The sequence below is a fragment of the Psychrobacter sp. MES7-P7E genome, assembly GCF_002863645.1.
Lineage (GTDB): Bacteria > Pseudomonadota > Gammaproteobacteria > Pseudomonadales > Moraxellaceae > Psychrobacter.
In genome coordinates this window covers 55,762-113,432 of record NZ_PJBU01000112.1, presented here as the reverse complement: position 1 = coordinate 113,432, position 57,671 = coordinate 55,762, and the positions used below count along the sequence as shown (strand labels likewise).

Annotated in this window: 35 protein-coding genes and 1 tRNA gene (2 of these 36 only partly in view); 20 read left to right on the top strand and 16 right to left on the bottom strand. The window is 44.4% G+C overall.

What is annotated here, in order from left to right; translation table 11 throughout:
• Together CXF62_RS11865 and CXF62_RS11860 are read right to left on the bottom strand one after the other, a co-directional pair.
• Nucleotides 1-626 carry the 5' portion of a fatty acid--CoA ligase gene (locus tag CXF62_RS11865; RefSeq protein ID WP_102094515.1) on the bottom strand. Its footprint begins 1,045 nt before the window's first position, so only the first 626 of its 1,671 coding nucleotides appear in the window; it begins with the start codon at nt 624-626; the stop codon falls past the left edge of the window.
• 203 nt (nt 627-829) lie between these two features.
• Entirely contained in the window at nt 830-1,990 is a 1,161-nt protein-coding gene (locus CXF62_RS11860) for an MFS transporter (protein ID WP_265734917.1), read from the bottom strand.
• A gap of 571 nt (nt 1,991-2,561) precedes the next feature.
• Here CXF62_RS11860 and CXF62_RS11855 point away from each other — a divergent pair.
• From CXF62_RS11855 to CXF62_RS11845, 3 genes are all read left to right on the top strand, one after another.
• Nucleotides 2,562-3,494: a dienelactone hydrolase family protein gene (locus tag CXF62_RS11855; protein WP_102078453.1), complete on the top strand. Its 933-nt coding sequence runs from the start codon at nt 2,562-2,564 to the stop codon at nt 3,492-3,494.
• Between the two features lie 314 nt (nt 3,495-3,808).
• The gene (locus CXF62_RS11850) at nt 3,809-4,555 is read left to right on the top strand and encodes a hypothetical protein (RefSeq protein ID WP_102078452.1); all 747 of its coding nucleotides are present in this window, start codon (nt 3,809-3,811) and stop codon (nt 4,553-4,555) included.
• Nucleotides 4,556-4,687: 132 nt separating this feature from the next.
• Complete coding sequence (locus CXF62_RS11845; protein WP_102094513.1) at nt 4,688-5,434, top strand: hypothetical protein; 747 nt, start codon at nt 4,688-4,690, stop codon at nt 5,432-5,434.
• Between the two features lie 125 nt (nt 5,435-5,559).
• Here CXF62_RS11845 and CXF62_RS11840 read toward each other — a convergent pair whose 3' ends face one another.
• The 4 genes from CXF62_RS11840 to CXF62_RS11825 all read right to left on the bottom strand — a co-directional run bounded on the left by CXF62_RS11840 (nt 5,560) and on the right by CXF62_RS11825 (nt 9,812).
• Nucleotides 5,560-6,075, bottom strand: a complete 516-nt coding sequence (locus CXF62_RS11840; RefSeq protein ID WP_102077987.1) for an Rrf2 family transcriptional regulator — start codon at nt 6,073-6,075, stop codon at nt 5,560-5,562.
• A gap of 284 nt (nt 6,076-6,359) precedes the next feature.
• Nucleotides 6,360-7,607: an NnrS family protein gene (locus tag CXF62_RS11835; RefSeq protein WP_102077988.1), complete on the bottom strand. Its 1,248-nt coding sequence runs from the start codon at nt 7,605-7,607 to the stop codon at nt 6,360-6,362.
• Between the two features lie 315 nt (nt 7,608-7,922).
• Nucleotides 7,923-8,360, bottom strand: a complete 438-nt coding sequence (locus tag CXF62_RS11830) for a DUF3429 domain-containing protein (RefSeq protein ID WP_102077989.1) — start codon at nt 8,358-8,360, stop codon at nt 7,923-7,925.
• A 69-nt stretch (nt 8,361-8,429) separates the two neighbouring features.
• Nucleotides 8,430-9,812, bottom strand: a complete 1,383-nt coding sequence (locus tag CXF62_RS11825; RefSeq protein WP_102094512.1) for a DASH family cryptochrome — start codon at nt 9,810-9,812, stop codon at nt 8,430-8,432.
• 199 nt (nt 9,813-10,011) lie between these two features.
• Here CXF62_RS11825 and CXF62_RS11820 point away from each other — a divergent pair, with 199 nt between their 5' ends.
• Nucleotides 10,012-10,260: a hypothetical protein gene (locus CXF62_RS11820; protein WP_057760515.1), complete on the top strand. Its 249-nt coding sequence runs from the start codon at nt 10,012-10,014 to the stop codon at nt 10,258-10,260.
• 114 nt (nt 10,261-10,374) lie between these two features.
• Here CXF62_RS11820 and CXF62_RS11815 read toward each other — a convergent pair whose 3' ends face one another.
• The gene (locus CXF62_RS11815) at nt 10,375-11,853 is read right to left on the bottom strand and encodes an aldehyde dehydrogenase family protein (protein WP_102077991.1); all 1,479 of its coding nucleotides are present in this window, start codon (nt 11,851-11,853) and stop codon (nt 10,375-10,377) included.
• 428 nt (nt 11,854-12,281) lie between these two features.
• Here CXF62_RS11815 and CXF62_RS11810 point away from each other — a divergent pair, with 428 nt between their 5' ends.
• The 7 genes from CXF62_RS11810 (at nt 12,282) to CXF62_RS11780 (ending at nt 20,645) form a co-directional block, all read left to right on the top strand.
• The gene (locus CXF62_RS11810; protein ID WP_057760518.1) at nt 12,282-12,881 is read left to right on the top strand and encodes a TetR/AcrR family transcriptional regulator; all 600 of its coding nucleotides are present in this window, start codon (nt 12,282-12,284) and stop codon (nt 12,879-12,881) included.
• 383 nt (nt 12,882-13,264) lie between these two features.
• On the top strand, nt 13,265-14,476 hold the full coding sequence (locus CXF62_RS11805; RefSeq protein WP_102077992.1) for an iron-containing alcohol dehydrogenase: 1,212 nt from the start codon (nt 13,265-13,267) through the stop codon (nt 14,474-14,476).
• A gap of 167 nt (nt 14,477-14,643) precedes the next feature.
• Nucleotides 14,644-15,693: an NADP-dependent oxidoreductase gene (locus CXF62_RS11800; RefSeq protein ID WP_102077993.1), complete on the top strand. Its 1,050-nt coding sequence runs from the start codon at nt 14,644-14,646 to the stop codon at nt 15,691-15,693.
• Between the two features lie 239 nt (nt 15,694-15,932).
• Nucleotides 15,933-16,610: a type 1 glutamine amidotransferase domain-containing protein gene (locus tag CXF62_RS11795; RefSeq protein WP_102094511.1), complete on the top strand. Its 678-nt coding sequence runs from the start codon at nt 15,933-15,935 to the stop codon at nt 16,608-16,610.
• A gap of 4 nt (nt 16,611-16,614) precedes the next feature.
• Nucleotides 16,615-17,244, top strand: coding sequence for a glutathione S-transferase family protein (locus CXF62_RS11790; protein ID WP_102077995.1), 630 nt, complete (start codon nt 16,615-16,617; stop codon nt 17,242-17,244).
• Between the two features lie 364 nt (nt 17,245-17,608).
• Nucleotides 17,609-19,297, top strand: a complete 1,689-nt coding sequence (locus tag CXF62_RS11785; protein WP_102094510.1) for an efflux MFS transporter permease — start codon at nt 17,609-17,611, stop codon at nt 19,295-19,297.
• An 85-nt stretch (nt 19,298-19,382) separates the two neighbouring features.
• The gene (locus CXF62_RS11780) at nt 19,383-20,645 is read left to right on the top strand and encodes an HlyD family secretion protein (protein WP_102094509.1); all 1,263 of its coding nucleotides are present in this window, start codon (nt 19,383-19,385) and stop codon (nt 20,643-20,645) included.
• 130 nt (nt 20,646-20,775) lie between these two features.
• Here CXF62_RS11780 and pdxH read toward each other — a convergent pair whose 3' ends face one another.
• The 5 genes from pdxH to cysS all read right to left on the bottom strand — a co-directional run bounded on the left by pdxH (nt 20,776) and on the right by cysS (nt 28,474).
• Nucleotides 20,776-21,438 (bottom strand): pyridoxamine 5'-phosphate oxidase, encoded by a 663-nt coding sequence (gene pdxH, locus CXF62_RS11775; protein WP_185156654.1) that lies wholly within the window; start codon nt 21,436-21,438, stop codon nt 20,776-20,778.
• 105 nt (nt 21,439-21,543) lie between these two features.
• Entirely contained in the window at nt 21,544-22,911 is a 1,368-nt protein-coding gene (gene glmM, locus CXF62_RS11770) for a phosphoglucosamine mutase (RefSeq protein ID WP_102094507.1), read from the bottom strand.
• 212 nt (nt 22,912-23,123) lie between these two features.
• The gene (gene guaB / locus CXF62_RS11765) at nt 23,124-24,596 is read right to left on the bottom strand and encodes an IMP dehydrogenase (RefSeq protein WP_102094506.1); all 1,473 of its coding nucleotides are present in this window, start codon (nt 24,594-24,596) and stop codon (nt 23,124-23,126) included.
• Nucleotides 24,597-24,873: 277 nt separating this feature from the next.
• Nucleotides 24,874-26,859 carry a mechanosensitive ion channel family protein gene (locus tag CXF62_RS11760; protein WP_228153230.1) on the bottom strand — a complete coding sequence of 662 codons (1,986 nt, stop codon included), beginning with the start codon at nt 26,857-26,859 and terminating at the stop codon, nt 24,874-24,876.
• Between the two features lie 154 nt (nt 26,860-27,013).
• A complete protein-coding gene (cysS, locus tag CXF62_RS11755; protein ID WP_102094504.1) occupies nt 27,014-28,474 on the bottom strand; it encodes a cysteine--tRNA ligase in 1,461 nt (486 codons plus the stop codon).
• Nucleotides 28,475-28,705: 231 nt separating this feature from the next.
• Here cysS and CXF62_RS11750 point away from each other — a divergent pair, with 231 nt between their 5' ends.
• Nucleotides 28,706-29,302, top strand: a complete 597-nt coding sequence (locus tag CXF62_RS11750) for a cob(I)yrinic acid a,c-diamide adenosyltransferase (RefSeq protein ID WP_057760540.1) — start codon at nt 28,706-28,708, stop codon at nt 29,300-29,302.
• Nucleotides 29,303-29,435: 133 nt separating this feature from the next.
• Here the strand turns inward: CXF62_RS11750 and CXF62_RS11745 are convergent, their stop codons facing one another.
• Complete coding sequence (locus CXF62_RS11745) at nt 29,436-30,374, bottom strand: hypothetical protein (protein ID WP_102078002.1); 939 nt, start codon at nt 30,372-30,374, stop codon at nt 29,436-29,438.
• A 330-nt stretch (nt 30,375-30,704) separates the two neighbouring features.
• On the opposite strand from CXF62_RS11745, the gene CXF62_RS11740 reads away from it, so the two are divergent.
• The 8 genes from CXF62_RS11740 (at nt 30,705) to CXF62_RS11705 (ending at nt 41,472) form a co-directional block, all read left to right on the top strand.
• Nucleotides 30,705-31,433: a glycerophosphodiester phosphodiesterase gene (locus tag CXF62_RS11740; RefSeq protein WP_102078003.1), complete on the top strand. Its 729-nt coding sequence runs from the start codon at nt 30,705-30,707 to the stop codon at nt 31,431-31,433.
• Nucleotides 31,434-31,904: 471 nt separating this feature from the next.
• A complete protein-coding gene (locus CXF62_RS11735; RefSeq protein ID WP_180952617.1) occupies nt 31,905-33,083 on the top strand; it encodes an acyl-CoA desaturase in 1,179 nt (392 codons plus the stop codon).
• Nucleotides 33,084-33,409: 326 nt separating this feature from the next.
• A complete protein-coding gene (locus tag CXF62_RS11730) occupies nt 33,410-34,876 on the top strand; it encodes a protein adenylyltransferase SelO (RefSeq protein ID WP_102078005.1) in 1,467 nt (488 codons plus the stop codon).
• A 366-nt stretch (nt 34,877-35,242) separates the two neighbouring features.
• Nucleotides 35,243-37,561: an NADP-dependent malic enzyme gene (locus CXF62_RS11725; RefSeq protein WP_102094503.1), complete on the top strand. Its 2,319-nt coding sequence runs from the start codon at nt 35,243-35,245 to the stop codon at nt 37,559-37,561.
• A gap of 277 nt (nt 37,562-37,838) precedes the next feature.
• On the top strand, nt 37,839-39,020 hold the full coding sequence (locus tag CXF62_RS11720) for a tRNA nucleotidyltransferase/poly(A) polymerase-related protein (RefSeq protein WP_102078007.1): 1,182 nt from the start codon (nt 37,839-37,841) through the stop codon (nt 39,018-39,020).
• 37 nt (nt 39,021-39,057) lie between these two features.
• A complete protein-coding gene (locus CXF62_RS11715) occupies nt 39,058-39,870 on the top strand; it encodes a pteridine reductase (protein WP_102094502.1) in 813 nt (270 codons plus the stop codon).
• A 95-nt stretch (nt 39,871-39,965) separates the two neighbouring features.
• A tRNA-Ile gene (locus tag CXF62_RS11710) sits at nt 39,966-40,042 on the top strand.
• Nucleotides 40,043-40,215: 173 nt separating this feature from the next.
• Nucleotides 40,216-41,472 carry a site-specific integrase gene (locus CXF62_RS11705; RefSeq protein WP_102094501.1) on the top strand — a complete coding sequence of 419 codons (1,257 nt, stop codon included), beginning with the start codon at nt 40,216-40,218 and terminating at the stop codon, nt 41,470-41,472.
• A 536-nt stretch (nt 41,473-42,008) separates the two neighbouring features.
• Here CXF62_RS11705 and CXF62_RS11700 read toward each other — a convergent pair.
• The 3 genes in view from CXF62_RS11700 to CXF62_RS11690 are tightly spaced (at most 7 nt apart) and all read right to left on the bottom strand, a layout consistent with a single transcriptional unit that may run on beyond the window.
• Entirely contained in the window at nt 42,009-42,218 is a 210-nt protein-coding gene (locus tag CXF62_RS11700) for a hypothetical protein (RefSeq protein ID WP_102094500.1), read from the bottom strand.
• Complete coding sequence (locus CXF62_RS11695; protein ID WP_102094499.1) at nt 42,193-56,859, bottom strand: PLxRFG domain-containing protein; 14,667 nt, start codon at nt 56,857-56,859, stop codon at nt 42,193-42,195. Before CXF62_RS11695 ends, CXF62_RS11700 begins: the two co-directional genes overlap by 26 nt.
• A 7-nt stretch (nt 56,860-56,866) precedes the next feature.
• Nucleotides 56,867-57,671, bottom strand: partial view of a hypothetical protein gene (locus CXF62_RS11690; RefSeq protein ID WP_102094498.1) — the end only. Its footprint extends 1,085 nt past the window's final position; the window shows 805 of its 1,890 coding nt (coding positions 1,086-1,890); the start codon falls outside the window, past its right edge — the gene reads right to left on this strand; it ends in the stop codon at nt 56,867-56,869.

Genomic DNA, 57,671 nt, shown 5'->3' with positions numbered 1-57,671 from the left:
AGCTGACGATGGCTAAAGAAAACCCCTTTTGGATCACCTGTCGTGCCAGATGTATAAAAAGTCGTTGCGATGGTATTTTCATCAAAATCTGGGAAATCAAAATCGCTATTGGCAGCTTCTAATAGCGCTTCATATTCGCCTGTGACACGGCTTTGATTGCTACCAAAGATACCTTCAGCAGTGACACCATTGTCATCAAGCCAGATAATATGCTCAATGCTTGAGTTCTCAAACTGATAGTCTTTAACCAATGGCGCAAACTCAGAATTGAGCATGAGCACTTTAGGCTTGGCATGGTTGATGGTATAGAGGATTTTTTCAGGCGATAGACGGATATTGACGGTCTGTAAAACGTACTCTGACATTGGCACGGCAAAATAAGATTCAAGATAGCGATGACTGTCCCAATCCATCACGGCAACCACATCACCTGCATCAAGCTTTAGGTCTGCCAATACATTGGCCAGGCGATTGATACGCTCAAACAACTCTTTATAAGTCAGGCGCTTTTTGTCCGCATACACGATCTCTTGATCTTGGGATACCGTTTTTGCACGGCTTAATAACTGCTTGACCAGTAATGGATAATCGTAGGCAGATGGTGCACTGTGGTAAATGTTTGACATAGATTTGACTTCCTTGTTTGTTGTACTTATAAGGGATAAATAACAATCAAGTTAATAGCAGCATAAAATCTACTGCGCTAACCATTTTAATTTTTATAATAACATCGTTATTGATAGTAAGAAAAAAGCGGCGCCGTGTAAAGCGGTCTTACATTAAGTATCATAAGATGACTGACCGAGCCTACATTAAATCAGACAGCCAATCACTTTGCCCGTACTGTAGTTTTAATCATCCCAAAACTGGCTATTAATAACGCCAATACCTGCACAAACAGTAATAACCATACGGTAAGAGACCACTGCCCTCGCGCATAAGCTATGCCACCCAGCCATGCCCCTAGCGTACCGCCTGTATAGTAGCCCATATAATATAGACCCGAAGCTAATGAACGACCCTTTTTTACGTTGACCGCGATATAACTGATGGTTGCTGATTGGGTAACAAACACACCCGAGGACATAATTGCTAGTCCTATGATCACTCCCCACAAAGGCGTAACCAAGGTCAATAACAAACCCACCATCGATACAACAATAGCGACACGGACCGTACGCGCCGAGCCAAACCGACGTAGCAATTTACTAGACAATGGCGTGATAACAACGCCCAATAGATATACTGCAAAAATATTAGCAAGTGCCCCTGTCGTCAACTGATACGGTTCATCTGCCAGATGTAAATTAATAAAAGTGAAGCAGCCTACAAGGGAGAACAGCACGCAAGCGCCAAGCAGACATGCTGTTACCACATAGCGATTGGTGACGTGCTCACCCAGCGTCTGTATCGCTGAGCGAAAATTAGGGTTGGCCACAAAGTGACGAGACGATGGTAGCATCTTGCCGACCCATATCGCGCCTAGCAAGGTCATTGCGGTCATGACGTAGTAACCATGCCGCCAGCCAATCAACTCATGCAAATGCCCCAGCAAGAACCGACCCATAAAGCCGCCAAGCACGCATCCTGACACATAAAAGGACATCAACTCAGTCATTGCCCGGCCCTCAAACTCCTCACCGATATAGGCAATTGTCACCACCGTAATACCCGGTACGGACAATCCTTGCATGAAGCGCCAAATGCCGACCCATTCAATGCTCGAGCTCTGGGCAATAAGCGCTGTTGGTATCGCTAAAAACAATAAAGCGCCAACGATAAACGACTTGCGCCCGACTGCATCTGAGAGCATACCCAAAAATGGTGACATAATCGCAATAGCCAATACAGTGGCACCAACGATCATGCCAGCCTGTACTTCGGTCGCAGCAAAGTCCACCATCATGACTGGTAGCACCGCTTGGATAGAGTACACTTGCAAAAAAGCAAACATACCTATTAGACCAATTGTAAGCTTCAATATCCACAACGTTGAATGATTGGAGGGAGCTGGTGGCACAGCTGTTATATCTTGGATCTGATCTTTAGAATTATTCACAGGGGATCTGACTATATTGGTTATACCATGACTGCAAATAATAACCGTCACTGGCGTGGATGATAGAGAGGAATAACGGTGATTTTGCTTATGCTAAATGTATAAGCAAAATCACCGTTATTAAACGATAAATGCTCATCATAATGACAAGCCAATTATGGTAGCACATTCATCAATATACTCAGGTTTAAAAGTGTTATTGCCACTTGATAGATTCTTTATTCGGGTACGAGATTATCGTAGAAAAACTTGACTAGGAATCACATTTCGACTTGAGACGGTGAAGACAGCTTTCGACTCACAAGTTCATGATCAAAGTTACGTTTACTGCATATACAGGATAGTATGGTTAGATGCTCTTGACGCACTTGTTGAGTACTTAACTGCTTTAACGATTGATGACGTTGACAATTAACAATCACTACCTACGTCTATCTTTTCTAACCCATAGACATGCACGACCACACAACCTTTTAGAATACAATTTACTATGATGAAAAATATGATGCTTTCACAACTTATGATCGCGATGAGCACATTGGTTTTCTCTACAATGGCTATAGCAGAAGTAACTGTATCCGAGACTAGCGTTAAAAGCCTCAACCCAGTTAGATCAACACTCGACGCTACAAACTCACTAGCGGCAGTAGACTGTATAAAGGATGACGCTATCACTGCTACTGAGCTCACAAAAACACGTGATAACGGTCCGTTTTCTATAAAGTCCAAGCATGTGAGTCGCCAATCAGCCAATGGCTTTGGTGGCGGTACCATACATTATCCAACGGATGCTGCTAACTGTGGTCTGCTAGGTGGTATCGCGGTAGTGCCAGGTTATGTGTCTTATGAGTCTTCTATCAAATGGTGGGGACCGCGTCTAGCCTCTTGGGGATTTGTCGTTATTACTATTAATACTAGCTCCATTTATGATAATCCGGATAGCCGTGCTGAGCAATTGAGCGCGGCTCTCGATCATCTCATCGCTGATAAAACAGTGGGGCATATGATCGATCCAAATCGTTTGGGCGCGATTGGTTGGTCAATGGGCGGCGGCGGTGCGCTACGATTGGCAACTGAGCGCAGTACGGTGCAAGCCATCATTGCACAAACGCCCTATCATGATACGAGCTATGGTGCGATGGATACGCCTGCTCTATTCATCGCTTGTGAAAATGACCGTATCGCCCCGAATAAAAAATATACCAATACCTTTTATCAAAAAGCTGACGGTCCAAAAATGAAGGTCGAGATTAACAACGGCAGTCATTTCTGTGCCAGTCATCGTTTTAACGAGAAACTATTAAGTAAGCCTGCTATCGCATGGATGCAACGTTATATTAATGGTGATACCCGTTTCGATAAATTCTTATGTGGCAATGAAAGCTACAAAGATGATCCTCGTATCTCAGCCTATGATTACGAAGACTGTTTATAAGCTATTTTTTAATCTACTTATAAAAGGAAGGACAGACAGCTTTCACTGTTAATAATGACATTTGAATAACAACTCTTTTTTATTTTTACACATTTACATTGCTTCTATCTTTTTTCTTACAGACTTTACTGCCATAAAAATTAATAATCATATAGTCAATCTTCTATAAATTGGATACGGTATCAGGCTCGTTTAGTCTACAACTTGTAGTGCTTTCACTCGCCTTCCTTGTATCCAAATTATATTGAACCGACTATAGGGTGCTACAAAAAAGTAAAACGATTGAATAAATGAACTATCAAGGAGTAATGTCGATGACTGATGAAATGTATGATTTAGGTGCAGGGTTTTGGAGTATTCGAGGCTCATTTATAAAGAACGGCATACTTGATATCGGTGTTCAATGTGCCCTCATAAAACTACCATCAGGACGATTTATATTCTTAGATAGCTACACATTAAAAGATAATGTTCGTCAGCAAGTAATGGCACTAACCAATGATGGTCGAGATGTTGAAGCCGTTCTCAATGTTCATCCGTTCCATACGGTACACTGTGCTCAAATGGCCAAAGACTTTCCGCAAGCGACGTTTTATGGCAGTAGCCGACATCCAGAACAAGTGCCTGAAGTCAATTGGGCAGATGACTTAGTCGAAAGCGATTCCGTTGCTGCGCGCTACCCTGAACTTAAATTCTCTATTCCTCAAGGCATCCATTACATCTCACCGGATGAAGCGGTTCATGCCAGCTCGCTTTTGGCCTACCACCCTGCCAGCCAGAGCATTTATGTCGATGATACCTTTGAGATACCCCCTTCCAAGTTAATAAGTGCCGTGCAGCCTAACCTAGGCTTACACCCTACTACCAAAAAAGCGCTCAAAGATGAGCCAGATGCAGCTAAGCACTATTGTGATTGGGCCGTAGAGCTGGCAAGCGAGTGGCGTGATGGTCGAAATTTTTGCAGTGCGCATTCGGGATTGGTTATATTTGATAAAGGTCAATTTGAGACAGCACTTATTTCAGCGATTGATCTGGCTCGCCCTGAGCTTGAGAAGGCATAAAAACAAACATAAAGGCGTAAAGAGTTAGAACACATACCATTAAAACAGCTCGAAAAACAAAGTTTACAGTGAAAAAGTAGCTTTGTTTTATTTACATATTTTATTTAATTAACTAGACGAGGAAAATTATAAATGACTGATCACATTCATGATTTAGGCGCAGGATTTCGGAACATACGCGGAACATTCCGTCTCGGTGGCGTGCTAAATATCGGCACTCAATGCTCGCTAGTCAAGCTATCATCAGGAAAATTTATCTTTTTGGACAGTTACTCCCTCACGGGTGATGTTCGAGATGAGATTATGGCACTTACCAATAATGGTCAAGATGTCGAAGCCGTGCTGAACGTACATCCGTTTCATACAGTCAGCTGTGCTCAAATGGCCAAAGACTTCCCGCAAGCCACCTTTTATGGCAGTAGTCGTCACCATAAAAAAGTACCAGAAATCGATTGGGCAGATGACTTGGTAGAAAGTGACGCAGTCGCTGCACGCTATCCTGAGCTTAAGTTTTCAATGTCAGAGGGCATTTATTATATCTCGCCCAATGAGATGATCCATGCAGGTTCTTTATTGGCTTATCATCCTGCTAGTCAAAGCTTGCATGTAGATGATACTTTTATGAGTCCACCAATTAAGTTATTAGAAGCTGTATTGCCTGAGCTGATATTACACCCCACGACCAAAAAAGCACTGAAAAACGAACCAAACGCTGGCGCGCAATACTGCGACTGGGCGACCAATTTGGCTCATGAATGGCGTGACGTACGCAATTTCTGCGCTGCGCATTCTTATCTTGTTCAGTTCAAAAAAGGTGGGTTTGAGAAAGCTCTGGTGAAAGCCGTTGAGAAAGCACGTCCAAAACTAGAAAACGCCTAATTTCTCACACCTTAGACATATATTTTTTATAGATATAAAAATGGGTCGCTATTACTGTATTTACTAGTGTAGCGACCCATTTTTGTGAGCTGATCATAATCATATCAACACTATTATCGAAGCTGTTACCGAAACAGCAATGTCGCAAGCTCATCTTCGTTGTTCAGAATATCTGCTAATGTATAACGCTCAAGCACATTGATAAATGCGGTGAGTGCTTCAAAAAACACGCTTTTTAGCTGGCAGGCTGGACTAATCACACAGCCTAGTGATTTATTCTTTTCTTCCTCAATGAATGTCACTGGTAAATCCGTCTGATGATCGCCCTGCTCACTATCATTATGAGACACTGGTACGGCAAAGCACTCAACCAAATTAAAATCAGGCTCTATCTGTTTGATCAATACGCCCAAATTTATATCTCTAGATGCACGTGCCAATCGTATGCCACCGTTTTTGCCGCGCACACTTTCTATATAACCCAGCTGACCCAGCTGATGAATAATCTTGGTCAAATGACTTTTAGAAATGCCATAGCTGTCAGCAATATCGCTAATATTAGCCAATAGTGATGGATCTGGTCTCACAGCCAAATAAATCAATGAGCGTAGCGCGTAGTCACTATAATTGGTCAGTCGCATTCATTTGCGCTCCTATTTTTATAAATTTTATATATTAAGCTAGGGCGTGTCCTCATTTTAAAAATGGTGATAAAAATGAGATAAATTGCCGTCAAACGAGAAAAATAGTGCAGATAATATCAAGATATTGACCAACTATTTGACGATGTTTGGCAAAATTTAGCTATTTTTAGCCCATTTAAAGGACACTCGTTCGAATTGAGGACACGCCCTAGACAAAGTAAGTCGCATTTTTGGTAATAACGTTTAGACATAGCATTTGTAAACAGTATCGTTAGCCCGCTTCAACCAAATAAACCATCAGGCCGAGGACGTGCCAGCATGGGCAGATAACTGATGCAAAATAGCACAAAACAAGCAATCCAAGCACCCTGTGCAATCATAATCCAAACTAGGTAATGACTCATATCTACTAATGGTAGCAGTACGCGGCTAACAAATACCAATACCATCAAACCGTACATAAGATTTACCGTTTTGGGCGGTTGGTGAATGCTGCGACCCGTATGACCCAAAGATACTCGCGTCATCATTGCCACCGTCATCATACCGATACCTGCAATCGCCAATCCATGCATGGCGAGGCTGTGCGGATAACCCAACCAAGGCTGTAGTGCGTATAATAAGAAACTTAAACACATGCCCAAAAACGCAATATACAATGACCAAAGTAATGGTTTTTGCCAAATACCGTGATGATACCACCCTATCAGGCGAACGATATTAATGACTGCCACACCGAGCGCCGTAACCGTCAGCAAATACTGGTTTGGATAAAACACATCACTGATAAAAAAGGCGAAGAAAAACACTAAGCTTGCGATATCTTGTCCTTTACTATTACGTAGCTTAACGGGTTCTGACGTTTCCATATCTATACTGAGACCACGTTCGATAAAAAATGGCACTACGCGGCGGCCAATAGTCAGCACCAAACCGATGATCAAGTAGAACCCAAGATAAATACCTATCTTAGTTGTATTCATATCAGCATTAATAATGCCCCAATAGCAGAGTCCGTTGCCAAAGGTCAGCAGTGCCAGTTTTGCCAAGATACCCATTTGCTTGTACTGCTTAACTTGCCATACTGCTCGACATATCACATATGCCATCGAGGCGACAAATACTACATCAAAAATGGCTGCTATATATAGCCACGATATACTATCACCTATGAGCGTTATGCCAAGCCCAAAACCCAACCAGCTCAGACGAGCCAGCAACCAACAGACAAAGATACCTAGCAGTTTATAACCATGCGGCATCATCACCCCTGTCCATGTCTTGACCGCGGTTAGCAAAAACCCGGCTACCACTGCTAGGGCATAACCATACACCATTTCATGGCCGTGCCAGTATAACGGGTTCAAAACCTGTGCATCGATATCCGTGTGACCAGTGAACACAAACGCCCATAGCAGCATCGTTACTACGGCAAATAGCGCAGCAGCACTAAAAAATATGCGAAAGCTTAAATTAAGGATAGGATTCGGAGAGCTTGGTGGTTTGCTAGGTAACTTGATAGATTGCATAGCCATCTTCTTAAAGAATATAGATGGCTTTAATTATAACATTCATTTTAAATGAACTTTATAAATCTTTAGTCTGATTATTGAAATATTCTATCCATTAAAGTGCAGCGCCTACGGAAATCTCTAGAAGCAAAATCTCAAGTATAGTTGAATTCAAATAATTTCGATACAAGGAAACCGAGCGCAAGTTATACATTAGTATGCTTAGCGAGGATGACGATGTAGCGGATTTATATGGATTTGACTATATAAAAATAGAGAAATCAGGCTGGCTGTTCTTTAGCTATTATTTAGACATGACTTAGTCAACACCACTTACAACTGTAATGCCGCGATGACTAACGATACGACCACTATCGCCGTGACATACTGCCTAACTTTAAAATATATGTAACTGATAATCTGCGCTCGATGCAGACTATAATCGATAACCAACAGACTTATAAACCCAATCACTAATAGCCAAATAAAGCTACTGGCTGACAAGGTCAAAAAACCAAGCCAAAGGCCAAGCGCAATGACATTGCTATATATAGGCAGCTTAACCCTCCACTCATTGTCCTCTGTCAAGCTCAGATGATTGCCCCAATGTGCGCCTGCCATAAACGAGCCAATCATTAGGCCATAAGCACTTAATACATCGACTACCGAGCCAAGCATAGGCACGGTAACAACGTCTATCATCAGCAAAAATGCACAGGCGACAAACGGAATAGCACCTGCAAAAGTGAGATAAGGACTGGGCTTTTTCATTGTTTAAACCTATCTTATAATTAGTCTAATAATGGCTATCATCTGTTGAGTGGGAGTTTTCAACATACATTAATCGCTCTTTTGAGTGTTGCCTTGCCACTCACGGATAAACTCACCGTTTGGATCGTATTGCTGAGTTTGCTTGTCTAGATTAAACTGTCTACACCCTCTTGGATCAGCACCCACGCCTGCCAGATATTGCCAATTGCCCCAATTACTGCCGACATCATAATCAACAAGATGTTGCTCAAAGTAAGCTGCCCCATAACGCCAATCAAGGCCTAGCTCATGGATAAAGCAACTGGCAACCAATTGTCGTCCGCGATTCGACATATAACCTGTCGCGTTCAATTGGTTCATGCAAGCATTGACGATAGGATATTGTGTTGTACCATTCTTCCATTGCGCTAACAGACTCTCAATCAATTGAGTTGAAGGCGCGTGCTGAGCGATGCCTTTAAACCAAAACAACTTTTGCTGATGGGTGACAGCATACCAATAGAAATACTCACGCCACAGCAGCTCGAACCATATCCAATAGGTAGAGTCATTTCCGATAATATCGCGCTCATAACGGCGCAAACGATTTAATATTGTGTTTACAGATAGCGAACCGTTTGCAAGCCAAGCGGAGAACTTTGTGGAGTGCGCCCACTCATCAAGCGCGTTTCGTGTGGTTTTATAAGTGCTGGGCGCATCGGAACAGAAATAAGCATCTAAGTGCTTCAAACCGTTTGACTCACCACCTGTAAAGTTAGATGTTTGCTTTAATGTCTTATTGACCTCTGTCTCACTAGACAACTGCGATTCAAAAAAGTACTCGTCCCTACTCTGCATATTGTCAGGCAATGGAGCAAGCGTTTCTGGCGTTGGATAAATCGCTATATCTTTTTCTGCATGCAGCAAATCATAGTCACTTTCGATTTTTTTACGAAATTGCGTAAAACTTTTGGGTAAGCTCTCTAGCGGTAACTTATCAAACAAAGTCGCTGTTGTATGTATATGCCACTGTATCTCTGGATATTTCGCCTGCATAAGGTCATATACTTTGTTTTTATTATAATCTGCCGTTTGACTGATGCAGATATCTGTCACTCGTTGCTGCGCTATTAGATCACTCAACTGAGTAAAGACGTCCAATGCTTCATCGCCTTTCTGTAAATACAGCAACCTATTACCGCGCTGCATCAGTGAAGTATTTAAATCAGCCAAGCTCTCATGCAAAAACTGCTGACGAGCTTGCCCCATAGCCTCATAACGATAGGCATCGTAATAGTCTTTATCGTCTAATATGTCTGTCAACGATGACGCATAAACCAGTAGCAGTTTGCCATCAATGGAGATTTCAGATGCTTTTAGCAAAGTTGCGTTGTCCGCTACCCGCAAGTCATTGTGAAATAGCACCAATGTGACATTCTCGTTCGCTAAGTTGTTCGCTGCTTGATTTGACATACTCTATCCTTCTAGCTATTTAGCGCTAATTTATTATTTTTAATCTTGAAATATCATATACAGTGTAAAACATACTTAGCATTCAACTATGATGCGAGCCTAATACTTGTAAGGCAATGCGCTCAGCCCCAGAAACTACTTATAAGCACTGACTCTCATGTGTCTGACTGCTTAAATGGCTTACCTCTAGGAGAACACCATGACTCAAAATAATACTACGACTGAAGAAAATAAATCAGATGAAAAGCGTAAACTTATCAATCGATTTTTGATGAGATTGACAAAAGAACAGCCTCAAATGTATTACGCGACTACCTCTGAGATATCGCGGAGTATTCATACGATGATAAAAGAGCACACCAATCGCTTGTCGGTAGAAGAACAAGCACTGGTAAGACGGATGACGATGGAAGAGATTGAAGGGCTACTTGGCTTTCATGCCAGATAAGAAATTGACCAACTTCAAATACGTCATTCTCAGTAAGTTGCCAAATATCACACAAAAAAGACCGCTATCAAAGCGGTCTTTTTTATTAGCTATCAGCATTCTATTTTAGGACAATTAGAATGGATATTCACGTGGTTCATTTTGCATTGAGATCCAATGCGTTCTAGTGAACTCTTCTAGTACCCACTCACCGTTAAAACGACCGATGCCTGAGTTTTTCTCACCACCAAAAGCCACGTTACTTTCATCGTTTACTGGAATATCATTTATATGGGTCATACCTGCTCGGATACCACGAGCGAAACGTAAACCTTTTTGCATGTCTGCGGTAAACACCGCACTAGATAAGCCATACATAGAATCATTAGCTATCGACAAAGCATCCTCTTCATTTTTGGCTCGAATAATGCCTATCAATGGTCCAAATATTTCATTATAGGCAATATCCATCTCTCTAGTAACTTCGGTAAAGACATGGGGCGGGACTAATTGACCATTGATTTCACCGCTCAAGAGCATTTTTGCGCCCTCTTTCTGTGCCTCATCAATCTTATCTCTAAGTGACTGAACTTGTTTCTCATTGATGATTGGGCCAATAGCAGTACCTTGATCGTTAGGATCACCTACCTGTAACGTTTTAACATGAGACAAGAAACGCTCTACAAACTCATCGTACACTTCATTTTCAACAATAATTCGGTTAATAGCCATACAAATCTGGCCTTGATGCAAGAACTTACCGAACACGGCTGCTTTTACTGCCTGATCAATATCTGCATCCTTGAGTACAACAAATGGACTGTTTCCACCTAACTCAAGTGCCACTTGTTTGATATGCTCACCACCATTAGCTAGCTCACCGATGTGTTTACCCACTGAAGTTGATCCTGTGAATGACACAAAACTTGACGCTTTGTGTTCAACGATTGCATCGCCTATCTCGCTACCTGAACCCACAACCACGTTTAACAGACCTTTTGGTAGACCCGCTTCTTCAAATACTTTGGCCAATAGTAAACCACCAGTCACTGGCGTATCGCTAGCAGGCTTGAGTACCACGGCGTTACCAAGCGCTAGGGCTGGTGCGATAGAGCGCTGAGTCAAATGTAGCGGAAAGTTCCATGGGCTAATGACTGCTACCACACCGATAGGCTCACGGTAGATGAAGTTTTCTTTGCCAGGAGTATTTGATGGGCGAATCTCACCATGGACACGATTAGGGAATGTCGCTGCTTCAAGGGTAATCGCGCGCGTCGCACCGAACTCGACCATGGCTTTGATACGCGTACTGCCCGACTCTTTGATTAGCCAATCAACGATTTCTTCTTGGCGCTGATCCAGTATGTTGACCACTTTATATAATACTGCAGAACGCTCTGCTGGTGTCTGCTTAGCCCACGTTTCTTGAGCTTGGGTTGCAGCATCATAGGCTTCGTTCAACTGATCTTTGGTCGCTTGCTGGATCTCTACAAGCGTATCACCGTTATATGGGTTGGTATTATTGTTGGTGCTATCGTCTTTACCGGTTTGCCATTCACCAGCGATGAACTGCAAATGGAAGTCACTGTATGCACTCGTAGTATTGGTTGACATAATCATCCTTATTTTTAATTTATTATGTTAAGTATTGGTTTTCGATTATTAGAATAAAATTATTAAGTCGGCGATATCTTAATGAGAAAATATCTGGCAAGAAGTAAGTCTGAAATCGTTACTGAGCTATCAATCAATAGTCATCAATTAAAAAAAGCTCTAATGAGAAATGATCTTTAGTAATAAATACTAACGGTAACGGATAACAACAAAACCCACCTTGCTAGACGACTGGTCTAATGCTACCATAGCTATTAATAAAACAAGACTACTTTGTCAGTGAATATTGTTGATAAAACGTAACATATATAACTATATCCTATTACAATACGCCATCAACGTGACGTTCAAATGAACGTTAACTGTTTTAACTGACTATCTAATGCATACGCTAATATAAGCAACTACTAAGGGAGACAATCCTGTTTATGTCTAATACAGACGCAACTACCCCAGATACCAAAGCTCATTTACTTGCTACTGGCTACCAATTAATTGCTAAGAAAGGTTTTACCGCTGTTGGTCTAAAGCAAATTTTAGATACAGCAGGTGTGCCAAAGGGTTCTTTTTACCACTACTTTGCTTCTAAAGAAGCCTTTGGTGAAGCAATTATTAATCATTATTTTAGTTTATATAAGACTCGGTTGGATGTCATCGATGCACAAGATGTCAGTGCACAGCAAAAACTATATGATTATTTTCAAAACTGGTATGACACCCAGCAGAACGGCTGTGACCATGAAAAATGCTTGGTAGTGAAGCTCAGCGCAGAGGTAGCCGATATGTCAGAAACCATGCGTAAGGCACTCGATACTGGCTATCAGCAAACGACTATGTGGCTCGCCAAGCAGATCAAAGCTGGCTGGCTCGATGAGTCTGTCCCTCGTCACGATAACATCTCGGCTGAGAGTATGGCCAAGCGTTGGTATTTTGCATGGCTTGGTGCAAGCTTAATTGCAAAGATTAGCCAAACCAATACGCCTTTAGCAGAAATTTGGCAGATGACAACGACCCAAATGGGACGCTAATCGTTAACCGTTAACCGTTAACCGTTTGAATTTCTATCGACTGTACTTCTAACGTAACCATTAAGGCACATTGAATATTCATAACGTTCATAGATAATAGCTATCAATATTATGCTTGAGTATTCAGTGTGCTTTATGACCTTCTCTTTTTTAAACGAATTTCTTGAAGACATTTGCATATGACTTAAACAGTTATACGAGAGTTTTGTAAACATCGCTAGACGACTGGTCTAATTGGTGTACAATGCGCACAAATATTAAGAATGAATGTCTATACGAGCATTGCTTATCATTCATTGATTAATATCAGACAATATCTCATGTCAAAACAATTTAATTGAACCGTTTTTATTAAAAACTTTTTATTACTAATTAGGAATTTTATGAATAATTTCCAATATTACAACCCAGTCCGTATCGTTTTTGGTGAAGGTCAAATCGAACAATTATCAGACCTAGTCCCTACTGATGCACGCGTTCTTATTACTTACGGTGGTGGTTCAGCACAGCGTACCGGTACTTTGGATGAAGTAAAAACTGCATTAGCGGCTAGCGGTAACCGTACTGTTTTTGAATTTGGTGGTATCGAGGCTAACCCAGAATTCACTACGTTATTAAAAGCCGCTGATATGGTGAATGAGCACAACATCGACTTCTTGTTAGCAGTTGGCGGTGGTTCTGTGATTGACGGCAGTAAATTTGTTGCACTCGTTTCTTCATTAACTGAAGAAGACGGTACTGTCTCACGTGACCAAGCTTGGGACGCGCTAACGGGTTATTGCAAGAACATCGATTCTGCTGTTGACCTAGGTGCGGTATTGACCATCCCAGCAACGGGTTCTGAGATGAACTCAGGCGGCGTGATTAACTATAGCGAACGTCAAGCAAAACTACCATTTGGTAACCCACTGGCCTTCCCTAAATTCTCAATCCTAGATCCAATCAAAACACTTACCTTGCCTGAGCGTCAGGTTATGAATGGTGTGGCTGATGCATTTGTTCACGTAATGGAACAGTACCTAACTTACCCAGTAAACGCTAAAGTCCAAGATGCCTTCGCTGAAAGCCTGCTTAAAATCCTTATTGATGAAGGTCTAGTTGTTAAGCAAGATCCAGAAAACCTAGAAACACGTAAGAACATTATGTGGACAGCGACCATGGCATTGAACGGTCTGATCGGTACTGGTGTGCCACAAGACTGGACAACTCATATGGTTGGTCATGAGCTGACGTCACTACACGCTATCGATCATGCACGTACGCTAACCATCGTATTGCCATCAGTGATGCGTGAGCTAAAAGAAAGCAAAAAAGAAAAATTGCTTCAGTATGCGCGTAACGTATGGAACATTACCGATACTAACCTAGACGACGATGCCATTATCGAAACGGCTATTGTCTACACTGAAAACTTCTTCCGCGAGCTTGGCTTGCCAGTTAGCCTAGAAGATGTTGACTTGACGGAATCAGCGATTGTTCCAATCATCAAGCAGCTTGAAGTGCATAACATGGTCAAGCTTGGTGAACATGGTACCAACGACCTAGAAGTATCACGTCGTATCTTGCAGCGCGCTGTAACTAGCAAAGCGTCTTAATAAGCGCTATAGCAAGAACTGTCAGAAGAATTATAAGAAAAATCGCAGCAGTAACAATAAGTACATATCGTTATGCTATTTATAGTAGTAGCTATTCCATGTTGGGTAGCTACTACATTTAACACCACTATAATAATGACAATTAATAAATATAAAGGAGTCCTACAATGAGCTTCGACAAACAACAGAATCAACAAACAAATCGTCAAATCAAATTAGCGAGCCGTCCTAATGGCGTACCTACTGCTGACAATTTTGACATGGCAACTAGCGACATTCCTACGCCAAAAGATAACGAGATGCTACTACGCACGGTATATCTGTCACTAGATCCATATATGCGTGGGCGTATGAGCGATGCAAAAAGCTATGCAGACCCATTAGAAGTCGGTGACGTCATCATGGGTGGTACCGTAGCGCAAGTGGTCGAGTCGAATATCGACAACTTCGCGGTAGGCGACTTAGTCGTATCAAACTCAGGCTGGCAGGACTACAGTGTCAGTGATGGCGAAGGCGTCCTGAAACTAGACAAAAACATGTCTAACCCTTCTTATGGTTTAGGCGTGTTAGGTATGCCAGGGTTTACGGGTTATATGGGTCTGACTGATATCGGTAAACCACAAAAAGGCGAAACTTTAGTCGTGGCAGCAGCCACTGGACCGGTCGGGGCCACTGTCGGTCAAGTGGGTAATCAATATGGTCTGCGCACTGTCGGTGTGGCAGGCGGCAAAGAGAAATGCGACTTTGCGGTCAATGAGCTTGGCTTTGATGTCTGTATCGATCACAAAGCTGACGACTTCGCTGAGCAATTAAAAGCAGCATGTCCAGATGGTATCGATATCTACTATGAAAACGTTGGCGGTAAAGTATTTGATGCGGTAATGCCATTACTTAACGACCACGCACGTATTCCAGTATGTGGTCTGGTATCGCAGTACAACGCAACTGATTTACCGGATGGCAAAGATCGCCTAGGTATGTTGATGGGTCTTATCTTAAGCCAACGCCTAACTGTCAGAGGCTTCATTATCTTTGAAGAGTATGGCGACCACTTCCCAGAGTTCTTAGAAACCATGAGCAAATGGGTGGAGTCAGGCGAAGTAAAAACCAAAGAGCACATTACTGACGGTCTAGATAATGCCCCAGATGCATTTGTCAGTATGTTAAACGGTGATAACTTTGGTAAGACTGTAATCAAAGTATCTGACGTTAACTAGTTATTGGTTAAACATTGACTAGTTAAGCAGCTACTGACAGTTAGCAATCGTTGTGAATAACTACTTAACAACATAAATTGTTAATATCACTACTGAAAGTTGCTTACAAAGCAGGAATAATGCTAACAGTCATTATTTGCATCTAGGCTAATTAAGTAAAAACAGCTAATAATGCAACGGAAAACTTATGACTGTTGGCTACATAGTTACTAACACATAAATAATAAACAAGGATAATTATGAACATTTTAATGGTACTAACGTCTCATGACCGTTTAGGCGATACTGGTAAAAAGACAGGATTTTGGCTAGAAGAATTTGCTGCTCCTTACTACGCATTTCTTGACGCTGGCGTAAATGTAACTCTAGCTTCTCCAGCTGGCGGTCAACCACCACTAGATCCTAGTAGTGACACAGAAGACACGCAAACCAAAGATACCACTCGTTTTAAAGAAGACAAAGACGCTCAAGAACATTTGGCTAACACCAAAAAACTTGCTGATATGAACGCTGAAGATTTCGATTCAGTATTTTATCCTGGTGGTCATGGCCCATTGTGGGATTTGGCAGTAGATAAAAACTCTATCAATCTGATCGAGACTTTTGTCAAGCAAGACAAGCCTGTTGCCTTTGTTTGTCATGCACCTGGCGCGCTTAAAAGCGTCAAAGTTGATGGCGAATACTTAGTAAAAGGTAAAACCGTTACTGGCTTTACCAACTCAGAAGAAGAAGCGGCTGGCCTAACAGACGTGGTGCCTTTCTTAGTAGAAGATGTCTTGAAAGCCAACGGTGGTAACTATAAAAAAGCCGCTGATTGGGAAGAGTTTGTGGTCGAAGATGGTTTATTGATCACAGGTCAAAACCCAGCCTCATCAGAAGAAGCGGCTAAGCGTTTGATCAACAAGCTCAAAGGTTAATATCATGATTCGCTTACATCACCTTAATCAGTCACGTTCGTTGCGTACGCTTTGGCTCTTAGAAGAGCTAGGCGTGCCTTATGAAGTGGTCAGTCATCAGCGCGATGCCAAAACTCATTTGGCACCAGATTCCCTGAAGGCAGTTCACCCACTCGGTAAATCTCCGGTTATCGAGATGGATGGACAGACTTACGCTGAGTCCGGTGCGATTACAGAGTTATTGATTGAACGATTTGCGCCAGAGCGTCTGCGCCCTGCTACAGACAGCTCGGACTATGGATATTATCTGCAGTGGATTGACTTTGCAGAAAGCTCGCTGATGCTGCCATTAATGCTTGAGCTATTTACCAAAAAAGCAGGCATTGATGACAATGAGTTTTTGAGTGGCTATATCGATACAGAAAAAACCAGATTGTTTGAATATCTGGATGCTTCGGTTAAAGGTAAGTCGTTCATTGTGGGTGATAAGCTAAGTGGTGCTGACTTTATGTTGTCATTTGACTTAATCATTCTCGCTAAGCGTCAAAAACTCGACGCTTACTCGAATATCAGGCAGTATGCTGAAGCGCTTGCCAGTCTCGATAGCTATCAGCGCGCTATGCAGCTAGAGGCTAAGTACGACCAATCCGTTTAGCATTGCATCATAACTGACAGACCAATTTTCCGATACACACAAACAGCTCTGTATAGAGCTGTTTTTTATGCGTATAGCATTTTTTACTTGTTGCATCGCTTGTTTTAATGTTCGTCATATTGCACGAAATACTGCTATATCTTTATTCAATAGCGCCAATGAGTTACGCTCTAATGACAAAAGCGCTATAAAGATTATGATAAAATATGCCCTGCATTTCTTGGGTTATCTTTCCAGTTTGACCAGCATTTATATCAGTAACTCCGCTGTTTTTAAGCTATGAACATTCATCGTACTGACCTGATTTTGCGTCTGGAATCTGTTCTATGCCATTCTATTTCCTTATACAGATTATGGTACGTCCATGAGTAATGAATATCAGTTTAAGCCCCACGAACAACCGATAATGGTGGGCTCTCCTGCCAATCCTGATCATCCTGCACGCCGCAAATTATTTTACTTACTGATCGGAATTTTCGTTGGTCTCACTGCCAGTTTCCAAAACGGTCTGCTCGTCGCAAATCTTACTCAAATTCAGGGTCAACTGGGCTTAACGCCAGCTGAAGGTGGCTGGATATCTGTTAGCTATAATATGACCAATGCCTGTATCACCGTTCTGCTGTACAAAATTCGCCAACAATTTGGTATGTCACTGTTTAGCAAAATCACCCTGTCATTTTTGTTAGCCGCCACCAGTCTACAGTGGCTGATCAGCAGTCACTTGTTAGACACACCTAATATTAGCATTGAGCCCTATTATTTAGAGATTGTCGCTAGGGGACTTAGTGGTATGGTGGCAAGTGGTATGACCGTATTGGGCTTGTTTTATTGTCTTCAGGGAATGCCAACCGTCAAACGTACTAGTGGTCTCATATTGGGTTTTGGTTTGGTACAGTTTGGTATTCCATTATCACGTGTCATCTCGCCCTACCTCGCCATCGACGGTCAGCTTGAAAACTTATTTTTATTTCAATTTGGTCTGGCGCTGATTTGTTTTGGGCTGATTAATATATTAGAGCTACCACCAGGGAATACAGAAAAAGTATTTGAGAAATTGGATTTTGTAAGCTTTGGTTTTTTCGCAAGTGGTCTGGCTGCATTGGCTGTCGTTTTGGTACAAGGTCGAATTTTATGGTGGACGACACCTTGGCTCGTCTATCCACTGATGATTGCTATCGTCGGGATTGGCATCGCGTTATGGATTGAGACGCATCGCAAAAATCCAATGCTCCAAGTGCGCTGGATGCGTAGTCGCAATATTATTGCATTCATGGTGACGGGCGCTGTCATGCGGATTTTGCTATCTGAGCAAAACGTCGGAGCGGCAGGATTGCTCGCTAACCTCGGCTACGGTAACGATCAGCTGGTTACTTTTTATGCTGTTATTATAGCCGCCAGTGCACTGGCTTTGATTATTAGTATTTTTAGTACCAATGCGATGGATTTGCGCCGACCTGTTATTTTTGCCGTGGCATTGATTGCCTTAGGTTCTTGGATGGATGTTGGTGTGTCTATTAATTCAGCGCCCTATATGTTTTATCTTAGCCAGTTTTTGATTGCCTTTGCTGCAGTCTATTTCATGGGGCCTTTGGTTTTTGAAGGGTTTTTGCGGGCTATTGGCAGTGGCCCTGCGTATATTATTAGTTTTTCAGTGATTTTTGGCATCTCCCAAACAGTTGGCGGACTGGCAGGTGCGGCAGCCATTCAGGCATTTACGACCATTCGTACACAAATGCATTATGCAGATATGGTCAGCTCATTGAATTTGGGCGATCCTACGTTCAGCGCTCAAATTGCCAGTACTCGTAGTGTATTGTCAAACCAAACGACGGACGCAGCGCAAGCGAATGTGGCCGCGATGAGCCAAGTGTTGCAAGGGATTCAACGCCAAGCAACTGTCTCCGCTTATAGCGATTTGTTCTTTTTGATGGCCAGTTTTGCTACTTTCGTTACAGCCATTTTATTGATCAACTATTTTTATAATCGTTACCACAAGCGCAATCCACTTGCTAAAGAGCTTGCCGTTATTGCAAAAATGCGTGAGTCAAAATAACTCAGCTTATTCTATTAATCATGTCTCACCCCATTCATTTATAGCCAGTCCATTTTAATATTTATTAAAAATTTAGGAGCATGTCATGAGCCAAGAAAAACCAAATGAGCTTAATAAAATACCTCAGACGTCAACTGATGCTCCAGCAACAGACACACCTCTAGCGTCCGATATAAGCAAAGAAGAGTCTGCTGCAACTTCTTCGCCATCAGCAACTAAGACAGCAGAAGGTGATATAGAAAGCAGTTCAGACAGCAATGAACCACCGATGCCACCAAAAGAGCCAATACCCGATACTACTGGTTGGTCGCCTAAGAAAAAATCCTATCTAAACTTAGGCTTATTAATTTTATTGATTGTCATTGGCGTGACATTGATTTTGTATGCGTGGAAGCTCCCACCATTTACCCCAACGGTACAGCAAACCAATAATGCTTTTGTCAAAGGTCAGACGACTATTATTAGCCCGCAAGTTTCTGGCTATGTCACCAAGGTAGCCGTGCAAGACTTCGCCAACGTAAAAGCTGGCGACTTACTCATAAAGATAGATGATCGAACCTTTCAGCAGCAGCTCGACCAAGCCCAAGCAAATACCGAGGTAGCCCTTACTAACCGTTCTACCAATGACCAGGATACACAAACCAGCCAAGCGCAAATTGAAGCACGTAGAGCTGATTTGTATAGTGCCAAAATCAATGTCGAGAGCGCGCGTGAAGATGTAAACCGTTATCAAGGTTTAGATGCTATTGGTGCGGTATCAAAAGCAGAAGTTGCTCATATCAAGGCGCAGTTGGCTCAAGCACAGGCAAGTGTGCAACAGGCTGAAGCCAATTTACAAGCCGCTCAACAAAACCGCGCCAAAACCAGTGGCACCCAACCCTCGCTGGACGCAAATATCAAAAGTGCTGAGGCAGGTGTGAAGCAAGCACAAATTAATCTCGATAATACGATCATCACAGCACCTGAGTCCGGTCAGCTGAGCCAAGTCAGTGTCAAAGAAGGCCAGTACGTTAGCGCGGGCACCCAGCTCATGTATATCGTGCCAAAAGGCATTTGGATTATTGCAAACTTTAAGGAAACCCAAATAGCTAGTATGGCGATCGGCGAACCAGCTACTATTCATGTGGATGCGCTTGGCGGTGCCAAATTTACGGGTCACGTGAGTAATATCTCGCCAGCGACTGGTAGCGAGTTTAGTGCTGCTGCTGCCAACCCTGCGACAGGTAACTACATAAAAATTGCTCAACGTATTCCTGTACGCATAGACCTAGACCAAAACCAGCCTGAACTTGCACGCTTACGTCCTGGCATGTCAGTCTCAGTGGATGTCGATACCAATATTAAATGAAAGGTTGAATAAAAAATAATGCCAAACAAGGTAAATAGTCAACGTAAAAAAGCCACTCTAGACACCAAAGAACTTGGATTTAGAGTGGCTTTTTTAGTTTTGTATAATCTATAGCTTGAGGCTATAACAACTATGGTAATAAACGTTTGGTCGTCCAGCTTGTATTGCCTTCACTGTCATCGCCGCTACTCTGCGTATACACAATTCGGTCATGCATCCGATTGGCGCGACCTTGCCAAAACTCAATACTTTCAACCGTAATCTCATACCCACCCCAAAACTCTGGCGTTGGTACAGTAGTATTGTCAGGGTGCTCTGCTTGAAGCTGTTCAAACGTTTGCTCCATGACTTCACGATTGGCCACTTCACCACTTTGCGGTTGACTGACCCAAGCTCCTACTTGGCTATCGTGCGGACGCTTTTGGAAGTAGGCAGCCGATTTATCAGCAGCAATTTTAGCGATACTACCGCTAATACGGACTTGACGCTCCAGCTCATGCCAAAAAAACAGTACCTCAGCATTAGGATTTTCTACAACATCCTGTCCTTTTGCGCTGTCATAATTGGTATAGAAAACGATACCTGTCTCAGTAATCTCGCGTAGTAACACAATACGGACGCTAGGCTTATTGTCTGCGCCACATGTCGCCAAACTCATTGCATAAGGCTCTTGCACCTTTTGCGCTAACGCCTCGTTCATCCAAGCTTTAAAGAGCTGGAATGGTGACGTTGGTACTGACTGTTGGTCAAGCTCACCTTTCTCGTATGAGAGGCGTTGGTCGGTAAAGTCCATGCTCATGGCAGTTCCTTATTTGAAAACTATAATGTTGTTGTCTCGAATACCAGTCGTTTAGATATCAGTCATTATCTTAAATACGAGTTATTGCACTAAATACTATTAGCCTAGTACCGACTTTATAAGATCAGCTAAGTCATTAGCCATTACATCGCATTCTATTTCATCATCTGACTCAACCATCACACGAATCATAGGCTCTGTGCCTGACTGACGTATCAACAGACGACCACGACCCTCTAGCGTTGCCTGTGCTTTATCAAAAGCAGCAACCAACTCCTCATGTTTGAATGGGTCTTGCATTTGAGATAAGCGTACATTGACTAACTTTTGCGGCAACACTTCAAAACCTTCAACAAGCTCACTTAGCGCACGCTCTCTGGCTTGCATCACTGCCAGTACTTGCAAACCAGCAATGATAGCGTCCCCTGTGCGACTTTTGTCTAAGCAGAGAATATGACCAGATGGCTCACCGCCCAATATCCAGCCATTAGCTTCTAAGTCCTGCATCACGTAACGGTCACCCACCTTTGCGCGAGTAAATTTAATGTCTGCATCTTTTAGCGCCAGCTCTAGCCCCATGTTGCTCATGAGCGTGCCGACAACACCTTCAGCTTTGGTTTTACCTTGGGTAGCAAGTACGTATAAGATACCATCGCCGTCGACTAGCTTACCCGTCTCATCAACCATTACGATACGATCGCCATCACCATCAAGCGCAATACCGACATCTGCGTCATGCTCAAGCACAGCTTTTTGTAAGCTTTCAGGATGGGTAGAACCACACTCAGCATTGATATTGATGCCGTCTGGCGTATTATTGATGGCAATCACGTTGGCCCCCAACTCGCGCATTACTCTAGGTGCTACGCTATAGCCTGCACCATTGGCACAATCCACTACTACCGTCAGATGACTGAGGTCATATTGATAAGGAAAACTGCCTTTGCAAAATTCAATATAGCGACCTTTAGCATCATCAATTCGGTTGTTCTTACCTAAATTTGCAGGATCAAGAATAGGCATCATAGCAACATCACTACCAACGTCGTTCATAATTGCTGTCAATTTATCATTAATTGCAGTCTGCATCTCATCACTTATCTTTTTGCCGTCACCTGAGAAAAACTTGATTCCATTATCATAATAGGGGTTGTGCGAGGCTGAGATAACCACGCCAGCATCTGCATTGAAACTACGGGTCAAATGCGCAATCGCTGGGGTTGGCAATGGACCAAGCATATAAACATCAACACCAGCCGCATTAAAACCTGCTTGTAATGCTCCCTCTATCACATAGCCTGACAGACGCGTATCTTTACCAATCACCACACTTGGCTTACGCGTAGGATTTTCATTTTTTTCTATGAGGACAAGCCCAGTGACGTAGCCTAGTTTTAAAATAAAGTCTGGTGTAATTGGTAATTCACCAAATTTTCCGCGAATTCCATCAGTGCCAAAATAGCTCATTATGTGTTCCTCAAGTCAAAAAAATAAAAGGCCAAACGTATACGCAGGCAATGCTATTGTTGTAATAATCTGTTTCTGTATTTTACAAAAAAAACAGCCAACAATAACAGAGCATTGTTGGCTGTTTGTATCTTAAGCTCGCTGCAGCCTTACGTCTCAGCTAACATCAATACATTTTAAATCTACAAAAGAGAAGTATTTCACGGAACGATCTAGTTTACTCGATAGTTCGGTGCTTCTTTAGTGATTTGCACATCATGCACATGCGACTCTTTCATACCCGCTGAGGTTACTTTGATAAACTGCGGATTGGTACGCATATCTTCAATCGTGGCAGAACCCGTATAACCCATTGATGAACGTAAGCCACCAACCAACTGATTAACAATACCCGCAACTGGTCCTTTATAAGGAACACGGCCTTCGATACCTTCTGGTACTAGCTTCTCTACGCCATCTTTTGCATCTTGGAAGTAGCGGTCTGAAGAACCGTTTGATCCTGACATTGCACCTAAACTACCCATACCGCGATACGCTTTATAATAGCGACCTTGGAACAGCTCAACTTCACCTGGTGCTTCTTCGGTACCAGCCATGAGTGAACCAACCATGATGCATGATGCACCAGCAGCGATTGCTTTTGCCATGTCACCTGAGTAGCGGATACCACCGTCAGCAATCAATGGAATGCTGTCTTTTAAAGCACTAGCAACGTTATCAATCGCTGAGATTTGCGGTACACCGATACCTGCGATGATACGCGTGGTACAGATAGAACCAGGGCCGATACCTACTTTTACTGCATCAGCACCTGCGTCACGTAAAGCGATTGCAGCTTCACCTGTTGCGATGTTGCCACCGATTACTTGCACATGCGGGTAGTTTTTCTTGATCCAAGACACTTTATCGATCACGCCTTTTGAGTGACCGTGCGCCGTATCAACAACGATAACGTCGACATCAGCAGCGATTAATGCTTCAACGCGTGCTTGCGTGTCGGCACCAGTACCAACAGCTGCGCCAACACGTAGGCGACCTTGTTCGTCTTTACACGCATTTGGATTGTTTTCAGCTTTGGCAAAGTCATTAACAGTAATCAAACCACGCAGGCGGAAATTATCATCAATGACGATGACTTTTTCGATGCGGTGCTCATGTAGCAATCTTTTGATATTCTCGTTGCTTTCACCTTCATGCACAGTTACTAGCTGCTCTTTAGGTGTCATAATCTGACTAACTGGCAATGACAAATTGGTCTCAAAACGCCAATCTCTATGAGTAACAATACCCACAACGTTATCTGTGCCTCTTTCGACTACTGGCACACCTGAGATATTATTATCTTGAGTCAAACGCAGCAATTCACCGATTGTCATCTCTGGATGGACAGTGATAGGATCAACAACGGTACCCGCTTCAAATTTTTTGACACGGCGTACTTGTGTAGCCTGCTTCTCGATGTCCATGCTCTTATGCAAAATACCCATGCCACCAAGCTGTGCCATAGTGATAGCCATTTCAGACTCAGTCACAGTATCCATCGCCGCAGAGATTAGCGGAAGATTAAGTGTGATGTTTTTGGTCAAACGAGTAGACAGATCAGCAGTTTTTGGCAGAACTTCAGAATAGGCTGGTAATAATAAAACGTCATCAAAGGTTAAGGCTTCATCGACAATTCGCAACATACAGACCCCTAGTGGTGGTTATTTTGATGGGTAGGAGCTCAGGGTTAAGCGTATCAATCATTACAGCTGCATATACAGTGCTGACTCATGGCTAACCACTCAGTTATCCTATAAAAATAACGCCACATTATAACAAATAAGCGCCTCACTGACACACTATATTTGTCAGATTATTTTACACAAGTAAGTCTTTATCGATAGCAGCCATGTCTTAAACCATTAATAGCTCGCTTTCAAAGCTAATTGAACTCACAAAGCCCATTATTACTCCTGAATCCTATTCGCCCTTTGTTAACGTAAAACGCTCTGTAGGTAGATACTTGTTCTGCTGCGCATGCAAATAACCAAGCATTTGCTCTCGTATTTCACAGGCTAGCGTCCATGCCTCTATAGGTCCTACTGATGAAACAGCGCCGCGCAGTTGAATGGTATTTTCGGTCACATCAACCACATACATTTCAGGTTCTGTTTTATTATCCCAAAGTTTATTGTCCTTGACCATCGATATAAATGCCTCTCGGATAGCGTCGATATCTGCGCCATAATCGATATACAAAAACACAGGACAGGTCTGATGAACTTCTGTATGCGACCAGTTTTCCACTCGTTCAGTGATTAGCTCACGCATTGGCACGATCAAGCGACGCTCATCCCATGTTTTTAACACGGCATACGTGTAACGCAGGTCTTCGACCGTACTAAAATTACCATCCATTATCACACTATCGCCGATTCGCACTGGCTGCGTCACTGCTACCTGTACACCAGCGATGATATTCCCCAATATCGGCTGTGCCGCAATACCGATAACCACACCTGCAATACCCGCTGAAGTCAGTAACGTCTTGCCAAAGCCTTCCATATTGGCAAATTCACTAAGACCTATCCAGAAACTTCCCAAAATCATAACGAAAATAAAGACACGACGAAATATCGATACATAAGTACGGCGGCGACGTTCTTTATCAAAATGCTCTGCAGCCAGATTCTCAATCTGCATGTCTTGATAGCGATTGGCAAAAAAGTTAATGATACGAATACCTAACCACATAGTACTAAATACCAGTCCAATCCAAATCAATGGACGAGTAGATGAGGCGACTGCATCTAAATAAGGAAAACCACCAGAAACCAAGGTAAAAACCAGTGAAAAACTGATGGCAAAGGTTAATGGTACTGTCAGCTTGCTAACCAAATCTGCGACGCCGTTGGTACTGCCAACATACACGCTGTATTTTTCTTCATCGATATAATGATTGATGATTTTTGCAGTACCTTTACTCAGTAGCCAACCCATCCCCATGGTTAATAAAAAGAACAATATCAGCGCTGAAAACTCCCATAGCGCAATTCCAAAAAACTTTAGCTTTAACCAAGTGGGCAAATAACGCTCAAACTCGGCTGGATGATACTGCTCATAGAGATTATCAATATTACCTACTGTCTGCGCCGAAAACACCCAGACAGGGGCTTCATCTCCTACCCGCACTCGCTGCAAATAGATAGGAACACGGCGCTCGCGATAATCAACATAGCCAAGCTGAATAGAACGTCTGGCAATACCCATGACACTGCTATTATTACCAAGCGGTGGTTCAATTAAGCCATCGGGACGATCTGGCATATCGTCGAATACATAGAGCTCTTTTTCGGACAATAAGAAATCCAATCGCTTTGTGAGATCAAGCGCACGGCTCCGTTGGTTTTTTTCATCAATCAAATTCATGTTTAGCGCGTAAGCGGCCAAATCATACTGCTGCTTCATTAACGCTGATTGAAAAAACTCTAAGGCTGCAAGCGGTGTTTCTAAATTAGGTGGCTCAGATAACGGCGGCAACCCTGCATTTAGTTTATCGAGAATATAGTAGCTCTCACTATATTCTCCGGTCAGTGCCGTATCGCCTTGTAGCCTGCCTGCCTGCTCCACTGCGTTACGCTCAGTAGGATCAAAGATCTCTTCAGTAATACCAGAAATACTGACACTTTCATCTTTAAGCGCATTGACTTGCTGAGCGGCATATTCAGTAAAACTATCAGGCTTACTAGGCGTTTGTTTTTCCGGCTCGCTCGCACTCTGTTCATTTTCACTATTTGCTGCGTAAACAGGTGTATAGATGACACTTATAGCAATGATAAAAAAGCCCAACAATACTTGCAGCACATGGCTTTTAAAACGATGTTTCTCTACATCTGCTTGATGATTATCATCTGAGCTCAAAACGGCACAATGATGGTCCATAGGATTGTCTTTAAGAGTATTCATGTTTTCAAAGCCATCAGTCTACAAAAGGAAAGTATAAAAAAATATATCGGTGCTGCTTTAACCTAATTCAGTAAGCAAAAAAAAGCCAGCCTAAAGCTGACTTAATTTATTACGAGATTTGTAGCTATTTATCCTATAAACGGCAAAAATTATTTTAAGCGCGGCGCCATGTGGTGCCAGCACGGCTATCTTCGAGCTCAATGCCCGCCTCTTTTAGTTGCTCACGTATCTCATCAGCACGGGCAAAGTTTTTGTTGGCTTTAGACTCTGCACGTTCGATAATTAAATTATCAATAACCGCATCCGTTAGACCATCTTCTGCCTGATCACCAATCACTGCTTGCAAAAACTGCTGCACTGGCTGCTGTAAAATATTTAATACTTGTGCCAATGCTTTTAGTTGCTGGGCTAATTGCCATGCGGTATCGACGTCTTCCGTTTTAATGGTTTTATTGATATCGCGAGCCAATCCAAATAAGACACTGATAGCCGTCGAGCTATTGAAGTCATCATTCATCGCCTTGATGAAGTCTTGTCCAACCGCGCTATTATAAGCTTCAGCCACTAAGTCTTCATTGATTACGATTGATTGTCCTTTTTGCTGCTCAGCCAATTTTAGTGCATTGTATAATCTGCTTAGGCTATTATGTGCTTCATCCAATGCGCTATCAGAGAAGTTAACTTGGCTGCGATAATGGCTCGATAATAAGAAAAAACGCACCGTCTCAGGTAAGTACTTTGCCATTACATCGCGAATGGTAAAAAAGTTACCCAATGATTTAGACATTTTTTCGCCATCGACATTGATAAAACCAACATGCATCCAGTTGCGTGCATACTCACAACCAGTCGCTGCCTCAGACTGCGCGATTTCGTTTTCATGATGCGGGAACTGTAAGTCATGACCACCGCCATGAATATCAAAGGTGCTACCCAAGCACTTAGTCGACATCGCTGAACATTCAATATGCCAGCCTGGACGCCCTTGACCCCATGGTGATGCCCACTGCGGCTCGTCAGGTTTTGCCGCTTTCCATAGTACAAAGTCAAATGGATTGCGTTTATCATTTTCAACTTCGACTCGCGAACCTGCCTGCATATCGTCCAGATTACGCTTAGATAATTTACCATAACCATCAAAGCTATCAACAGCATAGTAGACGTCACCGTTGTCGCCTGCATACGCATAGTTGCCAGTGACTAGCGTCTCAATCATATCCTGCATATCATCGATATGATCAGTCGCACGTGGCTCAGCATTTGGCATCTCACAACCAAGCGCTGTCGCGTCTTCATGCATCGCTTCAATAAAACGCTGCGTCAATGTACCAATCTCTTCACCGTTTTCAGCAGCACGGGCAATGATTTTATCATCGATATCAGTGATATTACGTACGTAATTCACGTCATAACCCAAGCGCACCAACCAACGAACGGCCATATCAAAACCGACCATCACTCGCGCATGACCAATGTGACAATAGTCATAAACGGTCATGCCGCACACATACATACCAACCTGCCCTGCTTTGAGTGGTACAAACTGACGCTTGCTGCCAGTCAATGAATCGTAAATGGCAAGTTGGGACATCGCATCTGCAAGTGGTGTGGTCATAGTAAAAAAGCCTTGTAACGTAAATAAAATAAAGAAATGTGAAATCTCAGCCGCCGTGTATGAATAAGCCATACCAACGACTGTGACTATAAATCAGGAAAATAAAAATTCAGACCAAAAAACGTCGTGATATAAAACGTAACCCATTATCTTAGCGAAAACAGGCGTAAAATACTACAATGAGCGTGCAACTAACGCTATTCAATCATAAAAACCGTTAAGGATGTAAAGATGGGCAATCGCTTAAGCAAAATATACACACGTACTGGAGATGACGGCAGCACTGGTATGGCTGATGGCAGCCGCCTTAGTAAAGCGGACGATCTATTTAGCGTCATGGGTGACATCGACGAGCTCAACTCGCATATTGGCTTGGTACGTGCGCAACTAAAACACAATAAAGGGCAATCTATAGAGAAAGAGTTCTCTGAGGCCTTGGTCATCATTCAGCACTTGTTGTTCAATATAGGCGGCGAGCTTGCCATGCCAGAGTATGAAGGGGTTAATGCCACTCATATTGAATGGTTAGAGCAGCAAATAGATATGATGAATGCCACATTGCCACCGCTGAAAGACTTTATTCTGCCGACAGGTTCTATATTGGTGAGTCAATTACACGTGGCGCGTAGTGTGTGTCGCCGTGCTGAACGTCAAGCCGTGATCTTGCAGCAGCAGCGTCCACAAGCGATTCGCAGTACTGCCGTCAGCTTTATTAATCGCTTATCTGATTGGTTATTTGTCGCTGCACGCTTTTGTACAGACCCAGAAAAAGTCTCTGAGGTGTTGTGGGACAGTCAAGCATTGAAAACGTTCACTGACAGTCAATAATACAAACTAAGTATTTAACAATAAAGAGCTTAAACCCAAAAAAACCCCGCGACATAATTGTTGCGGGGTTTTTATTATTCAGCGATAGCAATTCGCTCTACTGGATATCGCTATCTCTTATTACAATGACCAATTAATAAGTCGCGCTGTTGTCTTCAATGATGACCATATCAATGGTTTCATCTTTAGGTACGGCTTTTGGTGTTGCGGGCTTGCTAGGCTCGGCAGCAGCTGCTTGGGTGTTTGCAGTCGAACTGTTCTGACTTTCAGCAGGTTTGTTGATGGTTGGCGGCGGCGTAGGTTCAGTTGGACGAATTGGCTCAACTGGCGTTACGGTTCTTGGCTGACGGATTGGCGCTGTTTGAGTCGTATCGTTGTTCTGCGTTGCGCGGCGCTCAGCAGCACGTTGGGCGCGTTGCTCATCCATTGCAGTTTTAAATACAGAACCTGCCATTACATCTGCAACAACAGTAATCAAAGCAGGCTGACCCGCAATACGCGTACGCACTTGACCGCCTTGAGTACCGACGATGTAAGTGAAAGCGTCATCAACGAGCATATTGTTATTGATACGGATATTGTCTTGCGCTAAACGCGATTGTAGACTTGGCTGATTATTGGCCGCTTGTACCTGACTGGCTTGATACAAGTCTTCACTTGGTAGCGTCATGCTGACACTTGCTTGACAAGTGGTCATGCCGTTCTCATTGGCTTGTTGCAAGATGGCAGCGTTTTGAACGTCAATGACAACGCCATTGGTTTTTTCGCTAACCACACCGTTTGCTAAACTGATTTCAGCATCATTTGCATAATTGGCAGCCAATGACTGTGCTTGTTGATTGAGCGTATTTTTCAGAGCTGACTTAAGGCGATCTTGCACCATAGGATCATCACAACTGATCGCAGGCGCAACGCTATTTTCAGCATCGACCGTCTCTTGTTCTGTTAGCTCTGCCTGCTCAGTAGTGTCTTCTTTATCTGAGCGATCACAGCCTGCAAGCGCCAAACCACATACCAATCCAATCCCAGCAACTTTATGCCACTTGCTCAAACTTATATTTGCTACGCTCATACTAACTCTACTCCCAATTTACAGGTTCGTACCGCCACTGACTGACAGTGTTCAACATTCAAATCGCAACGCTAGCTGCTACAGATATGAAAACCACATTATTATACGGTGTTTAAATCAAATGGTCATTAGTGTAGCCCATGGATATACAAATAGTGCCCCTTATTATGGGAAAAACCTGCGTTTGGTTGCAAAAACATAACAAACATTGTCAAGTTTAGTCCCTAAGAAGTCATATTTATAAAACTACGGATTGCATCACAGTTTTTGTTAGACGTCATTGATATGACGCTATATGATTGGGCATAAAATCATCGATAATTGGTGCATATGATAAATTTTAGAGATACATTATTACTAGGTCATCGAGGCGCACGCGGTGAGGCGTTAGAAAATACCTTTTCAGGCTTTCAATACTCTCAAAATCTTAAGTCAAAAGGCTTAGCAGGCGTAGAATTTGATATACAACTAAACGCTGACGGTCACTTAATCGTATTCCATGACGATGATTTAGAGCGTATGTGCGGTCGGCAATCACGTATTGATCAGTTAAAACTGACTGAGATTCAGTGCCAATTGCAGTTTGGCCAACCTATTATGACATTGGCGAGCATGGCACCTGCGCTTAGCGGGTTTAACGTTATTGAGCTTGAAATTAAGACGCATAGCCGTACCAACTACGCGGTGTTGATTGCAGCGCTTCGGCAGGCATTTATTGATACACCCCTTGCCAGCTTACCAGTTGTATTGACGAGCTTCGATGTCGAGTTACACAACCGTTTGCAACGTCACAAACTATTATCTCATATGCCTCGCGGCTTGCTTATTCGTACGCCAGAAGCGTTGGCAAGCGCGACCAACACCGCATTGCAACTCGGCTGTATTCAACTGGGCATTCATTATCCGCTTTTGACCCAAGCCGTCATCAAGCATAGCCACCGTTATGGATTGCCCGTAAGTGCTTGGACGGTTAATGATATTCCCACCATTGAGCAGCTCATCAAATGGCAGACCGATGTCATCATTACGGATTTTCCAAGTCATTTGCTGTTGCCTTAACCGAGTTATCCGTACTTTTTTGATATTTAATCATTTTTTCGATAAACGCATTCTTTTCTACATATCTACCCTTCTTGTTACATTTCTCCTTCATGTCTGATAAGTCACTCGTATTTTTGATCAATACATTCTATAATCCATACAAGTTATTGTTATTTAGCAATATTTTTATAGTGTATAAGTGTTCACTTTACACGCTTTTTAAGGTACTATGGTGGCTTAAATTAATACCGTTAGGGATATTATATGATTGCAAAAAAAGCACTTGGCTTACCGCTTAAAGGCTTACGTTTCGCTATCAAATCTGGTGATACGCTTGTAAAGACCGCCAGCACTCAAGTAACGCGTTTTAAAACTCGTTTCGATGAGAAAAAAGCGCAAATGGCGCTTGATGAGCAGCCTGTTGCAAAACGCAATTATGCGAAAGCTTCTGAGCAAGCGGATCTTTCTGCGCAAGAGCAAAGCATTGATATGCGTGAGTTTGAATTTACCAAAGCACCAATTAACTGGATTCCAGCGGCTATTTTAGTAGCGACGCCAATTGCTGCTGCTGTGATTACGCCATGGTATCTATGGACTCATGAAGTTAGCGCTCCTGTTTGGGGTGTGTTTGGTGCCTTTATGGTATGGACAGGTATCAGTATCACGGCGGGTTACCATCGTCTGCTATCGCACCGTGCTTACAAAGCGCACCCTATTGTCAAAAACTTTTTATTGTTAGGTTCAACCTTAGCCGTACAAGGCTCAGCGTTTGATTGGGTTTCTGGACATCGTACTCACCATCGTCATGTAGATGATCGTTTGGACGATCCGTATTCAGCACAGCGTGGTTTTTGGTTCAGCCATATTGGTTGGATGCTACGCAACTACCCTAGCGGCAAGTTCGACTACAAAAACATTCCTGATTTGACTAAAGATAGAGTCTTACAAATTCAGCATAAATACTACGGTCTATGGGTAGTTGCCATGAACGTTGGTATGGTTGCCGCTATCGGTTGGTTGCTTGGTGATGTTTGGGGTACGTTGGTTATCGCAGGCCTACTACGTTTGGTATTGACGCATCACTTTACGTTCTTCATCAATTCGCTATGTCATATGTTTGGTACACGTCCTTATACGGATACTAATAGTGCTCGTGATAACTTTTTCTTAGCTATCTTTACGTGGGGCGAGGGTTATCATAACTATCATCATTTCTTCCAGTATGATTATCGTAATGGCGTGAAATGGTGGCAATATGATCCAACAAAATGGTTGATTGCTGGTTTATCAAAAATCGGTTTAACGACGGATTTGCGTACTGTTGATGATACGACTATTAAGCATGCCGAAGTGCAAATGCAGTTTAAGAAAGCTCAGCAGCAAATCGATACAGCAGCAGTAAGCGGCATCGATCTTCCTCATGCGATGAAGAGCTTCCAAGACCGCATTAAGTTTGAATACGATGCATTTAAACAAACTGTCGAAGAATGGCAATCACTGAAAGCTCAAACTATTGAAATGAAAAAAATAGAATGTGCTGATCGCTTACGTGAAGTTGATGATAAGCTAAAGCATGATTATGCGAAAATTGAACAGAAAATCCTTGAGCATAACAGCAATCTAAAAACTGCCTTCCGCTCTATTGGCGCGAATGAAAAAGCTGCTTAATTAACCTCTGATTTGTTTTATAATTTTGAAGCTTCTCCATCCCCCTATCCGTACTAGATAGGGGGATTTTTTTGCTTATAATTTGTCGCTTATGTCACTACAGCTACTTCTAATGACCTTATTATCATAATAGATGGTCAAGTACATTGGCTGAACCATTGCCAGCTCCAACCTAAAAGCAATAACAATCACATTCAATTACTTAAAGACAGATAATTTTATTTTTTGGTCAGATATTACAAGAGACGGACAGAGTGCAACGATGCCATATGAGAGCTATGCTATAGTGACATTCTCACTTTTATAATTTAATGGAAACGGCCTGTATGCGTTATCAAAACACTTACGTCAACCTAGACACGCGCCTTTATCATGAGCAGCCACCGACACCACTAGACAATCCTCGTGCCGGTCACTTCAATAGTCAAGTTGCACAGCAGTTGGGCTGGGCCGACGATGAGGATCTGATGACCAATTGGGTTGAGATATTGGGCGGTCAATACGTGCCAGCTGATTTCAAACCATTATCGATGGCCTATGCTGGTCACCAGTTTGGACAGTGGGCTGGGCAATTGGGCGACGGACGCGGTTTGCTCATGGCACAGGTACTCGATAATGATGGACAGCCACAAGACTTGCACCTCAAAGGCGCTGGCTTGACGCCCTACTCACGCATGGGTGATGGACGAGCAGTCTTACGTAGTACTATTCGCGAATACCTGTGCGGTCATGCATTGACCCAGCTTGGCATCCCCTCATCTAACGCATTGGGGTTTGTGGTATCTGATACGAGAGTGCGCCGTGAGCGTATCGAAGCAGGTGCAGCGTTGATGCGTGTGGCTGATAGTCATATTCGTCTCGGTCATGTCGAGTGGATTGCCAGCTTCGCCCCTGATGTACTGGGTGAGTTCACCGACTATATGATTGACACTTATTATCCAGAGTGCCGTGATAGCGAAGCGCCTGTCTTAGCTTTTTTGACCGCAGTGGTCGAGCGTACGGCCCGTATGATTGCTGATTGGCAATTGATTGGCTTTGCTCATGGTGTGATGAATACAGATAACTTATCTATCACGGGCAGTACTTTGGACTTCGGGCCGTTTGGCTTTATGGAGCGCTTCAATCCTGCATGGATTAATAATCATTCTGACCATACGGGTCGTTACGCTTATCAGAATCAGCCTGCTATTGGGCATTGGAATCTAAACGTTTGGCTGCCACACTTTATGCGCCTAGAAGGCGTTACTCGTGAGACTCTTGCTGACTGCCTAGCGCCTTACGAAGCAACCTTTATGCAGCATTATCAGCAAGGTCTGTGCCGCAAGCTTGGCTTACCGCATCAAAGAGAAAGTCTCAGCTTAGCCTTTGAATGGTTGACACTATTAGAAGACAACTTGCTCGACTATACCAATAGCTTCCGCGCCCTACTCGGTTTGGTCGCACCAGCAGATTATCCTTATGAGCAAAAGCTACTGACTACCATGACCACTGAATTAAGCGATGATGCGCAGCAAGTATGGCAAGACTGGTCAGCACGTTATCTGGCGCAGATCGAGCAGCTGCCACTTGAACAGGTAGTTAACGACATGACAACCACCAATCCTGTCTATGTCCTTCGTAATAGCATGGCGCAGCGTGCAATTACTGCCGCAGAGCAAGGCCAGTTTGAAGAAGTTGATCGAGTTTTTCGTTTATTAGCCAATCCTTACAGCGTGCAAGATATCGCTAATGATTTAGATAGCAGTGCGCCTGCGCCTGATACACCGCAGATGCCTATTAGTTGCTCATCTTAGTAGTTGCCCGTCTTAACACCTTTCAATTCTGTAATATTTTGAAATATTATGAAATTAAGGTTGATATCCAACTGCATTTTTTGGCATTATCAACGAGATAAATAACGAATATCATTTTATTATATTATTCGCACAATTCACCGTTGTTGACTAGGCAGTGAATTGGCAATAATGCTAGAATGAATATTTTAGCTGGTTTGCTTTTTTGACCTGATCTTTGATCGTCGACCATGATTCTGATGGTCGTGAGTCGTTTAACGTCTTTATCCCTTTCAATTATTATCATTCAATGATCTTTGGAGGGTTAGACGTTGTTTTTTATCACCATTTAATTTATTCCAATTTATTCCAACCATGGCAATTATTATGAATGACGATACCACTTCGAATACGGATAACCTCAGTACAGAAAAAGAGCAGTTTGAACAAGCTGCCTTACATTACCATGAGTTTCCACGCCCAGGTAAAATTTCGGTAACCCCTACTAAGCAGCTAGCCAACCAACGTGATTTAGCACTCGCCTACTCTCCAGGTGTTGCTGTACCTTGTCTTGAGATCCAAAGAGATCCAAAACTTGCGTCTAAATACACGGCACGTAATAACCTCGTTGGTGTTATCACTAACGGTACTGCTGTATTGGGTCTGGGTAATATCGGTCCATTGGCATCGAAGCCAGTCATGGAAGGTAAAGGCGTTCTATTTAAGAAGTTCGCAGGTATCGACGTTTTTGATATTGAAATTGCTCAAAATGATCCAGACAAATTCATCGAAGCGGTTGCCTCCCTTGAGCCTACTTTTGGTGGTATCAACCTAGAAGACATCAAAGCACCAGAATGTTTCAAAATTGAGCGCGTACTACGTGAGCGTATGAACATTCCTGTGTTCCATGATGATCAACATGGTACGTCAATCATTGTTGCCGCAGCCATGCTAAATGCTTTGTTGATCACTGGCAAAAAAATCGAAGAGATTAAAATTGTTTGTTCAGGCGCAGGCGCAGCAGCCATTTCTTGCCTAGATATTATTTGCGCGCTTGGCGTTAATAAGAACAACATTATTGTTTCAGACTCACGCGGTATCATCAGTACTAGCCGTGAAAACCTTGATGAAACCAAACAACGCTATGCTCGTGATGTTACGGCTACTTCTATCGAAGAAGTCATGGACGATGTCGATATGTTCCTAGGCCTATCAATGCCAGGTACACTATCAGAAGATATGGTTCGCCGTATGGCAAAAGACCCTATCGTCTTTGCACTTGCCAATCCAACACCTGAAATCATGCCAGAATTGGCCCATGCGGTACGTCCAGACGTCATCATGGCAACGGGTCGTTCAGACTATCCAAACCAAGTAAACAACGCGCTATGCTTCCCGTATATCTTCCGCGGTGCATTAGATGTTGGTGCAACCACTGTTAACGAAGAGATGAAAGTCGCCTGCGTAAAAGCAATCGCTGCGATGGCACACGTCGAAGCCACTCCAACTACCAGCGCTAGAAACATCGAAAAGATGCAGAGCTTTGGTCGTGACTACTTAATCCCAGGCCCTCTAGAACCAAATCTAATCATTGAGATCGCATCTGCTGTGGCCAAAGCAGCGATGGATTCGGGCGTTGCCACGCTACCGATCGATGACATGCAAGCCTATCGTCAGCGTCTATCTGAGTTTGTTTATAACTCAGCGTTTGTGATGAAGCCAATCTTTGCTCGTGCTAAAGCCGATCCAAAACGTATTGTGTACTGTGAAGGTGAAGACAACAACGTCTTGCTTGCTGTACAAGTGGTCGTTGATGAGAAGCTAGCACAACCTATTTTGGTTGGTCGCCCTTCAGTTATCGAAGCCAATATCAAAAAACTGGGCCTACGTCTAAAAGCTGGCGAGAATATTACCATCGTCAACGTTGATGACGATCCTCGCTACAAAGACTACTGGCAGGGCTACTACGAGAAGAACAAACGCCGCGGTGTAAGCATTGAGCTTGCGCGTCGTGATGTTCGCCGTAAGACGACTTTGATTGGTTCTTTGCTGGTCGAAAACGGTGCGGCAGATGGCATGGTATGTGGTACCTTTGGCCATTACCAATTGCATCTAAAATACGTTGAAAGCGTCATTGGCAAAAAACAAGGTATGAATGATTTCTATGCGATGAATGCGGTACTCATGCAAGATCGTAATATCTTTATTGCTGATACCTATGTCCATGAAGACCCAACGGCTGAACAATTGGCTGAAATGACTGTCTTGGCAACAGATCAATTACGTCGCTTTGGTATCACGCCACGCGTTGCGCTAGTGTCTCATTCTAACTTTGGTGCTTCAGATCGTGCCAGCGCTGTCAAAATGCGTAAGGTTCATGAGCTACTAACCAATATGAATGTCGACTTTGAATTTGAAGGCGAAATGCAAGGTGATGCCGCGCTTAACGAAAATATTCGTCTAAACGATATGCCATCAAGCCCGTTAAAAGGTGCAGCGAACCTGCTTATCTTGCCAACCCTTGATGCCTCAAATATTGCTTTTAACCTGCTCAAAACAGCAACTGGCAGTGCTTCTGTTGGCCCTATCCTATTAGGAACTAATAAGCCGGTACACATTTTGACGCCATCAGCGACAGCACGTGGTATTGTCAATATGACTGCACTGACCGTTACTGAAGCTCAAGACCTAGAAAACGAAAAATAGTCATATACCATACCCAGTATGAATGCACTGTATCGGTTCAATATAATTTGGATACAAGGAAGCCGAGTGAAAGTACTACAAATAGTAGACTGAGCGAGGCTGACACCCTACCAAATTTGTAGAGGATTGATTATATTAAGAAGGGCTCTGTCATCCATTGACAGAGCCCTTCTGCTATACTAAAACCAGTCAATGCAACTTATAGAGCATTGGCTGGTTTTTTGATTCATAAAAATTGAGCTAGTGATATAAAGCTCGATAATAACAAGAGGCTTCTATGCAAATTTATCTCGTAGGCGGTGCTGTACGCGATCGACTGCTTAAACGTCCTATCAAGGACAAGGACTTCGTCGTCGTTGGCGCTACTGTGGCAGAGATGATTGATGCAGGGTTTCAACAAGTGGGCGCTGACTTTCCTGTGTTTTTGCATCCGACCAGTCATGAAGAGTATGCATTGGCACGCACAGAGCGCAAGCAAGGCTCAGGCTACAAAGGTTTTAGCGTACATGCCAGTCCCGATGTCAGTCTAGAGGATGATTTGCGCCGTCGTGATTTAACCATCAACGCGATGGCAATCGAAGTTACCAGCTTAACCGATGATACCCCGATTAATGGACAAGTCATCGACTACTATGGCGGACTACAAGACTTAAAAAGTAAGACATTGCGTCATGTGTCCAGTGCTTTTAATGAAGACCCATTACGTGTACTTCGAACAGTACGCTTCTATAGCCGTTACTACGATTTGGGCTTTACCATCGCGGATGACACTTTAACGCTGATGCGTCAATTGGTCGATACAGGAGAGCTGACTCATTTAAGCGCCGAGCGTATCTGGCAAGAGTCAAGCCGTGCAACTATGCAACTATCACCGCAAGTCTACTGGCAAAAACTGTTTGAAATTGGTGCACTCGCAGAGTATTTCGCGCCTTTGCATCACGCTTGGGACAATATTCAAATAAGAGAAACAGTGCAGACAGCGTTATACTTTGCAGGACAGATGCATTTAAATTTATCGCAGCGTTGGGCACTACTAATGACTAGCCTGTCTTCATCACTATTTACTAGCGAAAACTCTGATTCTACGTCTAACGTATCAACCGCTATAAAAAATATTAACGCTATCGGTAATAAAGCCAAAGTCCCAAAAGCACATACTCAGTTCGCAATTTTATTCGCTCAGCAAGCTGAAAAACTAAGCACAATAAACAGTCTAAATGCGGCTGAAAAAATCGATCTAATCCAAGCCTGCGGTGCGCATAAGGAGCCTGACAAGCTCTCTCAACTGCTAGTGTGCAGTCATGTGTTACAGCTAGCAACACAGCATCGCCAAATGATGTTAGCACTAAACAGCTTTCACGCCATCGGTATGACTGACATTGCGCCAGACCTTAAAGGCCCGGCTATTGGTGCAGCCTTACGCCAAAGCAGGATTGAACACTTGCAAGCGCAACAATGATATAGACAAGCACCTTAGAGAAAAAAGTAATATTGCTATGAACCAAGAACTTAATGCCTACCAAGCAGAAAATATAAATAACCAAACGCCAGTGATGCTTGTCACAGGTAGTGCTAGGCGCATTGGGGCAGCTATTATTAAAGCGGCTCATAGGCAAGGTTACCGCGTTATCATTCATTGTCACCGTAGTGAACAAGACGCTAATGACTTAGCTGATGATCTGAACGACATCCGTGCTAATAGTGCAAAAGTTATCGTTGCTGATTTAACGATAGTCAACGATGGAGCGGCTTTAGACAGCTTTGTTGGAAGTATTATAGAGGCGTTTGGACAGCTTGATGTACTGGTGCATAATGCCTCACGGTTTTATCCTAGCCCGCTCGGTAGTATCAATGATGCACAGTGGGATGAGTTGCTTTTGACCAATGCGAAAGCCCCTTTACTATTAAGCCAAGCCCTATTACCTTATCTAAAGCAACAACAAGGCTGTATTATCAGTTTATTGGACATACACGCACATGATAGACCGTTTAACCACTATACTGTCTATAACATGGCAAAGGCTGCGCATCGAATGATGGTACAGTCGCTAGCGCTAGAGATGGCGCCAGAAGTACGGGTCAACGGGGTTGCTCCTGGGGTCAACATTTTACCTGACCCTACTAGCGACCAAGCTATTGATAACGAGCAACAACAAAGTATCATCGACGCTATCCCTATGAGGCGCATAGGCCAACCTGATGAGATTGCTCATAGCGTACTGTATCTTGTGCAGGCAAATTATGTCACAGGAGAGATCATCACCGTGGATGGAGGCCGTAGTCTAACCATAGCTGGTGGTTACCTGTAATACAAAAATATGGTTCAATAAAAAATATCTTGATTACTGCCTATCTTTTACTTGAAAAATTAAAAAAATCAGGTATCATTGTGCGTCTAACGTTAGGGCCCATAGCTCAGTTGGTTAGAGCAGAGGACTCATAATCCTTTGGTCGTAGGTTCAAGTCCTACTGGGCCCACCAAATTCAAACCCTTATAAGCCACGGTTTATAAGGGTTTTTTATTGTCTGTAGGTTTTAGGCTGGCTTGCCTGCTAGTATCAAACCGCCCGAAAATATACTTTTGGTATACTTCTCATTTTGTCCGTTATCCTCTACTATACCTAGACAGATTCACTCTACGGACAGCGACTATCATGGCAAAAACTAAATTTACCAAACGGTTTATTGACGGCTTAGAGTACACAGATAAGGCGGTCATTCATCAGGACGAAGTGGTCAACGGCTTTGCTGTCTGTACCAAGAGCGCCAGTAAAAACTATTTAATCAATAAGCGTATCAACGGCAAGTTGCATCGTCGCGTTATCGGTGATTGCTCAATCATCACCTTGCAAGACGCACGCGAACAAGCCATGTCGTTAATATCAGATTTGATGCAAGGTAAGGACCCATTCAATGATGACATGAAGGACGTGGTTGTGCCGACGCTTGGCGAAGCTTATAAATATTACATCTCTCATAAGCCTGGACTAAAACAATCGACCATCGATACCTACAATCGGCAGATACCAGGCAAGCTTGCGGAGTGGTTAGATAGGTCTATGAACGAAATCATGCAAAGCAATGTCACCGAAAAACACTTAGAGCTTACTAAGTTAAGCCCATCACAAGCCAATGCTACTTTTAGGGCGCTTAATGCAGTATGGAATTTTTCGCGCCTGAGTTTTTTAGACAAGTCCGAATCCCCTATCATCAAGCCAAGCCCTATCGAGATACTGACAGCCAAGAAACTTTGGAATACGGTGAAACCTCGTACTAGATATCTTAGTGAAGACACGATGGGTAACTATGTGCGCGTACTCACTGATTTTAAGAGTGAGGACTTCCACACCATGCAACCGCATAGTAATAATGCACGCGATATCATGCTGCTATTTTTGTGCACCGGCATACGTGCCAGCGAAGGCTACACATTAAGATGGGATTTTATTGATTTAAAACACGGCACTATGACTATTCATGAGACTAAGAATGGTGACACCTTGCATGTGCCATTGGGTAAAGTAATGTGCGCCATGCTTGCCCATCGACATCATTACCGACAAGATGAGCCGTGGCTTTTCCCTTCTCGCTTAAAAGAGTGCGACGGTAACCTGACGGACATATCAAAACAGTATAAAAATATTGGTGACGCTGCAGGTATTCATATCACACCGCATGATCTGCGTCGGACCTTCTCAACCATTGGTGATATTTTGAATTTGAATATTTCTGTTATCAAGCGATTGATGAATCATAGAAACTCGAAAGCATCCGATGACGTAACGCTGCAATACATTCAGGTAAGTCAAAAAAGACTACGCGCTGCTATGAATGAGATCGAGAAGTTTGTTTTTAATGAAGCTGGTTTTACGCAAGATGAGGTTATCGAAAAACTGTATAAAATATATTAGAACTCAAGCGATTCTTATGGCTCCCGGCTGATATATAAGGGCTGTGGCTGTTTTGCGTTCATTTAAGGACGCCTCTACACCTTATGCTACCCTCATCAATGAGGGAACCAAAACCTAGACACAAAAAAGCCCACTCAACTGATTGAGTGGGCTTTTGGATATTGGGGTAGACGCACGGAGTTTAACCGTATTCCTAGAGTTGTATGCCAATCGATTGACACCTCTACTGCTTCAACGCTAAAGCTTCATCTACAATTCGCTAATGGCTAGATGGCTCCTGCATCTATTTCGCTTTGTGCCTGCTTATTTTACCATCTGCTATAACTTACGGTATTAATCGGACGCTTTGTCAGTCAATTAGGCTTTCTCTTTTTACGTTAGAGTCTGCACTGAATAAGTTTGCAAGGCAACCGGGTAACCCCAATCCGACCTCACCGCAGCTTTTCTCGTTCCTGCGACTTAACAGCTTAACCTTGCGTGATAATTATAGCAGTATAAATATTCGCATAACAACTCATATAAAGAGGTTTATCCTGCTAAAAAAGAACACCAGCGACCACATCATACAGCCATGCCAGCGGCAGATAGATCACCGTATAGAGTATCGACAAGGCGATACCAATAACCACAGCAATCATAGCAAGTCGTACATAGATATCCACTGCGCCTACAATGAAGCGCACTGGATATTCTATAAACTTACTCTGACTGGCTGGCAAGTTATTCTCTTTCGGTGAAATAGTCATCTAACTGCTCCGGTAGTTTCTGACGATCCTCGCTGGTAAAGTCCTTCTTATCCAAACGACGCTCTGCCGAATCTTCAATCTTATCAATATCTACATTAAAGTGTTCGGGATTGCGTTCGTTCCAGGCGTCCATGTCATTATAAAGCTCGTCAACTCTATCGTAGTCCTCTTGATATAGCGCCTCTGTCAACTGTAGAGCAAACTGATTTTGCTTGTCAAGCACCATGTTTTTCATGTGGTACTTCTCGCTACGTTCACGGCCTTGTTTAGCATTGGACGCCGGGTTGAACTGTAACGCACCTTTGATGACAGCATCAGTGCGGTCCATATCCATCACCTTATCGCCTTTTTGGTTGCGGTAGGCGCCATTGTTCCAAATCTCAATACCTGCTGCCGCATCTCGAACATAACGCGGTGCTGCTATCACTGCCGCATCTTTATACTGGCCTTTCGTGATCATATCGCCAGCGGTAAAGAAGTTTTCAAAGAACCCACTTGATGCACCGATAACTTCTGCCCAATCGCCCTCTTTCGGTCTAGCAAAGTCAGTACCAGGTATAAAGTTACCCATATTTGAACGACCATACATATCAAAGCGTGTTTTCTCACTAAGCAATCCGTACATAAGGGCATCGGCATTATCTTTGCCAAGCTCATCCTGCAAGAAGGCTGTTAGATTGGTTGCACGACCAAACAATCGATACAGCAAGCCTTCTACAATATCACGCAAATCATCGGTAAACGGCAGACCTAACATACCTGCAAGCATAAACTGCCATGCCATAGCGACAGCCAGTGATTTAACTTCTTTATCGCGTCCGTGTCTGATCATCTGCTCAGCATAGTTGATACTGAACTGCTTAAACACCATAACCAACGGCCCAAACTGTCCAAGCTTACCAGTACCGCGTGCCAGTCCTGAACGATTGCCTTTATTATAGACGCCCTGTGTCTGCTGAATCATCGATACCGCAAAATCATAGCGGCTGTTAAAGCCTTTTGCTTTTAGCTTAGCATCGCCCATCGTCTGCGCAACTTTAAAGGCAGCGATCATGGTGCCACGACGGTTGACGGTTTCTGATACTTCAGCGGCCCAGCCAGCGGCACGCGATAAATTGCCCCATAGACCGCTAATCACGCCAGCCTTACCACGCTCAAGCCCTCGAATCATCCAGATATTTTGTGGATCAAGATGACCTTCACGAGTCATGCGCAGGTAGTCCTCTTTTTTAACCCATGCTGGCAAGTGGTCCTCAAAACCTTTCCAGCTAGGTGTAGCATTACCTGTGACCTTTTTGCCGAACTCAAATGTCGCTTTGCCTGTGTACTTGGTGATAATGCCTAGCGCCTGTGTCATGTCTCTATGCGCACGCGCTGCACCGACATAAGCGGTCAGCTTAGGTATGGTCTGAGTAAATGGCTGTGTGAAGTTAAGCACCATAAATGCGGTAGAAAATCCCATATAGTAATGGAAGAGTAAGCCGCGCACGCCAGCAAACTCCTCTTGTGGGTTTTCCATATTAGCAAAGACGTTTTGTGCTTCGCCTTGCAAGTTACCGTCCTCAATCTTTTGTATGGCGTTCTCGATCTCGCCATTATATAGAGCACGACCACTGTAGCGTGCGTTACTCATGACGAATGACGATAAGACTCGCGGCAAGTCCTCGCTATACCCTGGCACCTTCTTACGATGGATCAGGCGTTTTAGGGCGCTTTGATTGCTAATCGCTACCTTTAAGTAAGCTTGATGGGCACCATCTGTATCAAGCCCAAGCTCAGCGGCAAACAACTGTACCGTCTCAGGGGATAATCCTTTACCTGTGAACTGCTTAAACGCATCAGGATTGAGCGTACCAGTGCCAACTTCAAAATCATTCTCATCATACTTTTCTTTAAGCTCTTTGATAGCCTTGCGCTGCTGCCCTTTGGTTTCGTAAAGCTCGAATAAGTCCAGCTCATTGTTAGATTTGTCGCGAACCTCAACCGCATAGTGTCCAAAACGCATCAATGGTGCATAGCCTTTTTTCACCAGGTCATCATACTTGACCGCGACACTATCCATCACATCAAACACCCCGTCTAATTGATTTTGTAAGCGCTTCTCTGCGGCTGGCGTGATACTGCCAGACTGAGCCAGTTTCTTGAGCTCGTCCGTCATGTGCTGCTGTATCATTAGGTTGTGACCGATAGGCGTCAATCCTGCCAGCTTTAACCTATTAATAGTATGAATATTAACCAGCTTAGTGCCCTTAGCTAAGGATGATAGTGTATCGACTGTCATGTTAAGTACAGAAGAATCAATAGCAGCACGCGCGCGGCGGTACATATCCTTTTGCTTGTCATCAAGATTGAATTTTGTCTCAAGCTCGCTATCCGTCCATACCTGATCTGCCATTGTGCCATCAAACAAGGCGCGACTGACTTTATCGATTGCTTTTTTGCGCTTGCCTACCATTAACTTGGTATCCCAAATCTCAGGTAGATACTCTTGTATGCGCCCGGCTTCGTTGTTCTCATAAGCAATACGCGCCTGCACGTTTTCAAAGAAGGTTTTGAAACTTGGATTTAACATGCCGACGTGTAGCGGTGTGGCTAGATGACGACGCAGCAACAAACTCAAGTTAAACTTAGATGACAGTGCGGTGGCTGCTGATTGCTTAGCGGCATCAATCGCTTTTTCTTTGGCGGTGGTTGGGCTTGTGTCTGTACCTAAGTTTGAATAGCGACGGCTAAAACGAATATCAGGATCAGATGAGTCAAACGTACCAATATTGTTGGTAGCTGACTTAATCTGCGTTGGCTTATGAGCGACTGCCCACTTTACGCTACCATCCGTATCTCTATAGATAACCCCATCATGACCATCTTTTAGCATCTGCTGACGACTTGGAACCGACGCCAAGCCTGAATCTACATAGTAAGGGTTTTCTATTGATAGATAAGCTGGCACGACACGAGTACCACCACCTGAATAACTGCTCGCTTCTGACTCATTCGAGGTGAAGTAACTTCCTCTACCTAACAGTGCACCAAAATCAGTCGTATTAAACTCGTTAAATGATTTGATTGTACCGTGATAAACAACAAGCGGCTTGCCATTACTGTCCACCACCTTGCTATCACCAAACCATTTTTTAAACGCTGCCGTGGCTGTTTGGTTGGTGGATTCCTGACTGTACTGCGGCACTGCTGCGGTATTATCCATGCCAGCAATAGTCACGCTATCCATACTCTGCTCTGCCAGACGCTTAACCATACGCTCAGCTAACTGTGTTATATCATTAGGTGTCAGTTTTAATTGTACGCCTGTATTAGCGCGCACCCATGCACGCACGCCAGCCATGACACGATTAACAAAGCGTTTAATCACAGCAAGTGGACCGCCACGCTCGGTGGCTTGCGCGTGCTCAGTGATAAGGTAGGGTATATATTCATCACGTGCTTCTGACTCTGTTGCGGTACTCGCTTCTGCGCGCGCTTTAGCTCTGACTGCATACTTATTGCCAGACCTAACTAAGTCATAAAAGTTTTCCATAAGGGTCATGTAAGTTTGCGGTGATAGCATACCCTGAATACCAGCATGACCGCCCAACTCATGAAGCAGTGTTGCAACTGCGGTATCAGTGGTTAGATTGTCAGCGATCAGTACGACCTTACCTTGATGATAAAAACCTTCTGCATCACTTGGGATAAGCAAGCGACCACTACTATCGACAAAATCATTAAGCGTGCGCACTCGTAGCTTGCCTGATTTAATGAGACTAGCAACCACTTCTTTGCCGAATCGGTTTTGTAAAACACTAATGACCTGCTGGCTCGTGGTGCCAGTCAATCCTTTGGCTGGATTGGTTTTAGAAAACTTAGGTTCCTCAGTGCCAGGTACACGATCTTCTTCGGTTAATCCGTTTGACTCACTAGCAGCCTTTAATGCTTCCGCTTCATTTGCCAGCGCTTCTTCAAGCTCTTTTAAGTCGCGTGATTTCTCATCAAGCTCGGTCTGCGCATCAAACGACTTGCCAGCACGACGCTCAAAATTTTCAGCATCAGTCTGCGCCTGCTCGATAACCGCTTCGATCTTGGTTTTGTAGTCAGCCAGCTTATTGACACGATTAATGATACGAGTGGTCAGACCATCAGGCCGTGTGTCTTTCACATTGTCAGTATCAAATAAGGCGGCATCATCTGCTTTTGGTATATTGACATTGGCATCTGCGTAAAAGTTGCCACCGTCCATCATGACGCCATTATAAACCACGTCATATCCAGCAACGGTTCCTAGTACCTGCTCACCAACATGATAGTCTTTAGCATACTTATTGTATGCAGCAATAATCGCTTGCCCAAACTCTGTACGGTTATCAAAAGACTTGCTGCCAACCCTACCTATCACATCGCCTGTCTCTACTGTTTTATGAGTAGGTAGCAGCTTATTAATGGCGTCTAACTCTCGCTCGGCTCTGGCCAGTGTTTGACGCGCTTGCTTGGCTTGACCTTGGTTTTTAAACTTCTCGTTCTGAAAACCTGATAACTGACGGTTTAATCTCTCAACATCTTGTCTGAGTCCAGCTAGCTGTAATGAACGTGGATCACCAGACGACAATGCAGATGCTTGCTCAAACGCACTCGCTTCACTCACGTCATCCATATTACGAACTGTCATATCACCGCGCATGGCTTGCTCAATGAATCGTGCTTTACGAGCGACCATTGACCACATGGTACTGTCGTAACTGCCTTTGGTAGCATAAGCTCTGATAACCACTTCTTTATTTTGGTTGCCCTGGCGAATGATGCGGCCTTCACGCTGTTCAACCGACGCTGGGAACCAAGGCGCATCAAGATGGAATAAATGTGTCAAACGCTTCTGCGCATTGACGCCCGTTTCCATGTCTTTACCACCGATCATGATGCGCTTACGGCCTTGACGCATATCATCAAACAGCTTGCCTTTTTTGGCATGAGTCTTATTGTCACGCATAAAGGCGATGTGCTCAGGATCAACACCCTGACGTATCAGCTCGTCAGTAATCCACTGTTTCATATCAAAGCCGCGACTAGCGGCTGACTGCTCACCAAGTCCAATGTCGGTAAACATCATCAGCGCACCACCGTTTAGCTCATCGATACTGCCGTCTGTGGCGTACTCATTGTCAGCGGTGGCATGATAAGCTTCAACCATGTCAGTGATAACGCGGTTTAGCTTACTATTAGGATCGCTTGGCAGTGTTGGGTCCACAAAGCGCATGTCGATAGCACTAAAACGACCATCACCGATAACGCTTAGGATAATATCTTGGCCCTTCTCAGGCTTACCACTGCGCTTGCGTATGGCGTCGATACGTGCCGCAAGGCTGGCTTGATATTCCTTGAACCCATCAGGCGTTGGTATGGCCACAATCTCTCGACCACCTGTTTTTACTTCAGGACGTACCACGTAATCAGCCAAGTCGTTACTGGTCAACACGTCCATGAATGAGCGAACACGGCTCATCAGCTCCGGCACGTTGACGAATCTTGCAAAGCGCGGCACCACTTCATAGTTACCTGCTGCGTTCTGCTCTAAGCCCTCAACCACCTCACCGAACTGATTGGCCCACACATCAAAATGCTCTAGGCCGTCTTGCTCTAATTGGTTCGGCTGGAAATAACGCTGGATAGTATAAAGCTCACCCATTGTATTGGTGACTGGCGTACCTGACGCACCAACAAAAGCACGCGACGGATTGTTTTCTCTGAGTAGCTGTAGCTTTAAGTCTAAATCCATTGCCTTTTGCGAGCCTGCCGGGTCAATACCCTTGATAGCACCCATCTTAGTGACAAAGTTTAGCTTGCGGAACTCGTGCGCTTCATCGATATACAACTTATCGACGCCCATATCTTCAAAGAACACCGCACCATCTTTCTCTTTAGCATTAATCAGGTCATCAAGGTTACGCTCTAGGCTTTCGATATTGCGCTCAAGCTGTTTGACTGACGTGCGATTGTCACCATCATCGTCTTTGGTGGCTTCAAGCGCGTTTTGCCACTCGTTTATTTTATCTTTTAAGAACGCTTGTTTTGTTTCAGGCTTCACGCCTATGCGCTCAAAACCTGAATGAGTAATAATAATAGCGTCTGGGGTATTAAGTGCGGCCTGCGCCACAAACTGCTTACGGTTGTGCGTATGAAAGTTTTGTTCATCAGCGACCATGATGTTAGCCGCAGGATAAAGCATCAAAAATTCTTGGCTAAACTGATCTAGCATGTGATTGGGTACCACAAACATAGGCTTGTTGATTAACCCTAAACGCTTCTCTTCCATTGCGGCTGCAATCATGGTGAATGTCTTGCCAGCACCAACGGCATGATTCAGATAGACATCACCCTGACGAATAACACGGTAGATACCGCGTTTTTGCGGTGCGCGCAGTTGTATCTTGTTTGACATGCCAGCCAGCGTTAAGTGATCACCATTAAAGGTAGGCGGCACAATGTTGTTGTACGTCTTGTTGTAGTAGTCGGCAAGCTCTTGCGTGCGCGTGTCATCAGACCATAGCCATTTCTTAAATTCTGTCTTAATCTTGCGCGCCACTTCGTTAGCAAGCTCGGTTGCCACTGAGTCGATATAGCTACCGCCATCAGGCGACTTGCGCGATATGCTAATTTTTCTGCTGTTTAAGATAGACTCGACCAACTGAACGGTGCTTCTATCTGCCGTTGAATAGTCAGATGATTTTGAAGTACCGCCCACATCCCACAGTCCAACCACCGATGAATACTCGGCAGTTACATTAGCATTAAGTATTTGCTGGCTAAACTCATTGATCACACTACCTGGAATCCACGACGCGCCCATATTGCTCGCAATATCATTAGGCGCGATAGGTGCTGGCTGGACCGCTTTTAATGCCGCGACGTTGCGGCTATAGGATTTATTGGTTTTAGCTGCAGTCTCAGCCTTTTTAAGCTTATCCACCACGTTGCCGGATAAGTAGGTTTCTGCCAAGTCCCATTGCTTTGACTGAGGATCGTTGTAGATTTGCTCGCCCAACTCTTCAATGATTTGCGGCTCTGCCTTGCCTGTTAGTGCGGCAATACGCTCAATATCTAACACACCTTTTTCATCAAGCGTGTAGACCAAGGCGTCTTGCGTGCTCTTGATGGTAGGTGCTTTCGGCTTGCGCAAACTGCGACCTTCAAAGAAACTGCCCTTAACAACGGTGCCTTTGCCGTCATCAACGACATTCTCAAGCGCACTTGCCAGCACACCTTCAACATCGAGGAATAAGCGCTGCTTGTTTTTAAAGCGCTTAGTGACTGTAGTGGTGCCGTCAGCGTTCTCGCGTTCGCTAACACTGTGCGCCATTAGCGGTCCATGCTTCTTAACAAAGGCGTCGTACACTGTATTGAGCGTAGCAAGCGACTCTTCCCATGTGTCACTGTCTGTTAGCTGGTCACGCTGCGACTGCTTGAGCGCATCACGTACGCCCACATAGTCAGTCATAAAGGCAATATCTTTGGCGCTTAAATCAATAGGCTTGCCGTTGGTGCCGTAACGCTGAGTTAATGGCGTTCCTACACCGTCAACCACGCGCATAAGCTTGCCGTCTTTTAGATAGACGCCACCTTCTTTATTGGCGGCACTGGCTGGATCGTAGTCTAAATCCATCACCTTAACCGCTTCTGCTGGACTACCGCGAGTGGGGTTAAATACGTCTTTGGGTAGCTTAGCAATAGCACCATCTACTTGTTTGGCAAAGTCGCCTTTGTTTGGGGTGACGGTATAGGTGTCACCAAATCGACCACTGACAATAGCGTGCTCACCTAGCACCATATCGGGATTGTTGACAAAGTATTCATTGATAGCGGTGGGCTTACCACTGGCTTTAATGGACTTAACGCTTGCCCATGCGGTATCACTTGGCTGCTCGCCTTCATGACGCTTGCGCAAAAAGATAATATCAGTGACAACTTCGGTGCCTGCATTTTCTTTAAAGGCAGTTTGCGGCAAGCGAATAGCGCCTATCAAGTCAGCTTGCTCTGCTAGGTACTCACGAACGCTGCTACCCTTTTTATCCATCGTGCCTTTTGAGGTGACAAACGCCATGACACCGCCCGGCTTTAGCTTGTCCAGCGTTTTAGCAAAGAAGTAATCGTGTAGCTGCATTGACTGCTTGGTGCTGTTCTTGCCAGCGCCTTTATAATCGACGCTAATACCAGCAAACGGTGGATTGCCCACCGCCACATCAAAATGATTGTCTGGCAGTTTGGCTTTGATGTAGTCATCAATCCTCATGCTTGATTCAGGGTAGAGTTGCTGTGCAATACGCCCAGTGATTGGGTCAAGCTCTAGTCCAACATAACTACTACTATTGGCAAGCTTGCTTGGCATTAGGCCGTTAAACACACCAATACCGCTGGCAGGCTCTAGCACTTGACCACCTTTAAAGCCAAAACCTTCTAAGGCTTTATAAATACCATCAACCAATACGGGCGGTGTGTAGTGGGCGTACTGAGTAGTACGACGCGCAGTATCATACTCGCTATCGGTGAGTAGGGATTTTAGTTTTTCGCCCAATGCTTGCCAGCTATCAGACTTATATTTGCCTGTGTCTGGATTAGGGAATATACCATTAGCAACCTCACTTGCGCCCCAGCCTGCGTATTCAGCAAGCAAGGATTGTTCTTCGCTGGTGGCTTGGCGGTTTTCGTTATCGAGGTTTTTTAGTAGCTCAATAATAGAGACGTTGCGCTCTGCGACCTTCTGCCAGCTTAGTTGTTTGCTGGTGTCTGCTGACGAGATAACATGGTTTTTTGCTTTTACTGCAGACGACGCGCTTGTCTTTTTAGCTGCTCCATCATTTGATTTAGTGCTGTCTGCTCGGCTGTCGCTGTCATTTGCATCTGGTCGCTGACTCGCTGCTGTGGATCGCTCATTCTCATTACTGTTTCCAGTATTCGGTCCATTGCTTCGTCCATCGACTGCATCCACGTCGCTAGTAGACTCTGCTTGAGCTCGTCCAGCGTTCCATCTTTTTTCATCCGCTTGGTCAAACTCGCGTATTCTGTCGAGTTCAGCACGCTGTCTATCGTCTTGATTACTTGTTCCGGTGTCATCATTGTCATTCTCGCTTATCTCTTCCACTGTCTTGAATTTATCAGCGCGTCGGCTCACATCATAGGCTGGGCCTTCACTGCCTAGATTGATGCCTACTGGCTCGCTTGCCATAAAGTTACCTTCTGGCTTTGATCTTATACCGTTTTTATCTTCATAGATAGGTTCGCCCTCCGTGTTCTCACCAACAAATAGGCGCTTGTCGTTACCTACGTCGATAGATTTAGGGTGCTTGGTTTTGGCTGGCGTGGTAGGTGTGGCTTCTGATACTTCAGCATCAGCATTAATCATATCAACCAATGCGCTAGAATCTGTACTTGCGCTGATGGTTTTGTACTTATTGTCTACGGCATATCTTATCTGAACACGTTGAGGGTGATCGTTTTCTCCTGCCACTTTATCTTGGGTTGCTACCGATACATCAATTAGCTTGTCGTCAATCTTCATCTTCAAGGAACCAAACCCTGATGATTGAGCGCTCATTCTTTTAATGACAACACCGTCATCGTTTTTACTAGCTACGTTTACAGCGTAGCCATTTTTTTGCAGTCGTCTACTTACGTCGCCTAGATAGTCACTAGCGTCCTGCAAAAACCCTTCTTTATCTCCGTAATAATCACTTATTTGACCAACACCCCAATCTTGATTGAGTGTGACGGGCTCGCTTGCCTGCTCAGTCTCGGCCTGCACGTCATCAAAGAACCCACTTTCTACAAGCTCGTTAAACTGCTTGCGGCTATCTTCTACACTATCCATACCTGTAGTGTCGAGCTCGTCAAAGTTGCGCGCTGCTTCCCATGCTGGCAAAAGATAGCTTTTAACCTTCACGCCAGCGTCATCGATTAGCAGTGTAGCAAAGTCAGTAAAGTTACGAATACCGCCTTCAATATATGCTGCTGCCAGCCCCATTGCTGCAAAAGAGGCTTTAGGATCAAAGCCTGAGTTTAGATTACCCAAACTGCTTTTTAGTGTAGCGCGGTATTCTGCTGCTGCTTCTTTAGTGACCACCTTATTTTTATCTAAAAGGCTGGCACGCAATTCTGCTGCGGTTTTACGTTTAGGCTTAGCGTCTTGTGCGCTCACATCATTCTGTGTTTTATGGGTAGCAGCTTTCTTCGCTGCTGCTCGTTTGGCTGGCGCGGATTGCTCACCTGTAGGTGTAGAAGGCGTGGTGCGACTACTGGTTAATTCTGCAAACTGCTCGTCGGTTAATGGCTTAGGTTTCTTGGCGGTGGTCGCCTTAACTTGCTCTGATTCAGTAGAAGATAAATCCAACTCACCAAACATTTTCCAAAAATCACCCAGCGATCTCTCTTGGATGGATTTGTATTTGCCGTCTGCTTCTGAGTAGTATTGAGTGCTAATACTGTCTATGCCGCCTGACTTATTATAATTAACACTAACCAGTCTATGCTCTCGACCACCTTTGTCGGTAATATTGTCACCAATATTTTTGACTGGTGGTGGATTGTCTTGGCGTTTCAATCCCAGCTTAGCAGCTTCCGATAGAGTGTAAACACCTCCTGTAAAAGCATTTTCTGTTTCAATCTTGGATAAATACCCTGCTTGATGTAGCTGTCGAACCAAGTCACGAGACTTGGCAATGTTGCCGTCCCATCCTGCTTGACCAGTAATCCTAGCCTTGCCTGTTGCGGTTAGCTCCTGAGTATTAGGACTTCCATTTTCACTCATTACATCGGTAGGTGCTGAGGTTTGCGTGATAGCTTCTGAGCTTTGCGCTTTCGGCTGTATCTCAAAACGCTTGCCAGCCTGGACCACTTCATGCGTATCGCTAATGCCTTTCTTATCAATGAATGCTTGCGCCTTATCCTGATTACCGAACCACTTAGCGTTACCATCTTTACCGATAGCGACATCATTGTTAGGTGCTGACTCAGTTTTTGCGACTGGTGTAGGCGTACTGTTATTTAACGAGCGACCTTGTATCTCATCGACGCGATTAGCAAATGCTTCAAACTCTGCATCTGTGCCGCCATACTCGCCATTTTCATCAAGCGTCATGCCAAGCTCAGTAGCGGCTTGTTCTTGTGCTTGTGCGTAGGTTGGTTTGGCTGGCGCGTTAGGGGTAATAGTAAAGCCGCCGCCTTTAACCTGGTTGATGGTTACGCTATTAGGATCAATTTTTTGTCTCTTGATAGCCGCTTTTGCAGCAGGTTTGCTCTTGTATATTTTGGCTGTCGTGTCTTCTGGATTAATAGTAGGATTGCTGATGACTGGATTTGACTCATTAACAGCAGGCACGGGCGTGCTAGTACTAGGTGCTGGAATGTTAATGACGGGATTCTGTTCAGTGAGTTTAATGGTATCTGTTGCTACTACATCACTATCGATTGACGGTTCCTGCACGGGTACAGTTAACCCATCTGTCTGTTCGACTTGTTGCTCGCCAGCCTCAATAATCGCATAGCCGTCTGTTTTTTGCACAATATCAACTGACTTCGGATTAAGTTTTTGCTTTTTAATAGCAGCTCTGGCGGCTGATTTACTTTTATAGACACCATCAGGTAGCGCATCTACTTGCTTAGGCGCACTAATTACTTGTTTTTTATTTTGATCCTGAACCTTTCGGTGTCTCTCTCTAGCTGCGGCAACTTCGGATACTGTATAGTGTTCTTTCGCAAGCTCTTTAGGATCGACCTTGTAAGTTTCTGGATTAACTGTTTCAGCGCCTAAGAAGTCACCACTTGCCTTTTGGGTAATTCGCTCACCGCTTTGGCTTTGGTAGATAGGCATTCCGTACTCATTCTCTCCGATAAACGCCCAAGGTTCACGACCATATATTTTGGTGCTGGCGTGATTGCCTGACGGCTTGTTATTTAATTCTACGGACGATGTATCGGAAACTGGCGCTGGAATATTGATAGTAGGGTTTTCATCAGTCAACTGCGTGGCTGTCTCTGTCTCTACTGGTGCTGCTGGCGTGACCGTCTCTGCTTGTGGCTCCGCTTCTACTGGTGCCGCTGGTGTTTGTTCGGCACGCACCGGCATCGTTAAGCTGCTAGCGGTAGGCGCTGCTGCTTGCTGTGACTCTGGCGCTAGTGGTGGCTCACTGATAGGCTGCGATTGAGTATCACCGCCTGCGCGTGATTGGCGTACTGCGTCCAAGCGTCCGGTCATCCATTGATGTACTTGCTTTTGTACCCCTTCAGGCATATCGCCCCAGCCAGCCTTAGCGATATTCTGATCAACCTCACCATTAAAAGCGTCAGCAATTGCTTTTGTTTTGGCTGCGGCTGGCATAGTGCTATCCCAAAAACGCGCTAGGTTAAACGGGGCACCATCAGCGCCCACAACGGTAGTATCAAATGATTCACCCTCATAAGGCTGTGCTAGCTCTGCACGCTTAGCAAGCACTGCTTCTGCTTCTGCGCGCTCAATCTCGCGCTGCTGCTTTGCTTGCTCGACGGCTTTACGTTCACGCTCTGTCTTAGCGTCTGCTGCTGCTTGCTCAATTTCTGCGTCAATTTGCTGCTGCTGTGCGCGCTGTGTGGCTATGTAATCATTAATCGTTGCGCCTGTACCTGCAATCGCTTGTTGCTGCTCTGCAAAGGCTGTGTCCTCCACCTTGGCGGCTGCTCGACTCACGACGCCCGATAAGCCTTGTTTGTTCTCACCGCGCTTATTGTCATACCATGCTTGCGCTGCTGCTAGAGATTCTTCGACGGGCTTGCCAGCGCTATCATCTTCAATCGCTTCATCTAACGCTTGCTGCTCTGCAATAAGCTCGGCAATCTGCGCGTCTTGCGCATCAAGCTCTTGCTCGCTTGGCTGACTATCAACCACTGGCTGTGCTTGTTCGGCTGGCACGCCTTGTGGATTAAGCGCGGCATCAAAGCCCTGCTCATCAAGCTCGGTTGCTCCATCGACTTGACCGTCAAACTCTTGATCAGTGCTATTGGTTGGTTCGATACGTGGCGCACGACGGGCGAGTGAGGTGCGAGGAATACCGCGGCTCTCAGCTTCACTTGTCATTGCATCAAGCGCTGCCTTGGTTTCTTCCAACTGTGCGGTTAGCGCCTGACCTTCTGGCGACCTTGGTGATACCAGGTCAATTTGCTCTTGTAGCTGCGGTATGGTTGATGCAATATCAGCATAGTTTTGCTGCGCGACTTTGAGCCCATCTTGCGCCTGCTTAAACTTTGAATTGCGCGTGGCCACATAAGTACCGCCGCCCATTAGGCCGCCTAAGATACCGCCCATCAGGACCGCTTCTGTGTTTTGCGCGGTATCAATCTTGTCTTTTACACCCACATCAACGGCTGCTTTTTGAGCCACATAATCGGTGTAACCTTCTTGCGCGCCTTCTTCAGCGACATTCAATCCCACAATACCAGCGCCTACGGCTGTAGGAATAGCGGCTCCTGCTACCTTGCCAGCATCGGCACGCACCGCAAGCTTGTTAAACACCTTTTGTCCCCACTGACTGACCGCACCGCCTGCGGCTCGGTTGGCAGTGAATGAGCCGACGCCTGGTGCCATCATGCTAAGTGCTAGTGTTGCAAGGCCCACGTTTTCGCCTGACTCTTCAGCAATCTCGCTAATGGTCTGATCACGCGCTTTAGTAAAGGCTTCATCTTCACTCATGCCAGCCTTGACGTTTTTATCAAACATAGCTTTGTAGATGTCTTGCGAGCGTTCAGCGCTGGCAAGCTGCTCTGACGTTGCATTTTCTAGCTCATCTTTGGTGCTATCACTACCATCAAGATAAGCTTGTGGGTACATAGACGCGCCAGCCACACCGTAAGAAGCGGCTGCCGTTGCTTTGGCACCTGCGCCTACCGCCTGAACGCCTTTTGCGGCTACCCCTGCTGCCCCAAAACTGGCGGCAAGTGACGGCACTTGTTCAACGGCTGATACCGCAAGCTTTTGTGAGAAGTTACCATTCTGCTGAATATCGCCATACGCCTGATAGACGTTATTAGATATATTATCTTCATAGCTCTCTAACGCTTTAGCGCCACGGTCAAAGATACCACCGTCGTCATTCTCACCCACATCAGCGGCAAGCTGTAATGGTGCACGTAACAAACGTGATGAACCAGTAGCAAGCGCACCGCCTACGGCTGACACTGTGTCACGGGCTGCGTGTGCGGCTGCCTGAGTACCTACCGTATCATTACGGACTGACTCGTTGGTACGATAGTCATTATCAAGCTCGCGCTGCGTTTGCTTAGGCTTGCGTAGCGTACCTATTTGTTGCTGCGCTTTGGCTTTGGCGGCTTGCAGGTCTTGATAGTTTTTATTAAACAAGCTGTCATAGGTCTGCTGATATTTTGGACTGCCTGGCTTTAAGTGCGGTGCACGCGCTTTAAGCTCTTGTTTAAGCTTAGCGTCAATCTTTGGCTTCCAAGTATTATTCTCCCACTCACGCAAGGCTGCTGCTGCCACTTTCTTATCTTCGTTGGCATAGCTTTTGTTGGTGGCAACATCAAAACCTTTTGATACTGGATTACGACCATCACGAGTCTTACGCTGTTTTTCAACGGCAGTGCTGGCAATACTAAATAATTTATCGTTTAAGCTCATATCGTTTCTACCAGTCTATGTTGTCGTTTAAGTTATTCATATAATCAAAGCTTTCTGCGGCTGCCGGATCAGTCTGCGGTGCTGGCAAGCCGCGAGAATACAGCGCTTGGAGTTTGCCAGTTTGTGAGGTTTGCCTGACTGGTCTTGATGGCGTTCGCGCTTGCTGACCAGGCAAGGTTAGGCCGCCTGCACTCACGCTGCCACTACCTTTAGCAGATGGATTAATGCGATAAACAATGTCTTTTAGGTTGCCAAGAGAAGACGCGCCCACCATTGATAGCAGCACCTTATGGCCTAGTGCGTTCTGATCGGCCTTGCTCATCTTGCTACGTGATCGCTCAGGCACCGCATCAAGCACCAAGTCAAACGCTTCTTGATACAGACCTAAAAACTCTTGCTCGCTTTTGGCTTTGCCCATCTCTTTTAGTTTCGTGCCAGCACGCGCAAACGTCGCAGTCGTTGTGGCATCTGACTTTATCCCAAGACTCTTAACGCCTTTCAAGGCAGTATTAACACCCTTGTCGATATTAGCGTTATAGCTTTTTGTGTTTGTAATGCCTTCGCCCGATTGCGCTTGTGTTGACTTGCTGCTGCCTTTAGCTGCTTTTGGTTGAATAGGTTGGCTGAAACTTACTTTTACACCGCTGCCGTTGGTGTACCTAGTGTTGTTCTTACCTTCCACCCCTGCCATTGCCTGTATGATAGCTTCACGTTCTGCTGCGCTATATTGGCTCATGGGTTTGTTTTGACCACCAACAGCTTGTAAGACGGTAGACTGGTATCTGTTGGTCTGGTTTTCATGTGGGGGTGCA

What these genes read in the sequence shown, in the direction of transcription:
- CXF62_RS11855 (WP_102078453.1), top strand. Translation starts at nt 2,562, where the DNA reads ATGATGCTTTCACAACTTATGATCGCGATGAGCACATTGGTTTTCTCT.
- CXF62_RS11850 (WP_102078452.1), top strand. Translation starts at nt 3,809, where the DNA reads ATGACTGATGAAATGTATGATTTAGGTGCAGGGTTTTGGAGTATTCGA.
- CXF62_RS11845 (WP_102094513.1), top strand. Translation starts at nt 4,688, where the DNA reads ATGACTGATCACATTCATGATTTAGGCGCAGGATTTCGGAACATACGC.
- CXF62_RS11840 (WP_102077987.1), bottom strand. Translation starts at nt 6,075, where the DNA reads ATGCGACTGACCAATTATAGTGACTACGCGCTACGCTCATTGATTTAT.
- CXF62_RS11835 (WP_102077988.1), bottom strand. Translation starts at nt 7,607, where the DNA reads ATGCAATCTATCAAGTTACCTAGCAAACCACCAAGCTCTCCGAATCCT.
- CXF62_RS11830 (WP_102077989.1), bottom strand. Translation starts at nt 8,360, where the DNA reads ATGAAAAAGCCCAGTCCTTATCTCACTTTTGCAGGTGCTATTCCGTTT.
- CXF62_RS11825 (WP_102094512.1), bottom strand. Translation starts at nt 9,812, where the DNA reads ATGTCAAATCAAGCAGCGAACAACTTAGCGAACGAGAATGTCACATTG.
- CXF62_RS11820 (WP_057760515.1), top strand. Translation starts at nt 10,012, where the DNA reads ATGACTCAAAATAATACTACGACTGAAGAAAATAAATCAGATGAAAAG.
- CXF62_RS11815 (WP_102077991.1), bottom strand. Translation starts at nt 11,853, where the DNA reads ATGTCAACCAATACTACGAGTGCATACAGTGACTTCCATTTGCAGTTC.
- CXF62_RS11810 (WP_057760518.1), top strand. Translation starts at nt 12,282, where the DNA reads ATGTCTAATACAGACGCAACTACCCCAGATACCAAAGCTCATTTACTT.
- CXF62_RS11805 (WP_102077992.1), top strand. Translation starts at nt 13,265, where the DNA reads ATGAATAATTTCCAATATTACAACCCAGTCCGTATCGTTTTTGGTGAA.
- CXF62_RS11800 (WP_102077993.1), top strand. Translation starts at nt 14,644, where the DNA reads ATGAGCTTCGACAAACAACAGAATCAACAAACAAATCGTCAAATCAAA.
- CXF62_RS11795 (WP_102094511.1), top strand. Translation starts at nt 15,933, where the DNA reads ATGAACATTTTAATGGTACTAACGTCTCATGACCGTTTAGGCGATACT.
- CXF62_RS11790 (WP_102077995.1), top strand. Translation starts at nt 16,615, where the DNA reads ATGATTCGCTTACATCACCTTAATCAGTCACGTTCGTTGCGTACGCTT.
- CXF62_RS11785 (WP_102094510.1), top strand. Translation starts at nt 17,609, where the DNA reads ATGAGTAATGAATATCAGTTTAAGCCCCACGAACAACCGATAATGGTG.
- CXF62_RS11780 (WP_102094509.1), top strand. Translation starts at nt 19,383, where the DNA reads ATGAGCCAAGAAAAACCAAATGAGCTTAATAAAATACCTCAGACGTCA.
- pdxH (WP_185156654.1), bottom strand. Translation starts at nt 21,438, where the DNA reads ATGGACTTTACCGACCAACGCCTCTCATACGAGAAAGGTGAGCTTGAC.
- glmM (WP_102094507.1), bottom strand. Translation starts at nt 22,911, where the DNA reads ATGAGCTATTTTGGCACTGATGGAATTCGCGGAAAATTTGGTGAATTA.
- guaB (WP_102094506.1), bottom strand. Translation starts at nt 24,596, where the DNA reads ATGTTGCGAATTGTCGATGAAGCCTTAACCTTTGATGACGTTTTATTA.
- CXF62_RS11760 (WP_228153230.1), bottom strand. Translation starts at nt 26,859, where the DNA reads ATGAATACTCTTAAAGACAATCCTATGGACCATCATTGTGCCGTTTTG.
- cysS (WP_102094504.1), bottom strand. Translation starts at nt 28,474, where the DNA reads ATGACCACACCACTTGCAGATGCGATGTCCCAACTTGCCATTTACGAT.
- CXF62_RS11750 (WP_057760540.1), top strand. Translation starts at nt 28,706, where the DNA reads ATGGGCAATCGCTTAAGCAAAATATACACACGTACTGGAGATGACGGC.
- CXF62_RS11745 (WP_102078002.1), bottom strand. Translation starts at nt 30,374, where the DNA reads ATGAGCGTAGCAAATATAAGTTTGAGCAAGTGGCATAAAGTTGCTGGG.
- CXF62_RS11740 (WP_102078003.1), top strand. Translation starts at nt 30,705, where the DNA reads ATGATAAATTTTAGAGATACATTATTACTAGGTCATCGAGGCGCACGC.
- CXF62_RS11735 (WP_180952617.1), top strand. Translation starts at nt 31,905, where the DNA reads ATGCGTGAGTTTGAATTTACCAAAGCACCAATTAACTGGATTCCAGCG.
- CXF62_RS11730 (WP_102078005.1), top strand. Translation starts at nt 33,410, where the DNA reads ATGCGTTATCAAAACACTTACGTCAACCTAGACACGCGCCTTTATCAT.
- CXF62_RS11725 (WP_102094503.1), top strand. Translation starts at nt 35,243, where the DNA reads ATGAATGACGATACCACTTCGAATACGGATAACCTCAGTACAGAAAAA.
- CXF62_RS11720 (WP_102078007.1), top strand. Translation starts at nt 37,839, where the DNA reads ATGCAAATTTATCTCGTAGGCGGTGCTGTACGCGATCGACTGCTTAAA.
- CXF62_RS11715 (WP_102094502.1), top strand. Translation starts at nt 39,058, where the DNA reads ATGAACCAAGAACTTAATGCCTACCAAGCAGAAAATATAAATAACCAA.
- CXF62_RS11705 (WP_102094501.1), top strand. Translation starts at nt 40,216, where the DNA reads ATGGCAAAAACTAAATTTACCAAACGGTTTATTGACGGCTTAGAGTAC.
- CXF62_RS11700 (WP_102094500.1), bottom strand. Translation starts at nt 42,218, where the DNA reads ATGACTATTTCACCGAAAGAGAATAACTTGCCAGCCAGTCAGAGTAAG.
- CXF62_RS11695 (WP_102094499.1), bottom strand. Translation starts at nt 56,859, where the DNA reads ATGAGCTTAAACGATAAATTATTTAGTATTGCCAGCACTGCCGTTGAA.